Source organism: Rufibacter ruber, from assembly GCF_001647275.1.
Classification (GTDB): domain Bacteria; phylum Bacteroidota; class Bacteroidia; order Cytophagales; family Hymenobacteraceae; genus Nibribacter; species Nibribacter ruber_C.
On the sequence record NZ_LRMM01000003.1, the window covers coordinates 115,343 to 167,370 of the forward strand.

The 52,028-nt window shown below is 52.6% G+C and carries 40 protein-coding genes and 2 pseudogenes (1 of these 42 cut by a window edge); 17 read left to right on the forward strand and 25 right to left on the reverse strand.

Translation table 11 applies throughout. The features are described 5' to 3' along the window. Positions 1-84 carry the 5' end (the start) of a ribosome silencing factor gene (gene rsfS / locus A8O25_RS02215; protein WP_066830197.1) on the reverse strand. It extends 315 nt beyond the left edge of the window, so 84 of the gene's 399 nt are visible here — the first part of the coding sequence; the start codon lies at positions 82-84; the stop codon falls past the left edge of the window. 40 nt (positions 85-124) lie between these two features. Between rsfS and A8O25_RS02220 the strand changes: the two genes are divergently transcribed. From A8O25_RS02220 to rlmB, 4 genes are all read left to right on the forward strand, one after another. Next, the gene (locus A8O25_RS02220) at positions 125-886 is read left to right on the forward strand and encodes a biotin--[acetyl-CoA-carboxylase] ligase (protein WP_066830200.1); all 762 of its coding nucleotides are present in this window, start codon (positions 125-127) and stop codon (positions 884-886) included. A 183-nt stretch (positions 887-1,069) separates the two neighbouring features. Further along, positions 1,070-1,699, forward strand: coding sequence for a T9SS type A sorting domain-containing protein (locus A8O25_RS02225; protein ID WP_082893387.1), 630 nt, complete (start codon positions 1,070-1,072; stop codon positions 1,697-1,699). Between the two features lie 123 nt (positions 1,700-1,822). Further along, positions 1,823-4,801: a glycosyltransferase family 117 protein gene (locus tag A8O25_RS02230; RefSeq protein ID WP_066830206.1), complete on the forward strand. Its 2,979-nt coding sequence runs from the start codon at positions 1,823-1,825 to the stop codon at positions 4,799-4,801. A gap of 1,151 nt (positions 4,802-5,952) precedes the next feature. Continuing rightward, positions 5,953-6,765: a 23S rRNA (guanosine(2251)-2'-O)-methyltransferase RlmB gene (gene rlmB / locus A8O25_RS02235; RefSeq protein WP_066830209.1), complete on the forward strand. Its 813-nt coding sequence runs from the start codon at positions 5,953-5,955 to the stop codon at positions 6,763-6,765. A 136-nt stretch (positions 6,766-6,901) separates the two neighbouring features. Here rlmB and A8O25_RS02240 read toward each other — a convergent pair whose 3' ends face one another. The 3 genes from A8O25_RS02240 to A8O25_RS02250 all read right to left on the reverse strand — a co-directional run bounded on the left by A8O25_RS02240 (position 6,902) and on the right by A8O25_RS02250 (position 9,634). Further along, positions 6,902-7,189 carry a hypothetical protein gene (locus A8O25_RS02240; protein ID WP_066830212.1) on the reverse strand — a complete coding sequence of 96 codons (288 nt, stop codon included), beginning with the start codon at positions 7,187-7,189 and terminating at the stop codon, positions 6,902-6,904. Positions 7,190-7,585: 396 nt separating this feature from the next. Then, the gene (locus A8O25_RS02245) at positions 7,586-8,662 is read right to left on the reverse strand and encodes a mannose-1-phosphate guanylyltransferase (protein WP_066830215.1); all 1,077 of its coding nucleotides are present in this window, start codon (positions 8,660-8,662) and stop codon (positions 7,586-7,588) included. Between the two features lie 3 nt (positions 8,663-8,665). Then, entirely contained in the window at positions 8,666-9,634 is a 969-nt protein-coding gene (locus A8O25_RS02250; protein WP_066830217.1) for a KpsF/GutQ family sugar-phosphate isomerase, read from the reverse strand. A gap of 71 nt (positions 9,635-9,705) precedes the next feature. Here A8O25_RS02250 and recQ point away from each other — a divergent pair, with 71 nt between their 5' ends. The 3 genes from recQ (at position 9,706) to A8O25_RS02265 (ending at position 14,779) form a co-directional block, all read left to right on the forward strand. Then, a complete protein-coding gene (gene recQ, locus A8O25_RS02255; protein WP_066830224.1) occupies positions 9,706-11,883 on the forward strand; it encodes a DNA helicase RecQ in 2,178 nt (725 codons plus the stop codon). A 171-nt stretch (positions 11,884-12,054) separates the two neighbouring features. Continuing rightward, positions 12,055-13,359, forward strand: a complete 1,305-nt coding sequence (gene purD / locus A8O25_RS02260) for a phosphoribosylamine--glycine ligase (protein WP_066830330.1) — start codon at positions 12,055-12,057, stop codon at positions 13,357-13,359. Positions 13,360-13,495: 136 nt separating this feature from the next. Next, complete coding sequence (locus A8O25_RS02265; RefSeq protein WP_066830227.1) at positions 13,496-14,779, forward strand: acetyl-CoA hydrolase/transferase family protein; 1,284 nt, start codon at positions 13,496-13,498, stop codon at positions 14,777-14,779. Positions 14,780-15,149: 370 nt separating this feature from the next. Here the strand turns inward: A8O25_RS02265 and A8O25_RS02270 are convergent, their stop codons facing one another. After that, a complete protein-coding gene (locus A8O25_RS02270) occupies positions 15,150-15,566 on the reverse strand; it encodes a BrxA/BrxB family bacilliredoxin (RefSeq protein WP_066830231.1) in 417 nt (138 codons plus the stop codon). 350 nt (positions 15,567-15,916) lie between these two features. On the opposite strand from A8O25_RS02270, the gene rpsT reads away from it, so the two are divergent. Beyond that, on the forward strand, positions 15,917-16,174 hold the full coding sequence (rpsT, locus tag A8O25_RS02275; RefSeq protein WP_066830234.1) for a 30S ribosomal protein S20: 258 nt from the start codon (positions 15,917-15,919) through the stop codon (positions 16,172-16,174). Between the two features lie 226 nt (positions 16,175-16,400). On the opposite strand, the gene pyk is transcribed toward rpsT, so the two are convergent. Both pyk and A8O25_RS02285 read right to left on the reverse strand, forming a co-directional pair. Next, positions 16,401-17,834 carry a pyruvate kinase gene (gene pyk, locus A8O25_RS02280; protein WP_066830237.1) on the reverse strand — a complete coding sequence of 478 codons (1,434 nt, stop codon included), beginning with the start codon at positions 17,832-17,834 and terminating at the stop codon, positions 16,401-16,403. A 3-nt stretch (positions 17,835-17,837) separates the two neighbouring features. Beyond that, complete coding sequence (locus tag A8O25_RS02285) at positions 17,838-18,263, reverse strand: IPExxxVDY family protein (RefSeq protein WP_066830239.1); 426 nt, start codon at positions 18,261-18,263, stop codon at positions 17,838-17,840. 174 nt (positions 18,264-18,437) lie between these two features. Between A8O25_RS02285 and A8O25_RS02290 the strand changes: the two genes are divergently transcribed. From A8O25_RS02290 to A8O25_RS02310, 5 genes are all read left to right on the forward strand, one after another. Further along, positions 18,438-18,674, forward strand: coding sequence for an acyl carrier protein (locus A8O25_RS02290; RefSeq protein WP_048919546.1), 237 nt, complete (start codon positions 18,438-18,440; stop codon positions 18,672-18,674). 70 nt (positions 18,675-18,744) lie between these two features. Then, positions 18,745-19,998 carry a beta-ketoacyl-ACP synthase II gene (gene fabF / locus A8O25_RS02295; protein ID WP_066830241.1) on the forward strand — a complete coding sequence of 418 codons (1,254 nt, stop codon included), beginning with the start codon at positions 18,745-18,747 and terminating at the stop codon, positions 19,996-19,998. Positions 19,999-20,000: 2 nt separating this feature from the next. Beyond that, on the forward strand, positions 20,001-20,753 hold the full coding sequence (rnc, locus tag A8O25_RS02300; protein ID WP_066830243.1) for a ribonuclease III: 753 nt from the start codon (positions 20,001-20,003) through the stop codon (positions 20,751-20,753). 390 nt (positions 20,754-21,143) lie between these two features. Beyond that, positions 21,144-23,009 carry an NAD(+) synthase gene (nadE, locus tag A8O25_RS02305; RefSeq protein ID WP_066830252.1) on the forward strand — a complete coding sequence of 622 codons (1,866 nt, stop codon included), beginning with the start codon at positions 21,144-21,146 and terminating at the stop codon, positions 23,007-23,009. 411 nt (positions 23,010-23,420) lie between these two features. Beyond that, on the forward strand, positions 23,421-24,056 hold the full coding sequence (locus tag A8O25_RS02310; protein WP_082893388.1) for an HD domain-containing protein: 636 nt from the start codon (positions 23,421-23,423) through the stop codon (positions 24,054-24,056). A gap of 208 nt (positions 24,057-24,264) precedes the next feature. On the opposite strand, the gene A8O25_RS02315 is transcribed toward A8O25_RS02310, so the two are convergent. The 6 genes and pseudogenes from A8O25_RS02315 to A8O25_RS02335 all read right to left on the reverse strand — a co-directional run bounded on the left by A8O25_RS02315 (position 24,265) and on the right by A8O25_RS02335 (position 35,691). Next, positions 24,265-25,569, reverse strand: a complete 1,305-nt coding sequence (locus A8O25_RS02315; protein ID WP_066830254.1) for a DUF2268 domain-containing putative Zn-dependent protease — start codon at positions 25,567-25,569, stop codon at positions 24,265-24,267. A 269-nt stretch (positions 25,570-25,838) separates the two neighbouring features. Further along, positions 25,839-28,247: a TonB-dependent receptor domain-containing protein gene (locus A8O25_RS02320; protein WP_066830256.1), complete on the reverse strand. Its 2,409-nt coding sequence runs from the start codon at positions 28,245-28,247 to the stop codon at positions 25,839-25,841. 704 nt (positions 28,248-28,951) lie between these two features. After that, positions 28,952-30,103: pseudogene (locus tag A8O25_RS22590) on the reverse strand (outer membrane beta-barrel family protein); the annotation flags it as partial. A gap of 12 nt (positions 30,104-30,115) precedes the next feature. Next, the gene (locus A8O25_RS22595) at positions 30,116-31,480 is read right to left on the reverse strand and encodes a TonB-dependent receptor (RefSeq protein ID WP_082893390.1); all 1,365 of its coding nucleotides are present in this window, start codon (positions 31,478-31,480) and stop codon (positions 30,116-30,118) included. A 419-nt stretch (positions 31,481-31,899) separates the two neighbouring features. Further along, the gene (locus A8O25_RS02330) at positions 31,900-32,802 is read right to left on the reverse strand and encodes a carboxypeptidase-like regulatory domain-containing protein (RefSeq protein WP_066830258.1); all 903 of its coding nucleotides are present in this window, start codon (positions 32,800-32,802) and stop codon (positions 31,900-31,902) included. A gap of 303 nt (positions 32,803-33,105) precedes the next feature. Continuing rightward, positions 33,106-35,691 (reverse strand): TonB-dependent receptor, encoded by a 2,586-nt coding sequence (locus A8O25_RS02335; protein ID WP_066830261.1) that lies wholly within the window; start codon positions 35,689-35,691, stop codon positions 33,106-33,108. Between the two features lie 723 nt (positions 35,692-36,414). On the opposite strand from A8O25_RS02335, the gene A8O25_RS02340 reads away from it, so the two are divergent. Next, on the forward strand, positions 36,415-36,765 hold the full coding sequence (locus A8O25_RS02340) for a hypothetical protein (protein ID WP_153042551.1): 351 nt from the start codon (positions 36,415-36,417) through the stop codon (positions 36,763-36,765). A 379-nt stretch (positions 36,766-37,144) separates the two neighbouring features. Here the strand turns inward: A8O25_RS02340 and A8O25_RS02345 are convergent, their stop codons facing one another. Genes A8O25_RS02345 through A8O25_RS02355 form a run of 3 tightly spaced genes read right to left on the reverse strand, consistent with a single transcriptional unit; the run spans position 37,145 to position 39,048 of the window. After that, entirely contained in the window at positions 37,145-37,834 is a 690-nt protein-coding gene (locus A8O25_RS02345; RefSeq protein ID WP_066830267.1) for a hypothetical protein, read from the reverse strand. An 18-nt stretch (positions 37,835-37,852) separates the two neighbouring features. Continuing rightward, positions 37,853-38,599, reverse strand: coding sequence for an LVIVD repeat-containing protein (locus tag A8O25_RS02350; RefSeq protein WP_066830270.1), 747 nt, complete (start codon positions 38,597-38,599; stop codon positions 37,853-37,855). Positions 38,600-38,604: 5 nt separating this feature from the next. Further along, on the reverse strand, positions 38,605-39,048 hold the full coding sequence (locus A8O25_RS02355; RefSeq protein WP_066830273.1) for an LVIVD repeat-containing protein: 444 nt from the start codon (positions 39,046-39,048) through the stop codon (positions 38,605-38,607). 85 nt (positions 39,049-39,133) lie between these two features. Between A8O25_RS02355 and A8O25_RS23165 the strand changes: the two genes are divergently transcribed. Next, entirely contained in the window at positions 39,134-39,286 is a 153-nt protein-coding gene (locus A8O25_RS23165) for a hypothetical protein (RefSeq protein ID WP_161947681.1), read from the forward strand. Positions 39,287-39,605: 319 nt separating this feature from the next. Here the strand turns inward: A8O25_RS23165 and A8O25_RS02360 are convergent, their stop codons facing one another. Together A8O25_RS02360 and A8O25_RS02365 are read right to left on the reverse strand one after the other, a co-directional pair. Further along, positions 39,606-39,935 (reverse strand): 2Fe-2S iron-sulfur cluster-binding protein, encoded by a 330-nt coding sequence (locus A8O25_RS02360; RefSeq protein WP_066830276.1) that lies wholly within the window; start codon positions 39,933-39,935, stop codon positions 39,606-39,608. 4 nt (positions 39,936-39,939) lie between these two features. Next, positions 39,940-40,953 (reverse strand): NAD(P)/FAD-dependent oxidoreductase, encoded by a 1,014-nt coding sequence (locus A8O25_RS02365; protein ID WP_066830278.1) that lies wholly within the window; start codon positions 40,951-40,953, stop codon positions 39,940-39,942. Positions 40,954-41,163: 210 nt separating this feature from the next. On the opposite strand from A8O25_RS02365, the pseudogene lgt reads away from it, so the two are divergent. Next, a pseudogene (lgt, locus tag A8O25_RS02370) lies at positions 41,164-42,002 on the forward strand (prolipoprotein diacylglyceryl transferase). 825 nt (positions 42,003-42,827) lie between these two features. Here lgt and A8O25_RS02375 read toward each other — a convergent pair. The 7 genes from A8O25_RS02375 to yidD all read right to left on the reverse strand — a co-directional run bounded on the left by A8O25_RS02375 (position 42,828) and on the right by yidD (position 49,166). Next, positions 42,828-43,667 carry a CBS domain-containing protein gene (locus A8O25_RS02375; RefSeq protein ID WP_153042552.1) on the reverse strand — a complete coding sequence of 280 codons (840 nt, stop codon included), beginning with the start codon at positions 43,665-43,667 and terminating at the stop codon, positions 42,828-42,830. Positions 43,668-43,778: 111 nt separating this feature from the next. Continuing rightward, positions 43,779-45,227 carry a phytoene desaturase family protein gene (locus A8O25_RS02380; RefSeq protein WP_066830282.1) on the reverse strand — a complete coding sequence of 483 codons (1,449 nt, stop codon included), beginning with the start codon at positions 45,225-45,227 and terminating at the stop codon, positions 43,779-43,781. 290 nt (positions 45,228-45,517) lie between these two features. Then, positions 45,518-46,093, reverse strand: a complete 576-nt coding sequence (gene msrB, locus A8O25_RS02385) for a peptide-methionine (R)-S-oxide reductase MsrB (protein ID WP_082893391.1) — start codon at positions 46,091-46,093, stop codon at positions 45,518-45,520. Positions 46,094-46,236: 143 nt separating this feature from the next. After that, positions 46,237-46,779, reverse strand: coding sequence for a metal-dependent hydrolase (locus A8O25_RS02390; protein ID WP_066830340.1), 543 nt, complete (start codon positions 46,777-46,779; stop codon positions 46,237-46,239). A gap of 522 nt (positions 46,780-47,301) precedes the next feature. Beyond that, on the reverse strand, positions 47,302-47,739 hold the full coding sequence (locus A8O25_RS02395) for a nucleoside deaminase (RefSeq protein ID WP_066830283.1): 438 nt from the start codon (positions 47,737-47,739) through the stop codon (positions 47,302-47,304). A 2-nt stretch (positions 47,740-47,741) separates the two neighbouring features. Then, complete coding sequence (locus A8O25_RS02400; RefSeq protein WP_066830285.1) at positions 47,742-48,491, reverse strand: DUF4184 family protein; 750 nt, start codon at positions 48,489-48,491, stop codon at positions 47,742-47,744. Between the two features lie 441 nt (positions 48,492-48,932). Beyond that, on the reverse strand, positions 48,933-49,166 hold the full coding sequence (gene yidD, locus A8O25_RS02405; protein ID WP_066830287.1) for a membrane protein insertion efficiency factor YidD: 234 nt from the start codon (positions 49,164-49,166) through the stop codon (positions 48,933-48,935). Between the two features lie 64 nt (positions 49,167-49,230). On the opposite strand from yidD, the gene A8O25_RS02410 reads away from it, so the two are divergent. Then, a complete protein-coding gene (locus tag A8O25_RS02410) occupies positions 49,231-51,534 on the forward strand; it encodes a S46 family peptidase (RefSeq protein WP_066830289.1) in 2,304 nt (767 codons plus the stop codon). Positions 51,535-52,028 lie beyond the last annotated feature (494 nt).

A 52,028-nucleotide genomic window follows, 5' to 3' on the forward strand; every position in this document is an offset into this window, starting at 1 on the left:
GTCAGCAGCTTTTCTTTCCTGCATGCCTTTTACCACCAGTTCTGCCAATATGTCGGAATTGTCCTGAATCTTGTCGTGTTTCATCTGGGAAATATAAATTTGATCTTCAAAAATACTAAAGTCTTTGCAAAAGTTTTCGCCTAATACACTCTTTGTTGGTCAGCAACTAGTTTTTCTGCCAGAGTGCCGTTCAACCAATACGGTAGCACAGGAGCTCCTTAACAAAAATGAAGCCACTGATGGTTGTGCCATAGTGGCAGGGGCCCAGACCGGCGGCCGGGGCCAACGGGGCAACTCCTGGGACGTGGAACCCGACAAAAACATTACGTTGTCGGTGATTTTAAAGCCAACTTTCCTGGACGCCCAGCAGCAGTTCTCCCTGAATATTGCCGTCTCCCTGGCCGTACTGGATTTAGTGCGCCTGTACGTGCCAGAGGGCAGCTCCCTCAAATGGCCCAATGACCTTTACCACCATGACTGCAAGTTAGGCGGTATTCTCATAGAGAACACCATTTCTGGCCCACGTCTGCAACAATCTGTGGTGGGAATTGGGCTGAACATTAACCAAACCTCTTTTCAGCACCCCAGGGCCACCTCTTTTGCCTTGCTCACCGGCCAGCAGCAGCCCCTTGGCAGGCTCATTGAGCAGTTGCTGGAGAACCTGGAGCGGCGCTACCTGGGGCTCAGGGGCGGGGCGGCCCCGGTGCAGAAGCAGGAATACCTGCGGCACCTGTACCGGTACCAGGAATGGCATGCCTTTGAGGTGGCGGGCCAGCGAGTGCAGGGGCAGATCACCGGGGTTGACGCCTCAGGGAGGCTTGCGGTGCTTCTGGAACAAAAATTGCAGTTCTTCCAGTTCCAGGAGATCCGGTATGTGATAGACTGACAAAGGCGTTTTGGGGTTGTTTTCAGAAAAGTAGCCCCAAAACAGGTTAGACAGAGCAAAGAGCCAATTGTTCTTTTTGTGGATAAAACTGGTGTTTTTTCTTGTAGAAAGTTTGTATTCTGCTCTGACAATCTTATATTTGAGCCAATCAGATAAGAGGTACTTATTTCTTTTCTATATGGTATGAAAATCTTTACTCGCGTTTTATTGGGAATTCTTTCTGTAGGCCTGGTCTTTGGAAGCAAAGCCGCCTCTTTTGGAGTGATACCAGGGGTATTGCCAACGCATGGCCGTGCCGCAGAGACAGCAAAATCTGATTCGGTTTTGTTGAGCTGGAGAACGGCTGCCGGTTTGACAATCACTGACTTTGGGATTTCAGCGGCCCTGCATTTGCCGTCTTACAACCCCAACGCAAAAAAATATTCGCCTTTCCTGTATTTGAGCAAGACCTCAAACGTTGCTGCCCCAAAGCCGGGGGTGCGTACGCTGCAGGGGGTGTTTGCAAGTTCTGCCCGGGTGGCCTCAGTGCAGGCAGCCAAAGAAGTGAAGCTGATTCCTTCGCTGACCGCGTACCCTAACCCGTCTAGGGGGATCACTAAAATTTCTTTAAGTGCCCTGGGCGATGACAACTACAAGATCAGGATCTCCAACGCCATTGGTAAGATTTATAAAGAGTTTCCGGTAAATCAGGGCTCTGCCTCAGAGACCATTGTGATTGACCTGTCACCGCTGCCTGCCGGGGTGTACTTCTACAGCCTGCTGGTGAATGAGAAAATGGTGGAAACCAAGCGTCTGATCCTGCAGCAACAATAAGATATCACTGAGCAAGTTATAGAAAGAGCCAGCCGCCGCTGGCTCTTTTTTTTATTTATCTGCACTGCCAGACGGCAGACTTTCAGAAAATTGCTAATTTCGAGGATTCAATCATCAAACAACATGTTGCAATACAATCGGATCAACAATCTGGTGGGGTGGCTGGTGTTTGCGGTGGCTACCATCGTATACATTTTAACCCTAGAGCCAACCGCCAGTTTCTGGGACAGCGGTGAATTCATTGCCTCTTCTTATAAGTTGTTAGTGCCGCACCCGCCCGGGGCGCCTTTTTATCTCTTATTAGGCCGTATTTTCTCTCTGTTTGCCGGGGGGGACACCTCTCAGGTAGCCTGGTGGATCAATTTCCTGTCTGCCTTGTCCAGCTCCTTTACGGTGCTTTTCCTGTTCTGGACCATTACCATTCTGGCGCGCAGAATCATATTGCCAACGGCCGTGGCCGGCCAGCCGGTAACCGTAGAGCCTACCCTGGGGCAGACCATTGCCATCATGGGAAGCGGCGTGGTGGGCGCATTGGCGTTCACGTTCTCAGATTCTTTCTGGTTTAGCGCGGTAGAGGCCGAGGTGTATGCCTTGTCTTCTTTCTTCACCGCTTTTGTGGTTTGGGCCATGCTGCGGTGGGAGAGCCGGGCGCATGACGTCAGCTCAGACAAGTGGTTGATCCTGATCGCCTACATGGTGGGCCTCTCTATTGGTGCCCACTTATTGAACCTGGTGGCTATTCCGGCGTTGGCATTTATCTTCTTCTTCCGTTTGAAGAAATACTCTACCAAGGGGGCAGTTCTCACCATGGTGGCCAGCGCTCTCATTCTGGGCGTGGTGCTGGTGGGGGTGATTCCCGGGTTGCCGTCTGTGGCGGGAGCCTTTGAGGTATTCTTTATCAACAGCCTGGGGTTGCCTTTTGGGGCCGGGGTGATCATTTTTGTGGCCCTGTTTATTGGCGGGTTGGTCTGGGCTGTGCGCTATGCCATCAAAACCGGAAACAGAACCCTCCATACTGCCCTGGTGAGCTTTATCTTTGTGCTCATTGGCTACTCTTCTTACCTTATCATTCCCATCAGGTCTGGCTATGACCCTACCATTGATGAGAACGACCCTGAGAACATTGTTTCCTTTGTGTCTTACCTGAAACGGGAGCAGTACGGGGACCGTCCGTTGCTGTTTGGGCCCCAGTACAACGCAGAGCCCATTGACCAGAAAGAAGGCGGCGCGCAGTACATCAAGGGCAAAGACAAGTACATAGAGGTGGGCCGTAAGGTAGAAGCCGTATATGACTCCAAAGACAAAGTGCTGCTGCCCCGCCTCTACAGCAACCAGCCCGGCCATATTGCGCAGTACCAGAAATGGGTAGACGTGCGCGAAGGGCAGAAACCCTCTTTCTCAGACAACCTGAGCTTCCTGTTCCGGTACCAGATGGGCCATATGTTCTGGCGCTATTTCGGGTGGAATTTTGTGGGCCGTGACGGTGACATTCAGCAGTCTGGGGTTCTGTGGCCCTGGGAAGGAAACGAGGGGCTGCCTGAGCGCGTAGCCGAAAGCAAAGCCCGGAACAATTTCTACATGCTGCCGCTGGTGCTGGGAATCCTGGGGCTGATTTACCAGATCAGAAAGAAACAGCGCGACGCTTTTGTGGTGGGGCTTTTGTTCTTCTTTACCGGTCTGGCCATTGTCATTTACCTGAACCAGCCGCCCATTGAGCCGCGGGAGCGGGACTATACCTTTGCCGGGGCCTTCTATGCGTTCAGCATCTGGATAGGGCTGGGCGTGCTGGCCATAGCTGATTTCCTGCGGAAAACCTTACGGACGGAGGTGCTGGCGGGTGTTCTGGCCACGGTCTTGGGGCTGTTGGCACCGGGCCTTATGGCCGCGCAGGGCTGGGATGACCATAACCGCTCAGACCGTTACCACTCTGTTGACTCTGCCCGCAACCTGTTAAGCTCTGTGGCCCCTAACGCCATCCTCTTTACCAACGGCGACAATGACACGTTCCCGCTGTGGTATGTGCAGGAGGTGGAAGGCTTCAGGACAGATGTGCGCGTGGCGGTGCTCAGCTACATGAACACAGACTGGTACCTTGACCAGATGAAGCGGCAGGCGTACCAGTCTGAGCCGTTCCCTATGAGCCTTGAGAACGAGAACTACCGCCAGGGAATCAATGACTACCTGCCCTATGTAGAGCGGCCAGAAGTAGCCGGCGGTATGGACCTGAAACAGTTTATTCAACTGGTGAAACAGAACCATGAGGCACTGCAGATTGGAGACAGGGCCGGCCGTACGTACCTCTCTTTCCCAACCAAGAACTTTGTGCTGAATGTTGATAAGCAGGCGGTGCTGGCGGCCAAAGCCGTTCCCGCAGAGCGGCAAGACTCCATTGTGAGCCAAATGCGCTGGACGGTGAACAAAGGCGGCCTTGAGAAGAAGCACCTGGCTATTCTTGACCTGATTGCCAACAATAACTGGCAGCGCCCGGTATATTTCTCTACCACGGCAGATAACTCAGACTTTGTAGGCTTAGACAACTACCTGCAGCTGGAAGGCCTTGCCTACCGTATAGTGCCGGTGCTGAACACCAACCCAGAGTCAGCGGCGTACATTGCCAAAGACATCATGTATGACAACATGATGAACAAAATGTCATGGCGCAACCTGGACCGTGAAGATATTTTCTATGACGAGAACTATCTCAGGTTCCCGGCCAACGCCCGTGACAAATACTACCAGTTGGCGGTGGCCTATCTGCAGGAGGGGAACAAAGCCAAGGCGAAGGAAATTCTGAACCACAGCCTGGAGAAAATGCCTGACAGCGCCATTCCGTATGACTACTACATTCCGCCTTACGTGGTGCCGCTGCATGAGGTAGGGGAGCAGAAAAAGGCCGAAGTGATTGTCAATGTCATGTCTAAGCGCGCAGATGATGCGCTGCGGTATTATTTTAACCAGAGTGCCTTGTTTGACACGGAGATCAGGATCAACCTGTTCATCATGCAGCAGCTGATCCAGGCCAGCCGCCAAATTGGCATGACGCAGAAGTCCGCTGAAATTGAGCAGAGATTCATGCAGTACTACGGCCAGATGTCCAGGTAAGGCAGTTTGCATTGTTTAGAAAAAGAGGCCGCAACTAAGCGGCCTCTTTTTTTTTGGGTCTGCTCAACTGCTCTCAAGAGGAAGAGTGGCCAGGTATGAAACTGGAAATTAGGTTCTGCAGGTAATAGAATGAGCCGTGTGCTTTTGAGAAGAGGAGAATGACTACGGTGACTTTTGGGAAGCAATCCTGTTTGGGCTGTTTTCGCGGAAACAGCCCCAAAACAGGATTGCTTTAACGTAAGTGGGCAGAGAAGCTGTTACTGAAAAAAAAACCTGTTTCTGGCCAACTGAGTACCGGGCAATAGTAGTAGTGATTATTGACCCGGTTTTCCCTATGCAAGAGCCCAAACTTCCCCCTCCGGGCCGGGCAGAGCCGTTAAGTTCTCCGCTGTTCGGGGTTTGCACTCCCAAACTGAATGTATCCCGCCAATTTGCCATCCGCGTTACAGGAGCCAAGGGAGAAGGGGGCGGGATTGCAAATCCCCTCAGTACCTGCTTCCGGGTTGCCAATCAGGGAAAACGGCCTCTTTCCTGGTAGAACGTAACGGGCCTGTCTCAGTAGGAGGGGGCAGTTTTTACCTATTCCTAAACCTGAGTTATTCCTGATTGTACTGCTTTCCTTCTGCGTGCTGTAAAGAGGCAAACACAATTAAACAGCTTGTCCTCCTTTCACAATGGTTGAGAATTTGCGACATAAACGTTATGCCAAACATGACTGATCAAGAGGTAGGGTTCAGAACGGGTAGGGGTTCCCTCTGTTTCTGGGCTGTTTTCTTGAAATCAGATCCAAAACGTGGGCACAAATGTACGCCTGCCAGCCAAGGCCCCTGAACTGCAGAAAACGGGCAACCCTCAACAGCTTCAATGTATAAGATAACTTCTGGTTAGTTCTGACCCCTGTTTTTTCGTTCCTGTTTTCGGCCTGATTTTAAAAAAGTAGCCCGAAAACAGGAATCCAGGCTTGCCCCAAAGTGGTTCAGGGAAAAGGAATAACCCCTTGGCGGCGAGAAGAGGCGGCAGATTCCTTGGCTGGCGGCAGGGGCCGGGGCAAACCAAGCTTTGCCCGTGACCGGGAATGTTATCGTTTCTGATGAAATGGCTACCTTTGTGCTTTCAACAGAAGCGTTGTTTTCTGTACAGCAAGCATAAACATGGAAAAAAGGAACTACAGAGATAGAGAAGGTGGCGGGCCAAAAAGGTACTACAGCCAGCCGAAGGCAGATAAAATGGAGATGATCTTCGGCCTGCGGCCGATACTGGAGGCACTGCACGCCGGTAAGACTCTGGAGAAGATCTATCTGCTGAAGGGGGTGAAGCACAGCATCAGCCAGGAAATCACCGAGATGGCCAAGGCGGCTGATATTCCGGTTTCGCTGGTGCCTAGTGAGAAGCTGGACCAGCTGACCAGGAAAAACCACCAGGGGGCGGTGGCCTATCTTTCGGCTATCTCCTATTCTCCGTTAGATGAGATAGTGGCTTCTCTGTTTGAGAAAGGGAAAGACCCGGTGCTGATGGTGCTGGACCGCATCACTGACGTGCGCAATTTTGGGGCCATTGCCCGTAACGCCGAGTGTATGGGGGTAGATGCCATTGTGATCCCGAGCCGGGGAGCCGCCCAGATCAACGCAGATGCTTTGAAGACATCGGCGGGGGCGTTGAACCTTATTCCTGTGTGCAGAGAGCCCAATCTGAAAGAAACGCTGCATTTCCTGAAGCAGTCTGGCATACGCGTAATTGCCTGTACAGAGAAAGCCGAAGAGACCCTCACCGATGCCGCCGTTGATTTGACCGGGCCAATTGCCATCTTGATGGGGAGCGAGGAAGACGGGATCTCCCCTGAGTACCTGAAGCGCGCCGATGTGCGGGTGAAAATCCCTATGACCGGCCAGATCCAGTCCTTGAACGTGTCGGTGGCCAGTGGCATCATCCTGTTTGAGGCGTTGCGGCAGCGGCAAAAGGCATAGTATTCTGCAAAACAGAGAAGCCGGTGGGTTCATTTAGAGCACACCGGCTTCTCTGTTTTGAGCCTGTTTTTGAGAAAACAGGCTCAAAACAGAATGGTGGGCCCGGCCAGTCCAGCTCTTGATACAGCCATTTCATTTATTTTTCACCAGAAGCAGGGCATTCTTTTTGGCGGGCAACGGTTCTTCTGGGTAAAAGCGTGCCAATGAAGAATAAGCTGGTAATGGTAGCTTTGCTCTCCTTCTCTTGCTTTGATGAGATTGAAGAGCAAGAACGGGTGCCCTTGCCTTTTTGAGTGAAGGCACCTACACCGGTATGTTTACCAGGACCCGCCCAGCGGCAGATTACCCTGCTGCTACTTTCACGCTTCCCCTTTTTTGGCAACTCTTTCTCCGGCCCCTCAGGTTTTTCTAAGTACCCACCCATTGGGCAGGGCTAAGGTGTAAGGGCAGGAGGTAACTTTTGAAAACAGCTCTCTCTGGCCGGCAGGGTTTGACTGGACGCTTCTTCTGGATGGATCATGTACTGCCACCACCCAAGGCGGTTGGCTCCACTTGACTCAGCGGAAAGGTTGTACCTACCGTTTGATAGAAACAGCAAGAACCGCCAAAAGAACCCTTTTAGACGCGGCCTCACAAATACCTGGTGAAGGTTCAGGTGTTTTGCGCGGGTAGGAGCCCCTTCTGTTTTTGACCTGTTTTCCTGAAACCAGGCCGAAAACCGAACAGGTGTTATAACGGCGTAGCTGCAGGTAACAAAAAAAGAGCGGGGCCGCTGGTTTGACAGCAGCCCCGCTCTTTTTTGTTACCTGCAAGGAAAGTCTTATATATAGTTCTGGCCTTTTATGGCCTTGGCGTCTGCCACAAAGTCCTTTATCTTGTGCTCATCTTCCCGGCGGCAGATCATTAAGATATTGTTATGCTGGGCAATAATGTAGCCGTCAAGCCCTTGTGCCACTACCAGGTGGTTTTCTGGTGCCCTGATGATGCTGTTGTGCACATCATACAACAAGACGTTGCCGTTGACCACGTTGTCATCAATGTTCTTTTCAGAGAGGCTGTAAAGGGAGTTCCAGGTGCCTAGGTCAGACCAGCCAAAGTCTCCCAGGATCACAAACACATTGTTAGCCTTTTCCATGACCCCGTAGTCAATAGAGATGTTGCGGCAATGGGAGTAGGCGGTGTTGATGAACTGCTCCTCCTGGTCAGTGTCTAACGCCGGGGTGCCCTCTTCAAACGTGTCTGCCATCTCATTGAGGTACTGCTGAAACGCCCTGATGATGGCTTTGGCGTTCCAGATAAAGATACCTGCGTTCCAGACAAACTCCCCACTGTCCAGGAACATCTGCGCAATCTCAACAGACGGTTTCTCAGTAAAGGTTTTTACCTTTTTGAGGGTGCTGTTGGGCTCATCTATAAACTGGATATACCCGTAATTGGTGTCAGGGCGGGTGGGCTTGATGCCCAGGGTGACCAGAATGTCTTGATTGGCAGTGGCAGCCAGCCCTTCTTTCACGCAACTGATAAACGCATCTTCGCGCAGAATGACGTGGTCTGCCGGGGCAATCACAATGTTGGCGCTGGGGTTCTTCTTGGCTATTTTATAACACGCATAGGCAATGCAGGGGGCCGTGTTGCGGCCAATAGGCTCCTGCAACAGCTGGCTCTCTGGTAGCTCAGGTAGATGCTCCCGCACCAGCGAGGCGTATTCCCGGTTGGTAACCACGTAGATGTTCTCAGGGGGGCAGACAGTGGCAAACCGCTTCACGGTGGTTTGCAGCATGCTCTCACCGGTGCCCAGCACGTCATGGAACTGCTTGGGGTGGCTTACCCGGCTAATAGGCCAGAACCGGCTCCCAATGCCTCCCGCCATGACCACTACATAGGTATTTTCGTTCATTTCTTATACTAGTCCCTCTTTCAATAGGTCGTGCAGGTGCACGAACCCCGCAAAGTTACCTGATTTCACCACAATCAGTTGGGTAATATTTTTTTGCTGCATGGTGGCCAGCGCTTCGGCGGCATAGGCCTCACAGTCAATGGTCAGCGGGGAAGGAGTCATGATGTCTGCCGCTTTGATGCCGTGCAGGTTCTCAAAGTTGGAGAGCATTCTGCGCAAATCGCCGTCTGTGATAATGCCCGTTAACTGGCCCGCAGGGTCTAAAACGGCAGTTGCGCCCAGTCGTTTAGAAGAAATCTCAATGATAATCTCTTTCAGGGTGGCGTCATTGGCTACTTTGGGCGCCGCGTTCTGCTTATAAATATCATCAACTTTCAAGTAGAGCCGCTTGCCCAGGGAGCCGCCGGGGTGCAGGGCCCCAAAGTCTTCGCTGCTGAAGTTGCGGGATTCCAGCAGGCACACGGCCAGGGCGTCTGCCAGGGCCAGGTGGGCGGTGGTACTGGTGGTAGGGGCCAGGTTATGGGGGCAGGCTTCACGCTCAATGGTGGCGTTCAAAACAAAGTCTGCCTGCTGGGCCAGGTAAGAGTCTACGTTGGAGACCAGGGCCGCCAGCTGGGTGCCTTTGCGTTTGAGCAATGGCACCAGCACTTTAATCTCTGGCGTGTTTCCGCTTTTAGAGAGGCAGATTACAAAGTCCTCAGATTGTATCATGCCAAGGTCGCCGTGAATGGCATCTGCGGCGTGCATGAAAAGGGCGGGGGTGCCGGTGGAGTTGAACGTAGCCACAATCTTGGTGGCAATGTTGGCGCTTTTTCCTATGCCCGTGACCACTACGCGTCCTTTTATGGCCAAAATGGCCTGTACGCACTGTTCAAAGTCATCATTTATGTAGTCTGCTAATTGAAGAACGGCGGCCGCTTCTTCGCGCAACACATTTTTTGCAATATTTTTGATATTTTTCGTGAGATTCAAGTTAGATTTGTATTAGACAAGACAACAAAAAGATAACACCCAAAACTTGTTTCTTAAAACAAGACGATTACATGTTAGTAAAACAAGAATCATTAAAGGACAAATTAAAGGAAGTTTTCGGCTATAGTCAATTCAGGGGGAACCAGGAGGCTATCATTGAAAACATCATGGCGGGCAAGAACACGTTTGTGATCATGCCCACTGGTGCCGGAAAATCTCTCTGCTACCAGCTCCCGGCTTTGGCCATGGAGGGGACGGCCATTGTGATTTCGCCGCTCATTGCGCTTATGAAGAACCAGGTAGACCAGCTGAACGCCTTTGGGGTGAACGCCCAGTTCCTGAACTCCACGCTCTCCAAGGCAGAGATGAACAAGGTGAAGCGGGAAACCGTGAGCGGCGAAGTGCGCTTACTCTACGTAGCCCCTGAGTCCCTGACCAAGGAAGAAACCCTCGACTTCCTGAAGCAGGCCAAAATATCTTTTGTGGCCATTGATGAGGCGCACTGTATCTCTGAGTGGGGGCATGACTTTAGGCCCGAGTACCGTAAGATACGCGGGATCATTGACAATATTGGCGATCTGCCCATTATTGCCCTGACCGCCACGGCTACGCCTAAGGTACAGCTGGACATCCAGAAGAACCTGCAGATGGATGACGCCTCAGTGTTCAAGTCTTCTTTCAACCGTACCAACCTGTACTATGAGGTGCGCCCCAAGCACAACACCAAGAAGCAGGTCATCCAGTACATTAAGAAGAACAAAGGCAAGAGCGGCATCATCTACTGCCTCAGCCGCAAAAAGGTAGAGGAGATTGCCGAGCTCCTGAAAGTGAATGACATCAAGGCGCTGCCGTACCACGCGGGGCTGGACTCGCACGTGCGCATGGCCAACCAGGACGCGTTCCTGAATGAAGATGCTGATGTGATTGTGGCCACTATTGCGTTCGGGATGGGCATTGACAAGCCAGACGTGCGCTTTGTGATTCACTATGACACGCCTAAGTCTATAGAAGGCTATTACCAGGAGACAGGCCGCGCCGGCCGTGACGGGCTGGAGGGCAACTGCCTCATGTTCTATAGCTATGATGATATTGTCAAGCTGGAGAAGTTCAGCAAAGACAAGCCGGTCACCGAGCGTGACAACTCCAAGCTGCTCTTGCAGGAAATGGCTTCCTACGCAGACTCGGCGGTTTGCCGCCGCCGGCAGCTGCTGCACTACTTTGGGGAGACCTATGACAAAGACTGCGGCTTCTGTGACAACTGTGTGCACCCCAAAGAGAAGTTTGAGGCACAGGAGGAGCTGGTGCTGGCCCTTAAAGCCGTAGTGCAGACGAACCAGCGCTTTGGCATGGACCACCTGGTGCACGTGCTCACCGGCATGAAAGACCAGTACGTAGACAGCTACAGCCATGACCAGCTGGAGGTGTTTGGGGCCGGCAAAGAGCAGGATGCCGCCTTCTGGAACTCCATCATCCGGCAGGCGCTGCTGTTCAACTTCCTGGAGAAGGACATTGAGAACTTCGGGACCCTGAAAATCTCTGAGAAAGGCGAGAACTTCATCCAGAGCCCGCACCCCATCAAATTTGCCAAAGACCACAACTTTGACGAGGAGGTGCAGCAGGAAGAGGAGAAAGAGGAAACCCAGGCCTCTGCCGGCCATGACGCCGTTCTCTTTGACATGCTCAAGGCCCTGCGCAAGAAGCTGGCCAAAGACATGAACCTGCCGCCGTACGTGCTGTTCCAGGACCCTTCTTTGAAAGAGATGGCCACCACCTACCCCACCACCAGAGAAGACCTGGCGCACATTGCCGGGGTGGGCATGGGCAAGGTGCAGAAGTTTGGCAAGCCGTTCCTGGAACTCATTGCCAAGTATGTAGAGGAGAATGACATTGTCACCGCCGCAGACGTGGTGGTGAAAACCACGGTAAACAAGTCTAAGCTCAAGATCTACGTCATTCAGCAGATAGACAAGAAGATGGACCTGGAGGAGATTGCCTCGTCTAAGGGCATCACCATGCCAGAGCTGATTGAGGAGATTGAGCACATCTGCTACTCGGGCACCAAGCTGAACCTGGACTACTATATCAATAATGTGTTAGACCAGGACCGCCAGCAGGAGGTGATAGATTATTTCATGTCGGCCACCTCAGACAACATGGCGCTGGCCATCAAAGAACTGGGCACTGATGATTACACAGAAGAGGACCTGCGCCTTATGCGCATCAAGTTCCTCTCCAAGTACGCTAACTAATTTCGCCGCGGCCGAAGAGAAAAATGAAAAGCAGGTGGTCTTCACCTGCTTTTTTTGTTTCCTTTGTAATTATCTCTGTTTTTGGCCTCTTTTCTGAAAAACAGGCCAAAAACAGAACTGCACCCAATGTGTCACACCCGCGCTGCAGGCGCAGGTTTAAACCATGACTGTATGAATGTTCTGATTATTGGTTCCGGCGGCCGTGAGCACGCCTTGGCTTGGAAAATAGGCCAGAGCCCGTACTGCGAAAGCATCTTTGTTGCCCCGGGCAACGCCGGCACCGCCCAGATTGCCACCAACGTTGATATCTCCATCACCAACTTTGAAGAACTGGCCAAGTTTGCCGCTGACTTCAACATCATGATGCTGATAGTGGGGCAGGAGGCCGCGCTGGTAGAAGGCATTGCAGACTATTTCGCCGAGAAAGAATACCTGAAGCATATTCTGGTGGTGGGCCCTAAAAAAGCGGGCGCACAGCTGGAGGGGAGCAAAGACTTCTCCAAGCAGTTTCTGCTCAAGTACGGCATCCCTACGGCGCGGTACCAGACGTTTACCTCAAAGACCTATGAGCAGGCGCTGGCTTACCTGCAAAACCACCCGTACCCGGTGGTGCTGAAGGCAGACGGGCTGGCCGCCGGCAAAGGCGTGGTGATTGCGCAGAACTATGAAGAAGCCGCCTTCGCCCTAACGGGCATGCTCAAACACAGTAAATTCGGCGCAGCCGGAGACAAAGTAGTGATTGAGGAGTTCCTGCAGGGCATTGAACTGTCAGCGTTCATTCTCACTGACGGCCAGGAATACGTGCTGCTGCCAGAAGCCAAGGATTACAAACGCATTGGCGAAGGGGATGTGGGCCTGAACACCGGCGGCATGGGCGCGGTCTCACCGGTTCCGTTTGCAGATGACCAGTTCATGGGCAAAGTGCGGGAGCGGGTGATTGAGCCAACGCTGCAGGGGCTGCAGGCAGAGGGAATACCGTACTCCGGCTTCCTGTTTATTGGCCTCATGAACGTGAACGGTGACCCGTATGTGATTGAATACAACGTGCGCCTGGGTGACCCGGAGACCGAGGCCATTCTGCCGCGCATCAAATCAGATTTGTTTGAGCTGTTCAAGGCGCTGCATGACCATGAGCTGGGCCAGTTCCAGCTGGAGATTGACCCGCGTTCTGCCACCACCATCTTCCTGGTCTCTGGCGGGTACCCCGAAGACTATGAGAAAGGCAAGGAGATTCAGGGGCTGGAGAAAGCCCTGCCAGAAGGCACCCTCTGTTTCCATGCCGGCACCAGGCAAACCGCTGACGGTGCCGTGGTCACAGACGGCGGGCGGGTGATTGCCGTGACCGGCCTGGGCGAAGACATGGAGGAAGCCCTGGAGAAAGCCAACCTGGCGGCTACCCATATCAAGTGGCAGGGGCGGTATTTCAGGCATGACATAGGCTTTGACCTGAAGCAGTACCTTGCTTCCCGTTTCTAACCTGTTTTTCCCAAATCAGCCCAAAAATGACAAAGGCCAGCCCCCGTGCTGGCCTTTGTCATTTTAAGAACAGCACCAGAGGGGAATCTTTGCGGCTGAGTTTCGTAAGACTACATTAGTACCAAGCAAAATAAACATGTCACTGCAACCTGATTATACCACCGCAGAAGAGGCCGTAAAACTGATCAACTCCGGAGACCGTGTCTTTGTGCACGGTGCCGCCATGACGCCCCTCAGGCTGGTGAACGCTGTTTCTGCCCGCGGCCCTGAGCTGCGCGACGTGGAGTTCATTCACATGCACACAGAGGGTCCCGCCCCCTACACCAACCCAGAGTACGCCGGAAGCTTCAAAACCAACGCCTGCTTTGTGGGCGGCAACATCAGGCAGGCGCTCAATGAGGGCACCGCTGACTACATTCCCATTTTCCTGAGTGAGATCTCGCTGCTGTTCAGAAGGGACATTCTGCCGCTAGATGTGGCCCTGGTGCAGGTCTCCCCGCCAGACGCCCACGGGTTCTGCACCCTGGGGGCCTCAGTAGACGTGGCGCTTTCTGCCGTTGAGACGGCCAGGATTGTGATTGCCGAGGTAAACCCCCGGGTGCCGCGCTCCCACGGTGATGGGGTGGTGCACATGAGCAAGCTGCACGCCAAAGTGTGGGTAGATGAGCCCCTGCCGGAGCACGGCGGCAAGCCCTGCGGCGAAGTAGAGACCCAGATAGGGAAACTGGTGGCCACGCTGGTAGAAGACGGGGCTACGCTGCAAATGGGCATTGGCGGCATTCCAGACGCGGTGCTGGCGCAGCTGGGCAGCCACAGAGACCTGGGCATTCACACAGAGATGTTCTCAGACGGCATTATCCCGCTGGTAGAGAAAGGCGTGATCACCGGGGCGCGTAAGAAGATTCTGAAAAACAAGATTGTCTCCTGCTTTGTCAACGGCACGCAGAAGGTATTTGACTTCTTAGATGACAACCCGGCGGTGGTGATGAAGGAGACCGTGTTTACCAATGACACGGCCATCATTCGCCAGAACCCCAAAGTGACCGCCATCAACAGCGCCATTGAGGTAGACCTCACCGGCCAGGTCTGCGCTGACAGTATTGGCACCTACCAGTTCTCAGGGGTGGGCGGCCAGATGGACTTTATGCGCGGGGCCGCCCTCTCTGAAGGCGGGAAACCCATCATTGCCTTGCCGTCTATCACCAACAAAGGCGAGTCAAAGATTGTCAACATGCTCAAGCCGGGTGCCAGCGTGACCACCACCCGCGCCCACGTGCGCTACATTGTGACTGAGTTCGGCATAGCCGATCTGTACGGGAGAAACCTGCGGCAGCGGGCTAAAGAACTGATCAGCATTGCGCACCCCACGCACCGCGAGGAGCTGGAGCGGCTGGCTTTTGAGCGGTTTAAGGTGCTGTAGGAGGTGGTTGTTAGTTGTTAGTTGTTAGTGGGGGAGTGCCTTGGTAGCAACGCTCATAATTAGTCCATCTTCACTCCACCTGTCGTCCTGAAAGGACCTTGTGGGCGGACTAGAAAAGCTTTGTAGTAAACGGGAATACAGTTTGCCTATAAGGTCCTTTCAGGTTGACAAATGAAGACTATGGCGCGGAAGTAACTTCCACGCACTTACTCTTCGGCCAATCTTTTGGACAAACTGACCTCGTAGCGTCCGAAGGACCTCCGAGCGTCTACCACGTTTTCGCCTGTTTTCACCAAAACAGGCCGAAAACAGAAAAGCCTGACTTAAAGAAGCCAGGCTTTTCTGTTGAATCAAAATAAGGAGCAAATGCTTAGCAGTACTCTTCAAACGCACCTTGCAGGTTGTCTACAATGCGGGTAAGGTCATTGCCCTCAATATGGTGGCGCTCAATCACGTGCACCAGCTCGCCGTCTTTGAACAAGGCAATAGACGGGGAAGACGGTGGGTACGGCAGCATGAACTCGCGGGCCTTGGCTACGGCCTCGCTTTCCATGCCGGCGAAAACGGTCACCAGTTTAGCGGGTTTTTTCTCGCTGCTGGCTACGGCCATTTTCAGGGCGGGGCGGGCTTTGGCGGCGGCGCAGCCGCACACTGAGTTCACGGCTACCAGCACGGTGCCTTCTTTCTGGTTTAACACATTCTCTACTTCTTCGGGCGTCATCAGTTGCTCAAAGCCGGCAGAGGTAAGGTCCTCTCTAATGGGAGCGACCATATATTCAGGGTACATTGCCATGGGTATGGGTAATTAAAAGGATGAATGTCTGTTTCTGAGGTAAAATTACGAAATCAAGTGTAAAACACAGCAGTCACCGTTCTGGTTTCCAAAAGGGTACTTATTCTCCTGCGCGCCAGTACGGGCTGCTCCTGTAAAGAAAAATGCGCGTTGCCGTAGTAAGCTACGGAAAGAAAATGTACCTTTGCAGGGCAAAACGGCAGGGGAGGGGCGAAACGCCCGGCCCCGGTCTGGGAGAATCTCGTTAATTTTAACGGGTGGTTCTTGGAATTTATTTGGCAATCTTGTAGTTTTGCAAACTCATTTAGAATCAGAGTCAAAAGCATTTATCTATAATCACAACCATGGCTAACCATAAGTCAGCATTAAAGAGAATCAGATCCAACAACGCGAAACGCTTGCTGAATCGCTATCAGGCGAAAACTACCCGTACCTTTGTAAAGCGTTTAAGATTGACAACCGACAAAGCCGAGGCGCAAGAACTGTTCAAGACGGTATCTGGTATGCTGGACAAGTTGGCTAAGAAGAACGTGATTCACAAAAACAAAGCGGCCAACAACAAGTCTAAATTGGCTCGTTTCGTAAATAACTTAGCTGCCTAGTTTCACGGCAGTATTTACTTTCCTGGTAAATCATTAGAAGCCTTGCACTCTGCAAGGCTTTTTGTGTTAGCCCCGGTTTCTGTTTTGGGGCTGTTTTTCTGAAATCAGCCCCAAAACAGAAATCTTCTGACAGACAGGAAACCAGAAGAAGCAAGAAGGCCTGTCTCTTGGGGAGACAGGCCTTCTTGGTGAAACGGTGTTTAATTACTTCGGTTGGGTGGGTCTGCTACTCACGTACTTCACTTAACTTGATCATGTTGGCGCGTTTTTTCTCTACCACGGGCATTGAGCCAATGTTGATGAAGATATCGCCTACGTTCAGGTGGCCTTCTTTGACCAGGATTTCCTTCAGGTCTGTGATGGTTTCGTCTGTAGAAACGAAGCGGTCATAGTAGTATCCTCTAATACCCCACACCAGGTTCAGGGTGTTTAACAGCACGTGGTTGTCTGTGAAGACGAAGATATTGGCTTTAGGCCGGTGCTTGGCCAACTGGAACGCCGTGTAGCCAGATTTGGTAAGGCAGATCAGCGCTTTGGCGTCTGTGTCACGGCCCAACCCTACGGCGCTGGCCACCACGGTGTCATTGTAGAAGGTGGAAGACTGCGGGTTGAAGATAAAGTTGCGGTGGAACACCTCGGCCTGCGCCTCTACAGACTGGATGGTGCGGTTCATGCTCCGGATGGTCTCAATTGGGTACATGCCGGCGGCGGTCTCAGCACTCAGCATGAGCGTGTCAGCTCCGTCCATCACGGCGTTGGCCACGTCATTGGTCTCTGCGCGGGTAGGGCGGGGGCTGGTGATCATGCTTTCCATCATCTGGGTGGCCACAATTACGGGTTTGCCCAGCGCGTTGCACTTCTCCACAATCATTTTCTGGATCATGGGCACTTCTTCCATGCCTATCTCCACCCCAAGGTCACCGCGGGCAACCATTACGGCGTCTGTGGCCTCTATAATAGCGTCAATGTTCCGGATGGCCTCAGGTTTCTCAATCTTGGCAATCACGCGGGTGTCTTTTCCGCGCTCGGCAATGATCTTTTTGATCTCGTAGATGTCTTCTACCTTTCTTACAAAGGAGAGCGCCACCCACTCCACGTCATTGTCAAGGCCAAAGTGCAGGTCCTGCAGGTCTTTTTCTGTGAGCGAAGGAGCGGTTACCACGGTGTCAGGCAGGTTAATGCCTTTGCGCGGCTTCACTACCCCGCCGTAAACTACCTCAGCCAGAACTTCTTTGTCGCCGTCAGTGCTGATCACGGTCACCTCCAGTTTGCCGTCATCAATCAAGATGGCGTCTCCCGGCTTCACGTCATAGGCCAGGCGGGTGTAGCTGGTGGAAAGGCGGGTGGCGGTGCCCAGTGATTTGTCACAGACAATGGTGAGTTGCTGGCCGGCCACTATTTCAACCGCTCCGTCTTCCACGTCATTGATTCTGATTTTAGGCCCCTGCAAGTCTTGCACCAGGCAGATGTTGAACCCCTCTGCGGCGTTGATGGCCCGCACGTGGTTAATTACCTTGAGGTGGTCTGCGTGGGAGCCGTGGGAGAAATTGAGACGGAAAACATCTACCCCTTCTTCAATGAGAGCCCTAAGCTTCTCCGGGGTGTTGCTGGCAGGGCCAACGGTGGCAATGATTTTGGTTTTGTTGAAATGAGTAGCCATTCGCTAAAAAAGCAGGTTTTCTTTATAACGTAAACAATTGGGGTCAAAAGAGCGCACATACTGCACCAGCGGTATGGCGTGCAGCTTGTGCAGCAATTCTTGCTGAAAATGATCCAGGGCCCCGGTAACCTGAATCACGTAGTCGTATTCTTTTATGTCTGGCACCAGGTAGGGCGTGGCCAGGGTGCTGGTGCCAATGGAGCGGTTTCTGAAAAGACGGAGGGAGCCGTGCTCTGCCCTGTGCAGGTAATTGGAGATCACCAGGCGGCCCTTGTGCAGAAAATCTATGCACAGGTCTGCCTGCTTCACCAGCCGGAGCCGGAAGTACTTATTGAGGGCCCAGGCCAGGGTATACTCCTTGCTGGAAGACACAACTCCATATAAGTCGAAATCATACTCGTACTCTAGCTCAAGGCGTAAAGACTTCATGGGTTGGGGAAGATAGGTAAACGTAAAGTTGGGAAGGCAATTTAAAGAAGCAATTCCAAAAGGCAAGAAACCTTTTCACAAAAGTGGCATAATAAAACTATTGCCGGGAATTTGTTTGACATTGTGTTGCCAAATCTATTTCTTTGCACTGTGTTTTAAAAAACTTATAAAAAAATGTCAGAAATCGCAGAAAAAGTAAGAGCTATTATCATTGATAAATTGGGCGTTGAAGAATCTGAGGTAACGCCTGAGGCTAGCTTTACAAACGACCTGGGTGCCGACTCTCTTGATACCGTAGAATTGATCATGGAATTTGAGAAAGAATTCAATGTGTCTATTCCAGATGACCAAGCAGAGAACATTGCAACGGTAGGCCAAGCGATCAGCTACCTGGAAGAGCACGCGAAGTAATCTTTCCCCTTTTTTCTATTGATCTAATTTTACCTTATTAATACAGGTTCTTTTCCTCTACTAGCAGCGTATGGAGCTTAAGAGAGTTGTAGTAACAGGCCTTGGGGCGCTAACCCCGCTTGGGAAAACAGTTTCTGAATATTGGGATGGTCTAATCAACGGAGTGAGCGGCGCCGCGCCCATCACCCGCTTTGACGCCTCTAAGTTCAAAACCCAATTTGCCTGCGAAGTAAAAGGATATGATCCTGAGCAGTATTTTGATCGTAAAGAGGCCCGTAAAATGGACCTCTTTACGCAATTTGCCATGGTAGTGGCAGATGAGGCCGTGAAAGACGCCAACCTGATGGATGAATCCCTGAGCAAAGACCGCATTGGGGTTATCTGGGGGTCTGGCATTGGCGGTCTGCGTACGTTTCAGGAGGAGTGTGTGAACTTCGCCAACGGCGATGGCACCCCACGCTTCAACCCTTTCTTCATCCCTAAAATGATCGCCGACATCAGCGCCGGTCATATCTCTATCAAGTACGGCTTTAGAGGTCCCAACTTTGTGACCGTATCTGCCTGTGCCTCTGCCACCAACGCCTTGATTGACTCCTTCAACTATATTAGGTTGGGTATGGCAGACATTGTGTTGAGCGGCGGGTCTGAAGCAGCGGTTACTGAAGCCGGGGTAGGTGGTTTCAATGCCCTGAAAGCCCTTTCTGAGCGTAATGACTCCCCAGAGACCGCATCACGCCCGTTTGACAAAGACCGTGACGGTTTTGTGTTAGGCGAAGGAGCCGCGGCCATTGTACTGGAAGAGTATGAGCACGCCAAAGCCCGCGGCGCTAAGATCTATGCTGAGCTGATTGGCGGCGGCATGTCTGCAGACGCGTACCACATCACCGCCCCGCACCCAGAAGGGTTGGGTGCCCGCAATGTAATGCTGAATGTGCTGAAAGATGCCCGCGTGCAGCCAGAGGCCATTGATTACATTAACGTGCACGGTACTTCTACTCCACTTGGAGACGTAGGGGAGGCCAAAGCCATTGAGCAGGTGTTTGGGGACCACGCCTACAAACTGAACATCAGTTCTACCAAATCTATGACCGGGCACCTCTTAGGGGCTGCCGGTGCCATTGAGGCGGTGGCGTCTATCCTGGCCATCCAGAACGGCATTGTACCGCCCACCATCAACCACCTTACAGATGATGAGCAGTTCAACCCTAACCTCAACTTCACCTTTAACAAGGCGCAGGAGCGGGAGGTGAACTATGCCATGAGCAATACCTTCGGGTTTGGCGGCCACAACACCTCGGTGATTTTCAAAAAGTTCGTTGAGTAGAAGTGTCGCCAATCAGACCGGTTTTACGCGCGTTTCACAGATTCTTTTATAAAGACAAGGCTTTTGTCAGCGCCGTTTCCCAAATCACGGGCATGGTGCCAGACAACCTGCACTTGTACCAGCTGGCGTTCACCCACACCTCTTTTGTGCGGCAGAACCTCAAAGGGAATCAGGAGACGAATGAACGGCTGGAGTTTTTAGGCGATGCCATCTTAGGCTCAGTGATTGCCGAATACCTCTTTAAAAAATACCCTTACAAAGACGAAGGCTTTCTGACGGAGATCCGGTCCCGCATGGTGAACCGTGAGTCTTTGAACAGCCTGGCGGTAAAGGTGGGGTTGACTGCCCTGATCAAAGTTGACAGCTTCTCTGGCGTGACCCGCCATAAGTTTATCAACGGCAACGCCTTAGAGGCCCTGGTGGGCGCTGTCTATCTGGACAAAGGCTACGAAAACACCAAAAGGTTCATCCTGAAAAAACTGGTGAAGCCGCACTTTGACCTGCACCAGCTCACCACCACCACCAGCAACTTCAAGAGCAAACTCATTGAGTGGGCGCAAGGCCAGAACCGCAGCATACGGTTTGAGATTGTGGGCCAAAAGCAGTCTGGCAGCACCACTGAGTTTACCGCCGCCGTGGTGGTAGACAATGACATCATTGCCTCTGGCAGCGGCCTCTCCAAGAAGAAAGCTGAGCAAGCCGCCGCTGAGAAAAGCATTGCGGCCCTGCAAGCCAACGGCCTCCTCCCTTCCTGATTTCTGTTTCCGGCCTCTTTTTCTGAAAACAGGGCTAAAACAGATTTTCCTTTCACTTTTTAAAAAACAGTAGCAACCTTAGAAAGCTTCCGTAAGGCTCTCAGTTTGCTGTAGCAAAACTTGATTTCTCTCTTTTTGTCATCCTGCAAGGATCTTGTGGGCGTACGGCAACTGCTTTTCTAGTTTGCACACAAGATCCTTCCAGGATGACAAGAGGGTGATACCTTTAATGGTCTTACCAGGCAATCCTGTTACATCATTTCACTTGCTTCTGCGCGCCAACTTCTTAGTTTTGCAACGGTTCCCCGTGTAACGCCCCTCCATCGGCGGAGCCGTATTTCTAACTTGCAGGGTATTTCTTGCGTTAGAAAAGCCACAACTACAGAAACTATGAAACTTGCCGGTGCCGCCATCAACCAAACCCCCCTTGACTGGGAGAACAACCTTAGAAACATCAAAATCGCCATTGAACAGGCCCGTGAGCAGCAGGTAGACATTCTCTGCCTGCCTGAGATGAGCATTCCCGGTTACGGCTGCGAAGACCTTTTCCTGCATGACTGGGTGTCTGTAGAATGTTTTGAGCGGTTGCTGGAAATCAAGGAGTGGTGCGTAGATATTGTGGTGTGCGTGGGACTGCCTGTTCGCCTCAACGGCATCACCTACAACACGGCCTGCGTGATTAGCAACCAGAAGATTTTGGGGTTTACCGCTAAACAGTTCCTGGCCAATGACGGGGTGCACTATGAACCGCGGTGGTTCAGCTCCTGGGTACCCAACACCGTGCAGGAGTTTGAGATGTTGGGCCAGACGTACGCCATTGGTGACATTATCTATGAGCACCTGGGTGTGACGTTCGCGTTTGAAATTTGTGAAGACGCGTGGCGGAACAAAGACCGCCCGGCGTACCGGCACAAGGAGAAAGGCGTACAGCTCATCATCAACCCCAGCGCCAGCCACTTTGCCATGAGCAAGACTGATGTGCGCTACCACCTGGTGGTAGACGCCTCCCGTGAGTTCGCCTGCACGTACCTGTACACTAATTTGCTGGGCAATGAGGCAGGCAAGATGATTTATGACGGCGAGATCATCATTGCCCAGAACGGCAACCTCATTCACCGCAACGTGCTGCTCTCGTTCAAAGACGTAGACATGGAGTGCGCCGAGGTAGATATTCTCAACCCGCTGCCGCTGGTTGATGTGCCCGTGCTGCCGCCGGTAGACGAGAACCGGGAATTTGTATCGGCGGTGACCTTGGCTCTGTTTGATTATATGCGCAAGAGCCGTAGCCGCGGGTTTGTGCTTTCTCTGAGCGGCGGGGCCGATTCTTCGCTCTGCGCCGTGCTGGTGGCCGAGATGGTGACGCGGGCCGTGGAGGAGCTGGGGCTGGAGGAGTTTGTGCGCAAGACCAATTGCCTTACGCCAGAGGAACTTCCTGTTTTTAGCCAGTTTTCAGGAAAACAGCTCAGAAACGCCCTGGTGGGCAAGCTTCTCATCACGGCGTACCAGGGCACGGTGAACTCCTCAGATGACACGTTCCGCTCTGCGGAAGAATTGGCCAAATCCATTGGCGCGGTGTTCTACAACTGGACCATTGACGAGGAGGTGACGGGTTACCGCGGTAAAATTGAATCGGCCATTGGCCGAAACCTCACCTGGGAACACGACGATGTCACGCTGCAGAACATTCAGGCCCGCGTGCGCGCCCCCGGCATCTGGATGCTGGCCAACCTCAACAATTCCTTGCTATTGGCTACGTCTAACCGCTCAGAGGCCAGCGTGGGCTACGCCACCATGGACGGTGACACCGCCGGCAGCATTTCGCCCATTGCGGGTGTTGACAAGGCGTTCATCAGGCAGTGGCTGGTGTGGGCGCAGCTGGAGCTGGGCTATGAGGGCTTGCAGTACGTGAACAACCTGCAACCCAGCGCCGAGCTTCGGCCGCTGGAGCGCGCCCAAACCGACGAGAAAGATTTGATGCCGTACCCGCTGCTGAACCAGATGGAGCGCCTGGCGTTCTATGACCGGCTCTCGCCGCAGCAGGTGTTTGAGAAGCTCAAAGGCGGCGACTACGCAGACAACGACCTGAAGCTGTACGTGCAGCGGTTCTTCAGCCTCTGGAGCCGCAACCAATGGAAACGCGAGCGCTACGCCCCGGCCTTCCACCTGGACGATTACAACGTGGACCCGCGCAGCTGGCTCCGGTTCCCAATCTTGAGCGGCGGCTATCGGCAGGAGTTGGGGGAGATTGGCGGGTAATGTGCGGGATTGAATCAGGTAGCACGTATCATGTAGCAAGACAAAGGGAAGTCTTTAGTAGAAGCTTTTCTGTTTTCGGCCTGTTTTCTTAAAAAGAAGCCGAAAACAGAAGTTCTAGTGGCTAAATTCCCCACTATGGCGCGGAAGTTACTTCCGTGACTTTCGGATACAGCTTAGGAAGTCACGGAAGTAACTTCCGCGCCATAGAAGAAAGTAATTGCCATTTCCTTGGCCTTTTCCTTTCTATAAGATAAAATTCCCCTCTTGGGAGGGGTAGGGGTGGGGTCAACGGCTTTAAGCTGCTAACTATTTGCCCTTCGTTTTCAGCCTGTTTTTGGAAAATCAAGCTAAAAACGCACTTCATCTACTTAAAGGAAGTACCTGCCTCAACGCTTGCCCGTACAAAACCCCATGGAAGAACTGGAATGCCCGTTGGCGTTTAATGAACTGGAGCGAAAGGCGTGGCAGTTTGCCGTAACCGCACACGGCGAACAGCGGCGCAAGTACCACCAGGAGCCGTACGTGAAGCACCTGGAGCGGGTGGCGCAGACCGTGATGGCCTACGGCGGCACCACCGGCATGGTCATGGCCGCGCTGCTGCATGACGTGCTGGAAGACACGCCCGTGACCCAAGAAGAACTGAAGGCGTTTCTGGAGGAAACCTGCCAGGGCTCCATCGTGAAGCCAGCCGAGGTGCTGCAGATGGTACTAGACCTCACTGATCAGTTCACCAAACAACAGGCCCCCGGCTACAACCGCAAGCGCCGCAAAGAAATGGAACGCCAGCGCACGGCCACCACCTCGGGCCGCGCCCAGACCATTAAACTGGCCGACATCATTGACAACACCCGCGACATTATTGCCCATGACTTCAGCTTTGCGCGGGTGTACATTCCGGAGATAGTGGGCCTGCTGGAGGTGCTGAAATCGGCGCAGCCGTTTACGTTGTATTTATTGGCGTGTTATGAGGTGCAGAAGGCGCTGTTCAGGCTGGAGGAGGAGCGGAATTCTCTGCCCCCAGAGGAAACACCTGCCCTGGAAGGATAAACCCTGTTTTTAGAAAAACAGGCCGAAAACAGGGTTTTATTTTTATGGCGCAGTTATTTGTCTGTGACCACTTTTTCTGAGTTCCTTTTTTAGGAAACAACCCTCGCCCAGAAGCGCTCAACGGTTCCAACAGGCTTCTGCGCCAGTGATTAAATGGTATCTCTGCCGCCTTCACCGCTTTTAGGCAAGGAGCGGTTGTTTGGCTTCTTTACTTCTTCGTCCTGAACCGGATTTCATAAGATTTGAGGGGATACCCGTCTGTGGTCTGGAAACCGCCGCCGTTCATCTTGAAGCTGTACGCACGGCCGGGTTGCAGCGCCACCTTGTACACGTAAGCGCGCTTGTCTGGGGTATAGCCCGGCTGGGCCGTCACCGGAAACTGCTCTTTGCCGCCTTGGCCGTAATCAGTGGCGGTGTAACGCGCCATTTCGGCCGAAAACTCTACCCGTAGTTCAGTGACAGAGGCATCTATGAGGCTGTCTGGGCCGGTGATGGGTACAATGCGGGTAATGACGGGGCGTTTGGCGTCATAGGCCTGCAGCAGCCGGGATTTGTTCAGCGGCGTTGAGTAGTACTTTGATTGCACCAGAAACGCCTCTACGGCCGGTTCGCTGTCATACTCCAGTTCAATGATCTCTTTGATGGCCTGTTTCTTGTTTTGGGCCTGCTGGTAGTAGGCTTTGCAGATGGCGTACCCCATAAAGTAGCCCAGGTCTGGGGTGGGCGCCTGCTGGTTGTAGAACCAATGGCCCAGGGAGGGGGCAAACATGTCAACCTGGAAGCGCTCTTTCACTTCGGCCTCATGGGCGGTGCCGTACGCCATGTAGGGGAGCGGCATCTGCTTGCCCGTGATCAGTTCGGCTATGAAGTCACAGGCCCCTTCCATAAGGGCGCGGCCCAACAGGTTGCTGCCCAGGCCTTTCTGCTGGGTGTGCACGTATTCATGTACGTTTAGCGGAATAATATTTTTAAAGGGATCACTCTGGTAGTAGCGCGACAGGAACGTCTGCAGGTTCTGGGGCAGCTCTGATAGGTCTACCTGAGAGTTGCCGGTAACAAGTTCGGCCCCAATCAGGACCATGTTGTCTTTGGTGGTGCCGCTGGTTCTGAAAACCCCTATGGCAAAGTAAATGCTGGCCGGGCTGAGCGGCGGGTAGAGCTGCTGGAGTTTCTTCAGGTGCGGCTCCAGCCCCTGGGCGCCAGATTTGGCCAGTTGGGTGCGGGGCCTAAGGGAGTTCCAGAATTTGGGGTACTGCCTGACAGCGTGTACCCATTCTGCGGGCTGGTAGTCCCTTACCTCCATTAAAGCTTTGAGACCGGGAGTGCCTTTGTCCAGGTAGAGCGTCTGCAGGTAGCGCAGCTGCTTGAGGCTGTCCTGGGTGGTGCGCATGCTGTCATAGGCTACCCAGAAGTTGTCAATGTCTGTGGTGATGACCCGCTGCGGTTTTTTCTGCGCCAAACCCACCGTAAAGGTGAAAAGGCTGAGGGCGAGGAAGGCGGAATATCTTTTCATGCTGGATTAAATGAGCTGATTGGGTTTTCTCTTAGGCTCTGGCGCAAGCGTCTGCGCTGAGTCAGTTTCTGTTTTGGGGCTGTTTTCAGAAAAGTAGCCGTAAAACGGGAGCCCCAGGGTTTGCTAGCACGGGCCTGCGCCTTGCATGGCCGGGGCAGGAGCAACTCTCAACGGGCTTAATATCAGGATTATGGCGAACAAAGCAAAATGCGTTGCTGTTTTTCTGAAAACAGCCCCAAAACGCATCTGCAGGGAAAGGAGCGCAGGGCTTATTTTCCGCCGCCCACGGCATCATCATTCTGGATAGACTTCTTCTGGCGTTGGGAAGAGTCCATTTTCCCGAAGCTGTAGTTGAACGTGAGGCCAATACGGCGCGCCAGATTGGCGTTGCGAGATTCCTGCAGGAAGGTGTTGGTGTCTATGGTGGAGGTGAACTCGAGCGTTCTGCTGAACGGGTTGCTCACATTCAGGCTCAGGCTGGCTTTGTCTTTCAGGAGCTTCTTCTTCACTGACACGTTGCTGTAGAAGTAACGGCCATACTCGCCCTGGGCGGTTTGGGTGGGGGAGTTGTAGTTGCCGTAAAATTGCGCCGTAATGCCTTTGTTGAACTCATAGCTGGTGTTCAGGCTCAGGTTGTATTGCAGCCCCGAGTTAGACAGCGTTTCACCTCTCAAATCAATGTAGCTGAGGTTGAAGTTAGGGCTAATGCTCCATTTAGGCATTGGTTTGGTAGAGCCTGATACACTCACGCCGTACACTTTGTTTTTGGCGATGTTGTCTGGGGTGGTCAGGATCACGTTTGGCCCCGCCTCGCGGTTAATCTGCTGAATGGCATTGTCTGTCTGGCGGTAAAACAGGGAGCCGTTGATAGAAGTGGTTTTGAAGTACGTGTTGTAGCCCAGCTCATAGGAATGGGTAAGCTCAGCGTCCAGCTCCGGATTGCCGCGGTACACGTTGTTGGGGTCTTCCTGCTGCATAAACGGGTTCAGGTACCAGATCTGGGGGCGCTGAATGCGCTGGGTATAGCTGGCTTTCACGGTGTGGATCTCTTTGAAGGTACGCGAGACGGTCACGCTGGGGATGAAGTTCTGGTAGTCGTTCTTGAACGAGGAGCGCACCAGCTTCGGTTCATTTTTGGCGGTATTCAAGAACACACCCTGGGTGTTGGTGAACTCGTAGCGGGTACCCAGGTTAAAGTTGTATTTCTTGTTCAGGCTGAAGGCGTAGGTGAGGTAGGTGGCGTACACGTCCTGGTCAAAGTCAAAGTTACTGATGGCCAGCGAATCAGGTTTGCCTAACCGGTAGAAGTTGTATCGGGCGTTGCTGGTGGCATCCCGCAAGATGGCCTTGGCGCCCAGCTCCAGCCGGGAAGCGTTCTTGTAGGTCTGGGTGTAGTCTAGCTGAAACGTCTTCTCATAGGTGGGGGCGTCATTGTCGTTCAGCTGCCTTGAGATGAAGGCGTTCTCCTGGGTCTGGATGCTGTTGTCATAGATGTCATGGGAGGTGCCCTGGTTTACCTGCGCCAGCACAGACAGTTCCTGCTGCGGTTTAAAGGTGTGCGTGTACCCAAAGTTCACATCAAAGCCTGAGCCGTTCCACCGGTTGGTCAGGTCATAGAGCTGTACGCCCTGGTTGTCTTCTGTACGCTGGAAACGGGTGCCGTTGAACTTGTTCTTGTAGAGGCTGAACTCCAGGTTAAAGGCGTTCAGGGTGTCTGGGTCAAAGGTGAAGCCTACCTGGCTGTACAGGCCGTTGTTCAACTGCCGTGCGGTCCCCTCCTGCCGCAGGTAAGAAATCTCAGACATTCTGGGGGTACGGGTAAGGAAAGACTCGCTCCGGTTGTTGTTGCCGTAAAGGTTGAGGCTTGCGTTGGTCCCAAACTTACCCCGGCGGGCGTTGATGCTGCCGTTGGCGTACCTGCCGCGGTTGCCCGCCGTGCCAGAGACCCTTCCGTTTACGCCTTGCAGGCTGTTCTTTCTGGTGATGATGTTGATGATCCCGGCGGTGCCTTCGGCGTCATACTTGGCGCTAGGGCTGGTGATCACTTCTACGCTCCTAATGATGTCTGAGGGGATTTGCTTCAGGGCCTCGGCCAGGTTGTTGGCCAGGATGCTGGAGGGCTTTCCGTCAATTAAGACTTTTAAGTTGGAACTACCGCGCAACTGCACGTTTCCGTCTGCATCTACCGTGACCGAGGGTACTTTCTTGAGTACGTCTGAGGCCGTGGTGCCTTGGTTGCTGATGTCGTTCTCAGCGTTATACACCAGTTTGTCGCCTTTGTCTTCTATCAGGGGTTTCTGGGCCACCACCATTACCTCCTGCAGCTTGGTGGTGTTGGCCTGTAACGGGATGGAGGCGAAGGTTTTCTCTGGTTGTGCCGGAGACAGGGTAAAGGCGGGCAGGGTAGTAGAGGCATAACCCAGGTAACTGATAGACAGCGAATAAGTGCCCGGGGCCACGTTGCCAAAGCTGAACTGGCCTTTGCCGTCTGTGATGGTGCCGTCTACCGGTTTTTGGGTGCTGGTATTGGTGAGGGTAACGGTGGCAAACTCAACGGGTTTGGTGCTGGCAGAGTCTAACACCCGGCCGGTGATTTTACCCTTAAAACCAGACTGCTGTGCCCGCGCCGCGGAAACAAAAAGAAACAAAGACAAGAGAAAAAGGAAAGACAGACGCATGAGTTAGGTTTGGGGAATAGGATTAGGCGTTTGGTACATTAGATTGCCTTTCCTTTTACTGTGAAGGGGAGGTAAATCTCAGGGGGTGACGGGCAGGGCGGTGGTCAGCAAAAGCAGTTGCGGTGCAACTGTCTGAAAGATGTGACAGAACTGAAAAGGGTTGCCTGGGGAACAGTTTATTTTTCAGTTTTGGGCAGATTTGGAAAATATAGCCGGTAAATGGGTTCGTATCTTAGGGCAGGTGTGCATTTGTCTTTAGCGCTGCAAACGGGCCTCATAAGAACCTGACCTGGCGGTTGCCACGCCCCACAGGGCTGCTACGCTGCTCAAAAAACGCGATCAAAGACCCTTTCGCTCCCCGTTTTCGCCTGCAAAATCAAACTGTAAACACGCTCTACATTGACAGGTAAAGGTGAATACTTTACTATAGAAGCTCGTTGAGAGATTTGAAAGAGAGCGTAAGTCTGCAAAAGTTTCTGATGTCTGTTTTAGGGCTGTTTTTCAGAAAACAGCCCTAAAACAGACATCATGGACCAGTGAAGTACGTTGCTTGGGTGCCTTTGCCCGGCAGTTTCAGAACTCTAAACAGCTTCTTCTTTTGTTCAGAAAAGTGGTGGCAGCAACGGCTGAAAACAGCAAGAGGAGGTTAGGAAAAAGGAGCCCCCGCGGTTGGGGTGCTCCTTTCTGCTGGTAAGGTGTAACGGCTAGTTAGAGGTCTCACCCGCCTTGGCGTCATCATTTCTGATGGACTTCTTGCGGCGTGGCTGCTGTTTCATGTCAATCTTCCCAAAGCGGTAGGAGAAGCTCACCCTAACCCCGCGGTTGTAGTTCTGGTTGAGCCCGTTCTGGGTAAACACTTTGTTGCTCAGCTCAGACTTAAACTCAATGGCTTTGGCAAACGGGTTGTCCACCCCCAGGGTCAGACTGCCTTTCTTCTCCCAGAAGTCTTTCTTCACACTAAAGCTGGAATAGTAATAGCCTGAGAACTTACCCTGAACGGTAGGCCTGGGGGAGCTGTAGGCGCCAAAGAACTGCGCGGCCAACCCTTTCCCAAAGTCATAGCCAGAGTTAATGTTCACGTTGTACTGTACCGCCTCGTTGTTCTGCTGGGTGCTTTTGAGGTTAATGTAGTTCAGGTTGAAAGAACCGCCCAGGTTCCATTTGGGCATGGGCTTGGTATTGCCTGACAGGCTAAGGCCATACGTGGCGTTTTTGCCTATGTTGTAAAAGGTAGTGTAGGCCACGCCTGCTTTCCGCCAGGTTGTCTCGTCTACGGGTAAGGCATCGGTTTCGCCTACAATGTCTCTGATAGACTCAATGGCATTGTTGGTCTGGCGCCAGTACAAAGAAACGTTGATAGAGCTGGTCTTGAAATAGTTGCTGTACCCCAGCTCATATGAGTGGGTCAGTTCCGGCTCCAGTTCAGGGTTGCCAAAAGACACGTTCTTGGGGTCCTGCTCATTCACGTAAGGGTTCAGGTACCAGATCTGGGGGCGCTGAATGCGCTGCGTGTACCCCACCCTGAAGGTTTGGCTCTTGAACGTGCGGGACACCAGCACATTGGGGATGAAGTTGCCGTAGTTGTCTTTGAAGGCCGGTCTAAACGGGGCAATGTAATTACCCTGCAGGTCTGTGTATTCATAGCGGGCCCCGCTTTTTACGTTGTAGTTCTTCAGGAGCTTAAAGCCGTAAGACGCATAGGTGGCGTACACATCCTGGTCATAGGTGAAGGCATTGGGCTCCAGTTCCTCAGCGGTGGAGGTGGTGAAGAAACGGCGGTAAAGGGCATCACTTTCGGCGTGCCGAAGAATGGCCTTGGTACCTGCCTCCAGAAGGGTTTTGTTCTTGAAGGGGTGGGTATAGTCTACCTAGAACGTCATTTCACGGTTAGAACCTTCATTGGTGTTGCGCAAGGTGCGTAACAGCCTGTTGTTCTCATACTGTTGCAGAATGTCATTGTCCTGGAAAGACTCCATGTCCATGGCGCCGTTGGTCCACTGGCCTAACACAGCCAATTCCTGCTGGGGCTTAAAGATATGGGTATAGCCCATGTTCAGGTCCAGGGAAAGGTTTTCATTCTTGCTGCGCAAGGCAGAGGCAATCTCTTCCAGACCGTTGTTGTAGTCAGTAAGGGAGTTCTGGGTGCCCCGGCTCCGGAAAGCTCCCCGGTAAATGTTCACCCCTGCATTGATAGAATTGCTGGAATCCAGGTCAGCATCAAAGCCAAGCTGGCCAAAGATGCCGCCGCCCCTGCGCCTGGAGACACCGCTCTGCTCCAGCTTGCTTGAGAACTCATCTTCTGCGGTCAACCCAACAATACGCTCCAGTTCACTTTCATTTTTGTTGTTGTAAGACTGGTGCGTACCCAGGTTGGCGTTGAAGCCTATTTTGCCGCGGCGTACGTTCACATTGGCGTTTCCGTTGGCGTTGCGGTTGCCCACTGAAGTGCTCACACTGCCGTTCACGCCATACAAGGTGTTCTTCTTGGTGATGATGTTGATGATCCCGGCCGTGCCTTCGGCGTCATATTTGGCGCTGGGGCTGGTGATGACCTCTACGCTCTTGATCATGTCTGAGGGAATCTGGCGCAGGGCGTCTGCCACGCTGTTGGCCATGATGCTGGAGGGCTTGTTGTTAATGAGTACCCGCACGTTAGAGGAGCCGCGCAGTTGCACGTTGCCATCCAGGTCTACGGTGAGCGAAGGCACTTTCTTCAGCACATCTGAGGCATTGCCGCCAATGTTGGTGATGTCCTGCTCAGCGTTATACACCATGCGGTCTACTTTGTCTTCCACCAGGGGTTTCTCGCCCACTACTGTTACCTCCTGCAGTTTGTTGTTGACGGGGCGCAAGACAATGCGGCCCAGCTCCACCTCCTGCTCCTTCTCAGAGACGGTGAACGCCGGTTTGGTGTAGGTTTCATACCCTATAAAAGATACTGAGAGGGTGTAGGTACCGTTGTCTACTTTGTTGAGGGTGAACCTGCCGCGTTCATCTGTCACGGTGCCGTCTACCGGCTTGCCCGTGGCGGTACTGATCAGGGAGATGGTGGCAAACTCCACGGGCTTATTGCTCACTGAGTCAGTGACTGTGCCTGTTACCTTTCCGTTGCCTTTAACAGAGGCCGTTCCCGCAGTGGCGACGGCTGGCGCAACAAGGGTGGAAGATTGGGCATAGAGGGTTCCGGTACCTGACAGCAGGCACAGCAAGAAAAGGGGAAGGCGGTAACGCATGTGTGGGAATAGTGTGGGTTTTGGTAATTAGGTATAGAGATAGAGAATATTCAGAATAGCTGCAGCGCAGGAGATAATTATTTCTTAGAGCATGTTTAAACTAGTTTTTTGTGCTGCAAACGGGCTTTAAAAGAACCTGACTTTGTAATGCTTTCGCAACATAGCGCGGCTATGCTGTTTACTAATTGCTTCATCAGAACCTTTTGCTCCCCATATTTCATCTGCAAAATCAATAGGTAATAAGCTCTAAACCCATCTGCTGTTTGGCAAGGGGAGTACTTCTTTTAATTGATTACTGTATTAGATTAATAGTACACTACAAATGTATAATATTCATTCTGTTTTACAACACCTACTATAAAGCTATTTTCTGTTTTGGAGCTGTTTTTCTGAAAACAGCCCGAAAACAGAAAGATTTATTATTGCTCCTGCTGTACTACCACGTTCAGACCAATGCCCACGGCAGACATTTTCTCCCATTTGTCCTGGCTGGCGTCTTTGTGGTAGATGGTCTGGAACGCTGGCATGGCCGCAGCCAGCGTTAAGGCCTTGAACTCTGTTCTGGGGGAACAGTCAATCCATTCCAGGGAGAGAATGAAATCCTGCTGCACATAGAGGTTGTATGGTTCCAGGTCAACCTGAATCCAGCCCCGTTTCTTCTCATTCACCGTTACGTAAACGTTCTCTGGCAACAAGTTATGGGCTGGTTTTCCCTCTTTCAGGGCGTAGAGATTTACCCTGAACTTGACCTGGTCAAACTGGTTAGAGGTTAAGCAGAAGTTGAGTTTGCTCAGAAAGGTCTGCTTGTCTCCGGCATGGATCAACACGCCCAGTTCCCGCCCCAGATTCTCATGCAGCGGCCTGGGGAGAATTGTGAACGCGTTATGAAACAGGGTAAACGGGCCCGCGTTGCCGCCCAGCTCCCTGGTTTTCCATTGGGCGGCTTTTACGTTTACCTCAGCCAGCTGTACCGGTTTGGTCACCAGCGAGATGGTGGTATGGCGGGAGAGGAGGGTTTCTGCCTTTATTTCCTTGGCCTCATAGCCTATGGCAGAAATTCTGATGGTTTTGGATACTTCATTGGCCGGGATTGTCAGCTGGAACGTGCCGTCTTCTTTAGAGACGGTTCCGGTTGATGTTTCCAGCACCCCAACGCTCACGTACGCAATAGGCTGTTGGCTCTTCTGGTCTACCACCGTGCCTGTAACGGGTGTGCCTTGCAGCGGTACCGCTGCGCTGGAAGACGCAGAGGCAGGTATGCCTGCGGCGAAAGATAAGACTACCGTGAAAAGGAATAAGACAAAGGGGGCGCGTTGCTTCATGTACGTGGGGGAACTGTCTTTTATTAGGTCTTGCCTGCCCTGACCCTCTGGTAGACAGCGCTGAAAATTGATTCTTCGGTTCTGGAGTTCGCCACTAAATCAATCATCTGCCTAATCCCGCCCCTCTGCTATGGCTTTGATTCAGAACGGCAAGTGGGCCTGCTTTTGTATAGGGGCGGCCAATAAATTTTACTTTAGATGGCTGTTTCTGTTTTCGCTGTTTTTCAGAAAACAGGCCGAAAACAGAAACAGCCAAGGCGATGGGGGCTGTCCCATCGCCTTGGCTGTTGATCACTTGTTCGCTTATTGCACGCCGCCGCCGTCGCCTTGCTTGGCGTCATCATTTCTGATAGACTTTCTGCGTTTGGGCGGGCCCTGCTGTTGCAGTTTCCCAAACCTGTACTCAAAGGTAAGCCTGAAACCGCGGTTGTACTGGGTCACCAATGACTCTGTCCTGAACGGGAGACCGTTGTTACGGTTGTTGCCTGCCAGTTCATTCTCAAACTTGAGGGCTCTTCTAAACGGGTTGTCCATGCCTAGGCTCAAAGCCCCTTTTTTGGCAAAGAGTTCTTTTCTGATGGCCAGGTTGTGGTAGGAGAAAGAAGAGGCCATTCCCTGCAGCTGCACTCTGTCTGAGTTGAACCCGCCAGAGAACTGGGCGCTTACCCCTTTCCCGAAGGTGTAGCCAGAGCTCACATTGATGTTGTACATCCAGCCGGAGTTAGAGGCAAACGGGGCGTTCAGGTCAACATAGTAAAAGTTCAGGTTGGCGTTCACGTTCCAGGCCGGAATGGGTTTGGTAGAACCAGACAAACTCATGCCGTAGGTTTTGTTCTTGGCAATATTGTCAAACGTCACAAAGGTGGTGTCACGGAGTACTTCTGAGATAGTCTCAATGGCGTTGTCAGTGATTCGCATGTAGGCAGAGGCATTCAGCGAAGTGGTTTTAAAGAACGTGCTGTAATTTAACTCATAAGAGTCTGTCAACTCAGCATCTAGCCTTGGGTTACCAAACACCACCACGTTGGGGCCCTGCTGCTGGCGGTACGGGTTCAGGTAGAACAACTGGGGCCGTTGAATGCGTTGGGTGAAAGACGTACGCAGTTTCATGTTCGGCTTCAGGTCATAGGCCAGGGTCACGTTGGGGATGAAGTTGTCATAGTGGGTGGTGAAATCCTGCGCCGGGTTTGCAAAGTCTCCCGCCACATCTGTGTACTCATACCGTCCGCCAAACTTGAGGGCCGTTCTTTTGTTCAGGTTGAAACCGTAGGAGAGATACGAGGCCATTACATTCTGGTCATAGCTGAAATCGCCGTTCAGGTCTAAGCCGTTGTACAGAGAGCTGCTGGATACATCACGCATAATTCCCTTGGCCCCAATTTCCAGCAGGGTATTCTTAGGCATGGGGTGGGTGTAGTCTGCCTGGAACGTTAGTTCCTTGTTCAAGCCTTCGTTTTCATTGATGGTGACAGAGCGCAGCGGGCCGTCAATCGCGTAGCGTGACTGGTTCACGTTGTTGTCCTGGTCGGTTTGGCTGTAAAGGGCCAGTAAGGTCAGTTCCTGCTGCGGTTTCTTGAACAGGTGCGTGTAGTCCAGGTTCAGGTCCATGCTCAGGCGCTGGTTCTTATTTTTCATAGACAGGTTGTACTGGTCAATCTGCCGGGGGGCCAGGAACATGGTGCGGGCTTCGTTCTGGTCTGCCTGGGTAGACGTGGCCAGCTGGTGGGAGCGCATTTTGAAAGTACCCGTGTTCACCCGTATGCCTGCGGCTAAACTGTTCTTCTCGTTCAGGTCATACTCTAACCCTAACTGGCCAAAGCCAAACATGCCGTCAACGGTGCTGGTGCCTTGCTGCAACGTGTTGTTTAAAGCCCTTCTCTCTTTCTCCACCACCGTGGTATTGGGGTTGTCTCCTTCCTCTACCGGGGTCAAGGGGTTGTCTTTGATGTCGGCCTGGCTGATCTGCTGAATGTTCATGGCACCTTTGCTGTAGAACATGTTGGTGCCCGCGTTCACGTTAATGCCCAGCTTGCCCTGCTTAATGCTTACATTGGCGTTGCCGTTGCTGGAGCGGGTGCCTCCCGTTAAGGTCACTGACCCGGTTACACCCTGCAGGCTGTTCTTCTTGGTGATGATGTTCACAATCCCGGCAGTCCCTTCGGCATCATACTTGGCAGAGGGGCTGGTGATGATTTCTACGTTTTTGATCACATCTGCCGGAATCTGTTTCAACGCATCTGCCACACTTCCCGCCATGACGGTAGAGGGTTTGCCGTTGATAAGCACCCGCACGTTAGAGCTCCCGCGCATCTGGATGTTTCCGTCCTGGTCCAGAGAGATAGACGGCACTTTCTGCATCACGTCTGCAGCGGTACCGCCGGTGTTGGTGATGTCTTTTTCGGCGTTGTACACCAGGCGGTCTACTTTGTCTTCAATCAGAGGTTTTTCACCTACTACCGTGACCTCCTGCAGCTTGGTGTGCGATGAGCTCAGCCGCACGCTGCCCAGATTGGCTTCCTGGTCTGCCGCTGAGATGGTCACTTTTTTCAGTTCTTTGGTGTCATAGCCAATAAAGCTGATAGAGAGGGTATAGGTGCCGTTGGCTACTTTGGTCAACGCAAAACGGCCTTTTTCATCTGTTACGGTGCCATCTACGGTTTTGCCGGTGGCGGCATTGATCAGGGCAATGGTGGCAAACTCAACGGGTTTAGAGGTGGTGGAGTCTACTACGGTTCCGGTGATTCTGCCGGCTCCCTGTGGGGCCTGAACAGCGGCAGGTGCGGCTCCGGCGGGGCCTGCCTGCGGGCGGGGTGTTGGGGTAGGGGCCTGGGCCCAAAGTGGAGCGGTGGTGGCGCAGCTTAACAGAGTTAAGAGCAGAAATTTTTTCATGAGTGTTTGTACAGGATAAAGTGCTTTTCAGCTGACAAGAATAAAGTGCGAAGAGGGGAGCCAAGGCCGGCATCAGGCTCCCACAGAAGTCCTCCTTATTGTTTCAGTTGAAGCATTAGTATAGGGCAGGAACAGAATATTACAGCGGGCAGGGGAAAAAGTATTCTTTTAACAATTCATTAACTTTTAAGCAGAGCAGGCACCCTCTTGCAGAGAAAACCACCGGGTTTTTCACTGTCCGCTGTCCAACCTGCAGGCATGAAACCGTGCACTTTTACCGCAGGGGCCAGGCTTTTCTGTTTTCGGGCTGTTTTTCTGAAAACAGGCCAGAAACGCCCAGCTGTAGAAGAGGAAGTAACAGCGGAATGACTGTGTAGGGGTAGCTGGAAAATTGTTTTCGGCTTTGCCGAATCCAGGTCAAGCGCCTGTGGTTCCCGGTTTCTGGCGAAAAGGGTGACGCACACAGTGCCCCCTCCACCTTCACTTCCTATGCTAGCGCCTCAGCTTAAAGAACCACCCAGGGCAGCATATGGGCGGCCCTCTCAAACGCTTGCGCTGCTGAATGACCAGAGCTGTTTTTGGGCTGTTTTTCTGAAAACTAAAATCATCAAAACCATTTGTCCCAAAAACAAAAAACATTTGAGCCAAAAGTTTAGATTAACAGAAACTAGCAACTTTATATTAAAAACTATAACTTTATAAATAAACTTAAATTTAATAAAAATGATAACTGCAAAATCTGTAGAAGGAGATGTATCACAGATGCTTTATAGTGAGTATCTTACTACATTAAAATACTTTAATCAACTTACTCTACCTTTTACCCCTCCAAACTCTCAAACAGTTCTTAGGTTCATTTTTGTATTTACGAATGAGCAAAGTCTTCTGGATAACCAATATGCAATTTCGGATAATGGTCAAACCATTACGATTTATTCAAATAAAGCTGAATCCATGACTTATGAAGGAACTGAGGCAAGTATTAAATTTACCCTTAGGCAAGATTTGAATATAGTGGTGAGATACCTAGCAAGGCGGGGAGTTGAGTTCCTAATATCAATATGGTCAATTTAATAAGAGAAAGCCCTTCTGGTGGAGGGCTTTCTCTTTTAACTCATTCCTAAAAATCTGAAAGCAAGGTCTGCATCTATATCGAATTCATCTTTATCCAATAGTTCCACAGTTTGCCCTAAATCCCTTCTCCTAAACACAAAGTCATAATAGGAGCAAGACAAGGCATTACTCCCTAGCGTCAATTGCTCCGAAGTATACGTAAGGGCATTTTTTAGGTGCAGTAGCTGAGGTTCCTTGGGCAATCAACTCATAAGAAAGCAGTGTCTTAACACCGTTACCATCAGTCACAACCCTTCTCCTGTACAGGTAGCAGAAATTTGTTGCACCAACCCTCCTTAAAACAGGCCAAAAACAGGAGTGCGGGTTTGTGCAGAATAGATTACCGCAAGATGACCCCAATCTTAAAGCCTAAGAAGAAGTAGAAGCCGCTGTACCCATAATCCAGAAGATTGCGGTCAAAGCGAAGGTAGTGAAAAGTAGAGGTGGCCGTACTGTGGTTATACCCAATGCCTATTGAACCGTCTGTGAGGATTCTGTCAGAGAAATAGCGCTGCTGCGTGCCAAAAAGCGCAATGGCCCCCAGCCGGTTTATCTTCTCAGTGAAATTGCTGTAGCGGTACTGGTAGTACCATAAGCCGTCTGGCCCCAGATCCTGTACCCAGCCCTCCTTTTCAAAATCTATGTTGAAGTGGTGGTAAGAAACGCCATAGGCAAGGTAGTGGTGTGCGTTAGAATGCCTGAACAGGTGGGGGAGGTAGAACCGGTGCTGAAGCTCTGCCCCCAGTCCCTTCACGCGTGAAAAATCTTCGGGCTCTTCTTCTCTTTTCGTGAACTGGTCAGCAAAGCGGGTACTGCCGTTATAAAGCCTGGCCGAAAACAGAATGCCTTGGTTCTTGAGCCGTTTGGGTTTGCTTTCTACCGCAAGATGATACCCCCGCAGGAACAGGTGCTGCGGGCTGAGCAGAATGGCCAGTTCACCTGAAGGCAGAGAATCAGATTGGGAGAAAGCAGGTGACGCGGTTAGGATAAGACCAAAAAGAAGGAGGGCGCTCCAACAGATGATTTTCATGTGAGGTGCTCCAATGGCTTAAAGAGACGGTTGCACACTTATTTTGCTCAACTGCTCTAACGTACCTTGGGTGTAGGCATATTGGTAAAGGCCGTCTTTCCCCACCACCAGCAGGTGCCCATTGTGGGGGATTACGTCATAGGCTGAGATGTTGAGGTGCTGCTTGAGCTGGAGATTGTTTACATCTGAGGCGTCATACAGCTTGAGCCCCCTGTCACAGACAAACAAGTGCTTGCCGTCAATGCCTACCCCTTGAGGACTTTGCATGGAATATCTTTTTACAAGGGAAGGGGCGCTCAGGTTCTGCAGGTCTATCACATGCAGTTCATTGACCCCACGGCACTGGTTTTCTGCATTAAGGGTGAGGTAGGCGTACCTGCCGTCTGTTACTACCGGGTCACAACTTACTACGTGCTCATAGGTAGAGAGCAGGAGGGGGTTGGCCTGTTGCCTGATGTCAAAGATGTACATGCCGGTCTGGGAGCCAATAAAGAGCTTGTCCCCAAAGGGGAAGATGGTCTCAATGCCCACGCCCAACTGCACCTCCTTTTCTTTGTGGGGGTTGCTGGGAACGGCAATATTATACACATGGAGTTTGGCCTGGTCTACGGTGTACAGGGCATCACCTGAAACAGCAAAACGGGCCATAGAACCGCCCTGGCCCGCCGCCGGGGACGGACTAAGGGTACTGCTGTCCTGGGTGCAGGAAAACAGGGCAGTGGCTGCTATGGCAAAAAAGAGAAAGAAGAAGCTGTTCGTTTTCATAGCGCTTACTGTTTTTTAAGTTCCCATCTCACAATGACCGCATCTTTGGGAGGCCCGTTTTTCAACAATTCTGAGGTAAAATGGTCTGGAGGGGGCAACTCTGGAAAAACATTGGCTATGCGCTTCACCAGCCGTATGTTGTCCAGATCGCTTATGTCAATTGCCACCAGGTCTACGGCATTGTCAACGTACAGAATGTCTTGTTTTACAGCCAGGTCAATAGTGCCAGGTACCTGAAGGAAGGCAATGTTCTGGGGCGCGGTTGGGTCCTGGTTATTGATCACGTGTACTCCTTTGTACTGCTCATTAATGAGGAGAAGGTTTTTATACCGGTAAATCTTGCCGGGCCGGGAAAGGGGCTGCGGCTCTTTTCTGGACACTGATTTCTCAAGTTGCGCCCGGCTCATCAATACGGGGCTGTAGCTGGAGTAAATTTCTTCTGGCTCCATCTGAATACAGGAGCATAGGGACAGAAGAAGTGTACTAAGAGTCAGGGCAGAATAAAGTAGACGCATAGTTTAACCAGTTAGGGGAATGGAATTTGTAATAAGAGCCTGTTTACATTTTGGTTTTACCAGCGAAAAATGGGGAGCGAAAGATTCTGCCGAAGCGATTTTTGAACAGCAAACGCCCCGCTACGGTGCGGGAAAATGGCAAAGCCAGGTTCTTTTGATACCCATTTTGTAGCGCAAAAGACAAATGTAAACATGCTCTAAGGTAACCTGAACCCGGGAAATATTATCTATCCTTCCTTCTCCCTTTCAAAGGGGCATAGAAGGTGTGCCTACAACTTTGGCGGGGCAACTGCCACAGGCAGCATAATCTCATGTTCCTGAGTACATGTTAAGGTAGGAAAAAGAATGGATTTGCAGATTAATTTATTGTAAATAAAATAGTTGGAGAGAGTTTCTGTTTTCGGGCTGTTTTTCTGAAAACAGGCCAGAAACAAAAAGCCCCCGCCGTTTTTGGTAAACAGCGGGGGCTTTTTCTGGTAACGAAAGCTTACCTATTCAAAATCTGCCATCACGCGCAAGACGGTCCCGTCCAGCTCAGGGGTGACTTTGATCTGGCAGGAGAGGCGGCTGGTTTGGGTGGGGTTGGGCAGGTTCTCCAGGGTGTACAGCTCGTCATCTGAGGGTTCTGGCAACTCAACCGGGGCCTCCATCACTTGCACGTGGCAGGTGGCGCAGAGGGCCATTCCGCCGCAGGTGGCCTGCACGTTGAAGTCGCTGGCCTTCAGGACTTCCATCAGGCTCAGGCCCATGTCTGTGGGGGCCGGGACAGAAATGCGCTCGCCAGAAGGGGTTTCTACGTAAACGGTGATGTCTTCTTGCATGGCATTACATGGTTGGCACTCCGTTCACGGTAGTGTATTTCAAAACAAATTTCTTGTCTGGGTTGATAACAGAGTAGGCACTCTGCGCCATCAGGGCCGCCTCATGGTAGCCGCACAGAATCAGCTTCAGCTTGCCAGGGTAGGTGTTGATATCGCCAATGGCGTACACGCCGGGTATGTTGGTGCTGTAGTCAACGGTGTTCACCACAATGGCAGATTTCTCTAACTCCAGTCCCCAGTTCTCCAGCGGGCCCAGCTTAGGCACCAGCCCGAAGAGCGGGATAAAGTAATCAGTCTCTATCTGGTACGCCTCGCCGCCGTCTGGTACCACGGTTACGGCATTCAGTTGGCCCTCCCCGTGTACTTCAGTCACGTTAGATTTCAGGAGCAGGCGCATGTGGCCTTCCTCGGCCAGGCTGGTCACCTTGGCCGCCGACTCTGGCGCGCCTCTAAAGGTGGTGCCGCGGTGTACCAAGGTCAATTCTTTGGCTACATCAGCTAAGAAAATAGCCCAGTCCAGCGCAGAGTCTCCGCCGCCAGCCAATACTACGCGCTTGTCACGGTAATACTCTGGGTCCAGGATCATGTAGTTCACGCCTTTGCCGCCTTCATAGCTGGTCAGGTTCTCAATGGCAGGCTTGCGCGGCTCAAAACAGCCCAAGCCCCCGGCAATCACCACTACTTTACAGAAGATCTCGGTTTTCTCAGAAGTCACCAGTCTAAAAGAGCCGTCTTCCAGTTTCTCCAGATCCTCTACAGACTCACCCAAGGTGAAGGTAGGGTGGAAGGGGGCAATCTGCTCCATCTGGTTCTTGATCAGGTCGCCCGCCAGAATAGACGGGAAACCCGGAATGTCATAGATAGGTTTTTTGGGGTAAATCTCAGAAAGCTGACCGCCCACCTGCGGCAGGGCGTCTACCACGTGGCATTTCATTTTAAGGAGGCCCGCTTCAAATACGGCAAAAAGTCCCACCGGCCCCGCCCCGATGATACAGATATCAGTAGTTACAGTTGACATATAAGGTATATGGTTTCATGGGCAGACAAGTTTTGGGCTTTCTGCCGTTCTGGTACAGTGGCATAACGTTCAGCTCTACCACATTTGCATTTGCGCCTGCAAAGTAACATCATTTTAAGGTAAAGTGTTTCGGATAGTCATTAGTTAAATAGGTGATTCTTGTCACTCCTAGATTAAATTGTAATTTTAACCCGAATAACCATTTCTCAAATGCTGAACTTCATCACCTGGGATGTTTCCCCTGATATTTTCTCCCTCGGCCCCGTGACCGTACGCTGGTACGGCCTGCTCTTCGCCCTGGCGTTTGTCCTGACCCAACCCATAGAAAAATACATCTACCGCAAAGACGGCCGCAAAGATGAGGACGTGGACATCCTGACCATGTACATGATCATTGGCACCGTGATTGGCGCGCGCTGGGGCACTGCTTGTTTTATGACCCGGTGTATTACCTCTCTAACCCGCTCAAAATTTTCATGATCTGGGAAGGCGGTCTGGCCAGCCACGGCGGCACCATTGGCATTCTGCTGGCGCTGTACCTATTCTGCCGGAAACACAAGTTTAATTACCTCTGGGTCTTGGACCGCATAGTAATTGTAGTGGCCGTGGGCGGGGCCTGTATCAGGCTGGGCAACCTCATGAATTCAGAGATCATTGGCAAACCCACTGACCTGCCGTGGGCCTTCAAGTTTGTGCGCAACGCCGAAATGTTCAACGGAGTCCCTGCCTACCTGGACCCGCGGCACCCCAGCCAGCTCTACGAAAGCCTATTCTGCGTAGTCCTGTTCATACTGCTGTACACCCTCTGGAAAAGAGGGGCCGGGCAGATCAGGGGCTTGCTGTTCGGGCTGTTTGTGACGCTGCTGTTCACGTTCAGGTTCCTGATTGAGTTCACCAAAGAAAACCAGGAGAAGTTTGAAGATGCCTTGCCGCTGAACATGGGGCAATGGTTGAGCATTCCGCTGGTGCTGATTGGTATTGCTGTCTTGTTCTACGCCTATAAAAACCGACGCCAGCCCTCTTTGCCATTGGTGACTGGGTATAAATAGCGTTTTCGGGCTGTTTTCTGAAAAACAGCCCCAAAACAGAAATGCGAGAGCCCTCACAGTTTTAGAAATCTATGAGGGCTTTTTATTTCAAAGTAGGCGTAAATGGCACAGACACTCGCAGGTCTGGAAGACACTGCGAGGTCTTTTGGGCAGGCGTAGAAGCGGTGGTAGAAGTAATTTACCACCCCCATTCCTCCTAAACATTAAAGGAAGCAATCGGCGCAGCAGAAATATAAAATGGAAAACCACTACTGACAAAGCTCCGCGCAGCGAAGGAAGGCATTGCAACGGTTGAAGCAGTAGTCAATTTAGCTGCCGCATCGGCTGGGGGAGGCGGGTCGTGAGGCCGCCCCCAGCGATGCGGCACGGAAAGGCATGTGAATTGGCAATGACCTAAGTCAATGATGGAACAGAAAGCGCTGGCGTGGTGGTCCCTACTGAAGAGAAGCTGTTTGAGCGTCAGCGAGTTCTTCTCTTCTTGATTCTTTTGGTTAGGTTGAGCAGCAAGGATCAACGTGACAAACCTTAGCAGAAAGAGACAGTAATTAGAGGTTTGGTAAAGACGGAATTGGGAGCAAAAGCTGAGACTAAGAGCAGAAAGAGAACTTTTGGCAACCGCATTACCCCACCCCTACCCCTCTAAGGAGGGGCATTATCTGATATGCGTAAGAGACAAGGCGGTGCCTGGTCTCTACAACTAATGCAAAACACCCTTTTTCAAAGAGAAACTACCTGCCAACGTTGACTAGAACCTTTTTCTGTTTTAGGGCTGTTTTCGCCAAAACAGCTCCAAAACAGCTTCCTGTCTTCGGCGCAGCCGAAACCCTACATAATATACTGGAACAAATCCCCTTCCTCATTACTCAGCACCAGGGTTTTGCTGTTCTTAAACAAAACCGCCTCCACTTTCCCTGCCTTGGGGAGTTCAATTATTTGGGGGTTCTGCGCGAAGAACTGGGTAGAACCTTTGGCTACCGGGTACAGATACAGCTTGCCATAGGTGAGCACCGCGAGGTGCCTGCCGTCTGGGCTTACATCTGCTGACGTAACCAGGCCGGGCAGATCTTCTTTGCTCAGCAGGCGGGCAGTGTGGCTGCCGGGGGTGTCTGGCAGTTCATACAGCTTAGCCGTGCGGGAGGCGCCCCGGTCTTTCGAGATCAGGTACAGCTTGCGGTTGTGCCAGAAGAAGGCCTCACAGTCAAAATTACGGTCTTTCTTCTCAATCTTCCCCTTGGGCAGATCAGCGTAGGTGAACTTGATTTCCTGCGCCTCGAACCCCGCCTTTGGCGAAACCTTGTAGATGCGCAGGTCATGGCGTTTGTTGCTGTTGTTGCCCACGTCGCCAATGTAGAGGTAGCCGTTGGTGTCTTGGGTAAGGTCTTCCCAGTCATTGTTGATGGTGCCGTCTACCTGGACCTGCTGCAGGAGCTGGCCCTGCTCATTCACTTTGTAGAGAATGGGTGAGTTGCCGGCGTCACCGTGCGTCCAGTAGGTGTTGGGCTGGTCTGCGAGCTCCAGGCCAGAGCTTTCCTTTATTTCCCCAGGGAACCTGGCAAGGTGTTTTAAGCTGGCGGCTGGCGGCAAGGCGGGAGAGTAACTACTTAAAGGAAGGGACGTGGCAAGCACCAGAAGGGTTAACAAAAGGAAAAGAAGAGGTCGTTTCATTTTGCTCGGCTGTAGGTTTAAGTTAAAAATAAACGGGCTGTTATTTAGCACGCAAAGTATTTTTAACGAGGGGCCGGGCCGGGAGGTTAAAAGAAATGTTACCTTTCTTTGTCAGGAGAGCTTTTTGGCCCGCAGGCCGAAAACATCTTTCAAGGCTTGGTCAGCCGCATGGTAACCGCACATGCCGTGTACGCCGCCGCCCGGAGGGGTGGACGAGGAGCAGAGGTACAGGCCCCTGGCCGACGTGCGGTACGGGGAAGGCCGAAGCGCGGGTCTGGTGAACAGCTGGCTCAGGCTGATCACGCCGCCGTTGATGTCGCCGCCAATGTAGTTGGGGTTGTAGGCTTCCATCTGGCCGGTGTTCATGGTGTGGCGGGCCAGAATCAGATCCCGGAAGCCGGGGGCGAAGCGCTCCACCTGCCGCTCAATGGCCTGGGTCATGTCCTGGGTGGAGCCGTTGGGAACGTGGCAGTAGGCCCAGGCGGTGTGTTGGCCTTCGGGCGCGCGGGTAGGGTCAAAGAGGCTCTGCTGCGCCAGCAGCACAAACGGTTTTTCAGGGTGTTGCCCGTGCCAGGTGGCCTGCTCTGAGGCGGCTATTTCCTCCAGGGTGTTGCCCAAATGTACCGTGCCCGCGTTTCTACATTCGGCAGCGGTAAACGGAATAGGCCCTGACAGCGCCCAGTCTACCTTAAATACCCCCATGCCGTAGCGGTAGCGTTTGAGCTGCCATTGGTACAGGCTGGATAACGAATCGCCGGCAATCTCCAGCAGCTGCCTGGGCGTCACATCAAACAGAACGGCGTGCGAAGACGGCAGTTGCGCCAGTGATTTCACGTGAAAACCAGTCTCAATCTTTCCGCCCAGCGAGGTGAAATAAGACGCCAGCGCATTGGCAATACTTTGCGAGCCACCTTTAGGCAAGGGCCAGCCGTGCAAATGGGCCTGCGCCATCAACACCAGCCCAATGGCCGAGGTGGCCATGTGCGAAAGCGGTATGATAGAGTGGGCCGCCATGCCCGCCCAAAGGCCCCGCGCGTCAAGGGTCTTGAAATAATGGTTGGCCAGGGTAGTGGCCGGGGCCATGGCCTTCAGCCCAAACTGCGCCATGGCAATAGGGTGCCTGGGGAACCGTAAGGGGCCTAACACCGCCGGTGCCAGCTGAGGCCAGTCTTTTACCAGCGCCTCTGTTACCCTGTGGTAGGCTTTTGCATCAGTGCCCAGCCGCTGGGCGGTTTCTGCTAGGGAGGGGAGAAGCGCGGCCGCGGTGCCGTTGTCAAAGGGGTGTGCCGCCGCCACGGATGGGTAAATGTATTCCAGACCATGCTGGTGCAGCGGCAGGTTTTTAAAGTAAGGCGACTGGGCCGCCAGCGGATGAATGGCCGAGCAGACATCATGGTGAAAACCGGGCAGGGTGAGTTCTTTGGTGCGCAGTCCGCCGCCAATGGTGTCTTTGGCCTCTACAAGGAGCACGTTGAGCCCCGCTTCCTGCAGGGTTATGGCCGCCGCCAACCCGTTGGGGCCTGAGCCTACCACTACCGCGTCAAAGTCCCGTTTTCCCATGAATGATCGCCTTGAATTCAAACCACAAGGTACTACGAAACTTTTTCGGCGCAAGCTTAAAAAAGTAGACTGGTTGTTAACTAAGTAGAGGGACAAGATATACTATACTTTTTGTCATCCTGAAAGGATCTTGTGGGCGAGCTAGAAATGCTATTGCTCTTCCGCTATTGCCGCTGGCAATCAAGATCCTTTCAGGATGGCAAAATTGATTGCTATTGTTTTCTGGATTTGCACATCAAATGAAAAAGCCCCACCCGTTCAGAAGTGAGGCTTATGTTAGGTGCTTTCCCTTAGTTGACTTGTAAGCCCGTGTTCGGGACAAAATCAAGGGAGACTGAATTCATGCAGTAGCGCTTGCCGGTGGGCTCGGGGCCGTCATCAAACAGGTGGCCCAGGTGGGCGTCACAGCGGCCGCAGAGTACTTCAATCCTGTCCATGCCGTAAGAGTGGTCTTCTTTGTAGACCACGGCGTTCTTGCGGTAGGTTTCAAAGAAGCTGGGCCAGCCGCAGTCGCTGGCAAACTTGGCGTCTGAGGCAAACAGCTTGTTTCCGCAGGCGGCGCAGTAGTAGGTGCCAATACCCGTGTAGTTCCAGAGCTTGCCGGTGAAGGCGCGCTCAGTGCCTTTTCTGCGGGCCACCTCATACAGGGCAGGCGACAGGACTTTCTTCCACTCGGCATCTGAGACGTGCAGCTTGGTGGTGTCTGTGCGGGAATAGTACGGGTTCTTGGTTTGGGGGGTGGCTTGGGTAGCTGGTTGCGCGGTGAGAGCCACGGGAACCGCCGGGCGGTTTGCAGCGGCTTTGTCTGTGGCATGCTGGCAGCCCCAAAACGGAAGCAGCAGGAATATAGAGAGCAGGAATTTCATGGAAATGGTTTCTAGAAGTTAGTCTGTCATGACAACATGTACGGCAGGCCAAATGGTTTCGGATTTTAAAGTCTAACGCCGCAGTACCACAAATCTTGTTTTGCGCCTGTTTTCTGAAAAACAGCCCGTAAACGCAACCCTGTTTACCGTTGCACCACTTTCCTGATTAACCACATGAACACGCCTAGGCACAGGCAGGGCAAACCCACGTAGATCAACTCACTCTCAATTACATCTACGCCTTTCTGGGTGAAGAACCGGCCCACGCCAATGGGTGACACCTGAATAGGCCGCCATGGTAGAAAATAACGACCATTGTCAAACGGGGAGAAAACAGCCACGCCCAACCCGCCGCTGGTCATGGCGTCTAAGAGCGAGTGCGAAGCCGTACAGAGAAAGAAGTACAGCACCAGCAGCAGCCCGCGGGAGCTTATGAGGCGGGTGCTTCGGTAGAAGAGCCGCGTGACCAGAAGGCCCAGCAGCAGCGCAAACGCCAATGAATGGGAGAAACCCCTGTGCCCCAGCACGTGCTCATACGGCACGCCCAGCTTGAACATAATCACATCGGCGTCAGGAAAAACGGCACAGAAAGCGCCTAGCAGGCTGAACTTCCAGAGCTGTTCTTTCCTGGGGTACGCCTTGCCAACGGTATACGCCAGCAACGCATGGGCAAACGCAGACGCCATAAACATGAGGAGTTAGTGTGAAAGCGAAGCTACGGGTTTTCTGGAACTCTGGAAACAAGAGGACTTCTGGAGGGGGCAATTCTCTTAACAGCAAGAGCCGAAGCAATTGTCATCCTGAAAGGAACTAGTGGGCAAACCAGAAAAGCAGTGAATACCCGCTATTGCCGTTCGTACAAAGGTTCGTTCAGAAGGACACAATTATTAAGTGAAGTAACCCCAAAAAAATGCCTTGCGTCTGGTGATTTTGCAAACGCGTACGTATTCCGTCCCCCTTTGAAGGGAGTAGGGGGATGATTACTTCTGCTGATTTACTCGTGCAGATGTACACATTCCTGAGAATCAATTTTCATTTCATTTGGTTGAGGCTGATGGTTCTTCGGCAGCCCTTGTCTCCCCCTACCCCCTTCAAAGGGGGACGCTCGGGAATGCGTAAGAATTCTTCAGTAGGTAGGTTTCTGTTTTCGGCCTGTTTTCTGAAAAACAGCCCGAAAACAGAAACCTATAGTTCTATAAACAGCAGGTTTACACCCCAATATCCTCGTTCCAGAGCGGCGGTTTCTCCTGAATGAACTGCTGCATGAGGTTATAGCAGTCTTGGTTGTCTACCACCGTCACCTCCACACCGCGCGCTTTAAGCAGTTCTTCTTCGCCCATAAAGGTCTTGTTTTCGCCAATGACCACCTTCGGAATGCCATAAAGCAGAATGGTGCCCGAGCACATGGGGCAGGGCGAAAGGGTGGTGTACAGCACGCTTTCCTGGTACACCTTGGCAGGCTGCCGACCGGCGTTCTCCAGCGCGTCCATCTCCCCGTGCAGGATGGGGCTGCCGTTCTGTACCCGTTTGTTGTGGCCCCGGCCAATGATCTGCCCGTTGTGCACCAGCACCGAGCCAATGGGAATTCCGCCTTCGGCGTAGCCTTTCTGCGCTTCTTCCAGCGCCGCCTGTAAAAATTGATCCATGCTTATGGTTGTTGAACGTTGTTCCAGAAACGCAAAAGTACGGGGGAAAGCACCAAACTGGTGAGCCCCGCAGAAATGCCTACGATGGAAAGGTTATAAAGGCTGTCTATTTCCACGCCCGTGCCTACCTGCGACCGCACCGCCATGACCGCCAGCGCCACCGCGGCCACCGTGCCCCAGAACCGGGTACTCTTGGGGGGCGGTGTTTTTTCTATTCCCTTCGGAAGCAAAAGAATAAACCAGACCATGGCCAGCCCACCCGCCATTGACGTGATTTTCTGCAGCAGCGCGTACCATTTCATGCTGAACGGGCCGGAGAGCACCTCCTGTTTCAACCCCGGGAACAGCCGCACCCCCCAGCCGCTGTCATGCGTAAAACTGTCCCAGGCCAGGTGCGAAGCCGCGCCTACCAGCACAGAAAGCGCCACGACAAGATGATTTCTTTTAAAATAGCCTACCCAGTCAAACCCCACATATCTGCTAAACCTAAGCCGCAAAAACCGGGGCAGGTGCTGAAGAAGCGCATCGCGCACCAGCCCGTGGAAGACAAACGCCAGCAGCAGCCCCAGCGGCAGGTTGAAGTAAAAAAGGCTTTTCCAGGTGTGGCTGTACGGGTCATGCTCGCTCATGCGCAGGAACTTCTCAAAGTCAGGCACCATGCTGCCCATAATCAACCCCGTCATAGACCGCCATTGCTGAGGCAACTTGAGAAACGGGAAAATAGCGGCGGGGTGGGAAAAGGTGAAGGGCATGGAACCAGGGGCTTGCTACCCCTAAACGGAGAATTTTCTGGATTTGATATGCCGCCTTGCCGTTTGCTCCCAAGACCTCGTAGCGTCCGGAGGACCTGCGAGCGTCTGTGCCACTCCTGTTTTCGGCCTGTTTTGGCCAAAACAGGCTGAAAACGGAAACTGCGGCGTTCCTTCTCCCTCAGGGAGAAGGGGAATATCTGTCAAGTGGTCATACAGCTAGAAAAGAGGGAAGTCACGGAAGGAACTTCCGCGCCATAGCCGTCTTGATGACAGAATTGGGAAGCCATTGTTTCATCACTATAGCCTTTCCTCACCCTACCCCTCTCCCTGAGGGAGAGGGAATACCGCTTTTTCTGTTTCTGGCCTGTTTGGCCAAAACAGCCTGAAAACGCAGTTGCAGAAACTCCCCTCTCCGTGGGAGAGGGGCCGGGGGTGAGGTCCTTACTCTACCGGGTCATACCCATGCCCGCCCCACGGGTGGCAGCGGCCAATGCGCCGCAGGGCCAGCCAGCCGCCTTTGAACGGCCCGTGTTTCACAATGGCCTGGTGGGCGTACGCGGAGCAGGTGGGCGTGAAACGGCAGCTGCCGGGCGTGAGCGGCGAAATTAGGTAGCGGTACACCCACACCAACCCCAGAAACAGATGCTTGAACAGCCACTTGAATAGACCAATCATAGGGCGAGTTTCGTTAAAAAAAGCCATAAATCCTTACCTTTGGCTTTTCTAACTAACACACGTTATGCTAAAGAAAGTTTATAGTCTACTACTTCTGGGTTGCCTGGGCCTCACGTCTGTGGCCCGCGCCGACGAGGGCATGTGGTTGCCGCTGCTGGTCAAGCGCCTCAACCATGTGGATATGCAGAAACAAGGCCTGCAGCTTACCGCTGAGGAAATCTACAACGTGAACAACGCCAGCCTCAAAGACGCCATTGTGCAGTTCGGTGGGTTCTGTACCGGCGAGTTTGTGTCAAAAGAAGGTTTGCTGCTCACCAACCACCATTGCGGGTATGATGCCATCGCGTCTAACTCTACGCCCGAAGATGATATCCTGAAGAACGGCTGGTGGGCCATGACCCGCCAGCAGGAGAAAAAGAACGAAGGCCTGTTCGTAGACATTCTGGTGCGCATGGAAGACGTGTCTGGCCAGGTGCTGCAGGGTATTACCAACCAAACCTCTGAGCAGGAGCGGGGCAAACTGGTAGCCGAGCGCACCAAAGCCATTGCTGATGCCGCCAAGAACAACGGCCAGTACGTGAGCTACGTGCGCGATTTCTACAACGGCAACGAGTTCTACCTGTTCGTGTACGAGCGCTTCTCAGATGTGCGCCTGGTGGGAACTCCGCCGGAGAGCATCGGCAAATTTGGCGGCGACACCGACAACTGGATGTGGCCCCGCCATACCGGCGATTTCTCGGTATTCAGGGTGTACATGGCGCCAGACGGAAAGCCGGCCACCTATTCAGAGAAAAACGTGCCGTACCGTCCTAAGCACCACCTGCCGGTGTCTATGAGCCCCGTGAAGGAAGGCGACTTTGCCATGGTGTTCGGGTTCCCGGGCCGTACTACGCGTTTCATGACGGGTGCCGGATTGGGCATGGCCGTAGACCAGTCAAACCCCGTGCGCATCAAACTGCGCGAGCGCCGTTTGGCGCTGATGAAAGAGGCCATGGACAAATCGGCGGCTGACCGCCTGAAACTGGCTTCTAACTACGCCAGCATCAGCAACTACTACAAGTACTTCATCGGGCAGAACGAGGGCATCAAGCGCATGAAAACCCTGGACAAGAAAGCGTCTGAGGAGAAAGCCTTTCAGGACTGGGCAAACGCCGATGCTACCCGCAAAGCCACCTACGGCAACGTACTGGCTGATATAAACGCCGCTTATGCCGGTCAGCGCAGTTACAACCTGTCGGCTATCTACCGCACCGAGGCCGCTATGGCGCCGCAGTTAATGTCACATGCCTACCAGTACACGCCGCTCTACAACTTCCTGAAGGAAGGAAAAGGCGACAAGGCCAAGCAGGAGCAACTGGTGAACGGCTACAAAGAGATGAATAAGGAGTTCTACGCCAGCTTTGTGCCGTCTTCTGACCAGAAGATTTTCGCCGAGCTGATGCAAATGTACTTCAATGACGTGCCCAAAGCCCAGCACGGCGACATTTTCAAAGACCTGACCGGCACCTACAAAGGCGACTTCAAGAAATGGGCCGCTGATGTGTACAGCAAATCTATTCTTGCTTCTGAGGCCAAAGCCAACGCGTTCCTGGCCAACCCTTCGGCGAAAGCCTTAGAGAATGACCCTGCGTTGAAAGTGATGCTGGCCGTGCAGAAAAACTACCAGCAGAACATTCTGCCTAAGATGAATGAATACAACGCCACTTTGGCCCGCGCCAACCGCCTGTTTGTGGCCGGTCTGCGCGAAATGCAGCCCAACCGCGTGTTCTACCCAGACGCCAACAGCACGTTGCGCCTGAGCTACGGAACCGTGAAAGACTATGAGCCGCGTGATGGGGTGCAGTACAAGTACTACACCACCATGCAGGGCATTATGGAGAAGGAAGACCCGTCTAACCCAGAGTTCATTGTGCCCGCCAAACTGAAGCAGCTGTACCAGCAGAAAGACTTCGGGCGGTACGGGCAGGACGGCGATTTGCGCGTGGGCTTCATCACCAACAATGACATTACCGGCGGTAATTCGGGTTCTCCCGTGATTAACGGCCGCGGCGAGTTGATAGGCCTGGCCTTTGACGGCAACTGGGAGGCCATGACCGGTGACCTGGTGTTTGACCCTGAGTACAAGCGCTGCATCAACGTTGACATCAAGTACGTGCTGTTTGTGATGGACAAACTGGGCGGCGCCGGACACCTGGTGAACGAAATGACCCTGGTAGACAAAGGCAACCCCAACACCACCTTCAACCCGTCTCTCAATGACGTGAAGATGGACGGCAAGATGGAGATTGAAACCGCCGATTCTGAAATCAAAATCAAGAAGAAAGGCAACGAGACCAAAATCAAGAAAGAGACCAAGAAAATGAAGTAAGCCGTTTTAGGCCTCTTTTCAGAAAAACAGCCCAGAAACGCCCGGAGCCCACTGCGCCGGGCGTTTTTTATTGTCTTAACTTGGATTTATGGATTTATGTGATTTGTAGGATTGTGGAAGAAGCGAAGGCTGGTGTGTAGATGAGATGCCATAAACTATTGCTGGCGCGAGTTTCCAACTCGTGCCTATAGATTCGGGTAGTCTCCAGACTACCCTCGCTGCCCCGCAGCGAAACAGCGCATGGCAGAGGCATTTTTACGTCTATGGAGGAGAGCTTTAAAAGAGGAAAGGCTGTTGGCACAGACGCTCGCAGGTCCTCTGGACGCTACGAGGTCTTTTAGGAAGGTGGAGCGCTTATCAGGAAAATGAAGACCAGGAAATGGACCAGTTAGCTTCTTGTTGCATGGCAACGGCTGGCCCTCACCCTAGCCCTCTCCCTCAGGGAGAGGGAATTGGCGCTTTTACGTTTTCGGGCTGTTTTGGCCAAAACAGCC

Bases quoted from the DNA above. Each gene is read 5' to 3' on its own strand.
- A8O25_RS02225 (WP_082893387.1), top strand. From the start codon at position 1,070: ATGAAAATCTTTACTCGCGTTTTATTGGGAATTCTTTCTGTAGGCCTG.
- A8O25_RS02230 (WP_066830206.1), top strand. From the start codon at position 1,823: ATGTTGCAATACAATCGGATCAACAATCTGGTGGGGTGGCTGGTGTTT.
- rlmB (WP_066830209.1), top strand. From the start codon at position 5,953: ATGGAAAAAAGGAACTACAGAGATAGAGAAGGTGGCGGGCCAAAAAGG.
- A8O25_RS02240 (WP_066830212.1), bottom strand. From the start codon at position 7,189: ATGGGTGGGTACTTAGAAAAACCTGAGGGGCCGGAGAAAGAGTTGCCA.
- A8O25_RS02245 (WP_066830215.1), bottom strand. From the start codon at position 8,662: ATGAACGAAAATACCTATGTAGTGGTCATGGCGGGAGGCATTGGGAGC.
- recQ (WP_066830224.1), top strand. From the start codon at position 9,706: ATGTTAGTAAAACAAGAATCATTAAAGGACAAATTAAAGGAAGTTTTC.
- purD (WP_066830330.1), top strand. From the start codon at position 12,055: ATGAATGTTCTGATTATTGGTTCCGGCGGCCGTGAGCACGCCTTGGCT.
- A8O25_RS02265 (WP_066830227.1), top strand. From the start codon at position 13,496: ATGTCACTGCAACCTGATTATACCACCGCAGAAGAGGCCGTAAAACTG.
- A8O25_RS02270 (WP_066830231.1), bottom strand. From the start codon at position 15,566: ATGTACCCTGAATATATGGTCGCTCCCATTAGAGAGGACCTTACCTCT.
- rpsT (WP_066830234.1), top strand. From the start codon at position 15,917: ATGGCTAACCATAAGTCAGCATTAAAGAGAATCAGATCCAACAACGCG.
- pyk (WP_066830237.1), bottom strand. From the start codon at position 17,834: ATGGCTACTCATTTCAACAAAACCAAAATCATTGCCACCGTTGGCCCT.
- A8O25_RS02285 (WP_066830239.1), bottom strand. From the start codon at position 18,263: ATGAAGTCTTTACGCCTTGAGCTAGAGTACGAGTATGATTTCGACTTA.
- A8O25_RS02290 (WP_048919546.1), top strand. From the start codon at position 18,438: ATGTCAGAAATCGCAGAAAAAGTAAGAGCTATTATCATTGATAAATTG.
- fabF (WP_066830241.1), top strand. From the start codon at position 18,745: ATGGAGCTTAAGAGAGTTGTAGTAACAGGCCTTGGGGCGCTAACCCCG.
- nadE (WP_066830252.1), top strand. From the start codon at position 21,144: ATGAAACTTGCCGGTGCCGCCATCAACCAAACCCCCCTTGACTGGGAG.
- A8O25_RS02310 (WP_082893388.1), top strand. From the start codon at position 23,421: ATGGAAGAACTGGAATGCCCGTTGGCGTTTAATGAACTGGAGCGAAAG.
- A8O25_RS02315 (WP_066830254.1), bottom strand. From the start codon at position 25,569: ATGAAAAGATATTCCGCCTTCCTCGCCCTCAGCCTTTTCACCTTTACG.
- A8O25_RS02320 (WP_066830256.1), bottom strand. From the start codon at position 28,247: ATGCGTCTGTCTTTCCTTTTTCTCTTGTCTTTGTTTCTTTTTGTTTCC.
- A8O25_RS22595 (WP_082893390.1), bottom strand. From the start codon at position 31,480: ATGCGTTACCGCCTTCCCCTTTTCTTGCTGTGCCTGCTGTCAGGTACC.
- A8O25_RS02330 (WP_066830258.1), bottom strand. From the start codon at position 32,802: ATGAAGCAACGCGCCCCCTTTGTCTTATTCCTTTTCACGGTAGTCTTA.
- A8O25_RS02335 (WP_066830261.1), bottom strand. From the start codon at position 35,691: ATGAAAAAATTTCTGCTCTTAACTCTGTTAAGCTGCGCCACCACCGCT.
- A8O25_RS02340 (WP_153042551.1), top strand. From the start codon at position 36,415: ATGATAACTGCAAAATCTGTAGAAGGAGATGTATCACAGATGCTTTAT.
- A8O25_RS02345 (WP_066830267.1), bottom strand. From the start codon at position 37,834: ATGAAAATCATCTGTTGGAGCGCCCTCCTTCTTTTTGGTCTTATCCTA.
- A8O25_RS02350 (WP_066830270.1), bottom strand. From the start codon at position 38,599: ATGAAAACGAACAGCTTCTTCTTTCTCTTTTTTGCCATAGCAGCCACT.
- A8O25_RS02355 (WP_066830273.1), bottom strand. From the start codon at position 39,048: ATGGAGCCAGAAGAAATTTACTCCAGCTACAGCCCCGTATTGATGAGC.
- A8O25_RS23165 (WP_161947681.1), top strand. From the start codon at position 39,134: ATGGAATTTGTAATAAGAGCCTGTTTACATTTTGGTTTTACCAGCGAA.
- A8O25_RS02360 (WP_066830276.1), bottom strand. From the start codon at position 39,935: ATGCAAGAAGACATCACCGTTTACGTAGAAACCCCTTCTGGCGAGCGC.
- A8O25_RS02365 (WP_066830278.1), bottom strand. From the start codon at position 40,953: ATGTCAACTGTAACTACTGATATCTGTATCATCGGGGCGGGGCCGGTG.
- A8O25_RS02375 (WP_153042552.1), bottom strand. From the start codon at position 43,667: ATGAAACGACCTCTTCTTTTCCTTTTGTTAACCCTTCTGGTGCTTGCC.
- A8O25_RS02380 (WP_066830282.1), bottom strand. From the start codon at position 45,227: ATGGGAAAACGGGACTTTGACGCGGTAGTGGTAGGCTCAGGCCCCAAC.
- msrB (WP_082893391.1), bottom strand. From the start codon at position 46,093: ATGAAATTCCTGCTCTCTATATTCCTGCTGCTTCCGTTTTGGGGCTGC.
- A8O25_RS02390 (WP_066830340.1), bottom strand. From the start codon at position 46,779: ATGGCGTCTGCGTTTGCCCATGCGTTGCTGGCGTATACCGTTGGCAAG.
- A8O25_RS02395 (WP_066830283.1), bottom strand. From the start codon at position 47,739: ATGGATCAATTTTTACAGGCGGCGCTGGAAGAAGCGCAGAAAGGCTAC.
- A8O25_RS02400 (WP_066830285.1), bottom strand. From the start codon at position 48,491: ATGCCCTTCACCTTTTCCCACCCCGCCGCTATTTTCCCGTTTCTCAAG.
- yidD (WP_066830287.1), bottom strand. From the start codon at position 49,166: ATGATTGGTCTATTCAAGTGGCTGTTCAAGCATCTGTTTCTGGGGTTG.
- A8O25_RS02410 (WP_066830289.1), top strand. From the start codon at position 49,231: ATGCTAAAGAAAGTTTATAGTCTACTACTTCTGGGTTGCCTGGGCCTC.